50 protein-coding genes (1 of these 50 running past the window's edge) are annotated in these 57,671 nt (G+C 56.1%); 13 read left to right on the forward strand and 37 right to left on the reverse strand.

The features are described from left to right. Positions 1 to 217 precede the first annotated feature (217 nt). Both hxlB and hxlA read right to left on the reverse strand, forming a co-directional pair. Entirely contained in the window at positions 218 to 751 is a 534-nt protein-coding gene (gene hxlB, locus A1355_RS26200; RefSeq protein ID WP_064029919.1) for a 6-phospho-3-hexuloisomerase, read from the reverse strand. A gap of 3 nt (positions 752 to 754) precedes the next feature. Beyond that, complete coding sequence (gene hxlA, locus A1355_RS26205; protein ID WP_064029921.1) at positions 755 to 1,402, reverse strand: 3-hexulose-6-phosphate synthase; 648 nt, start codon at positions 1,400 to 1,402, stop codon at positions 755 to 757. Between the two features lie 286 nt (positions 1,403 to 1,688). On the opposite strand from hxlA, the gene thpR reads away from it, so the two are divergent. Both thpR and A1355_RS15920 read left to right on the forward strand, forming a co-directional pair. Continuing rightward, on the forward strand, positions 1,689 to 2,198 hold the full coding sequence (gene thpR / locus A1355_RS15915; RefSeq protein WP_064030011.1) for an RNA 2',3'-cyclic phosphodiesterase: 510 nt from the start codon (positions 1,689 to 1,691) through the stop codon (positions 2,196 to 2,198). A gap of 37 nt (positions 2,199 to 2,235) precedes the next feature. After that, a complete protein-coding gene (locus A1355_RS15920; RefSeq protein ID WP_331710125.1) occupies positions 2,236 to 2,577 on the forward strand; it encodes a phenylpyruvate tautomerase MIF-related protein in 342 nt (113 codons plus the stop codon). Positions 2,578 to 2,618: 41 nt separating this feature from the next. Here A1355_RS15920 and A1355_RS15925 read toward each other — a convergent pair whose 3' ends face one another. The 4 genes from A1355_RS15925 to A1355_RS15940 all read right to left on the reverse strand — a co-directional run bounded on the left by A1355_RS15925 (position 2,619) and on the right by A1355_RS15940 (position 5,507). Beyond that, positions 2,619 to 2,975 (reverse strand): ComEA family DNA-binding protein, encoded by a 357-nt coding sequence (locus A1355_RS15925; protein ID WP_064029925.1) that lies wholly within the window; start codon positions 2,973 to 2,975, stop codon positions 2,619 to 2,621. Between the two features lie 130 nt (positions 2,976 to 3,105). Beyond that, positions 3,106 to 4,074 (reverse strand): tRNA 5-methoxyuridine(34)/uridine 5-oxyacetic acid(34) synthase CmoB, encoded by a 969-nt coding sequence (cmoB, locus tag A1355_RS15930; RefSeq protein WP_396643630.1) that lies wholly within the window; start codon positions 4,072 to 4,074, stop codon positions 3,106 to 3,108. Then, complete coding sequence (gene cmoA / locus A1355_RS15935) at positions 4,074 to 4,805, reverse strand: carboxy-S-adenosyl-L-methionine synthase CmoA (protein ID WP_064029928.1); 732 nt, start codon at positions 4,803 to 4,805, stop codon at positions 4,074 to 4,076. Before cmoA ends, cmoB begins: the two co-directional genes overlap by 1 nt. A 54-nt stretch (positions 4,806 to 4,859) precedes the next feature. Beyond that, entirely contained in the window at positions 4,860 to 5,507 is a 648-nt protein-coding gene (locus A1355_RS15940; protein ID WP_064029930.1) for an MlaC/ttg2D family ABC transporter substrate-binding protein, read from the reverse strand. A gap of 144 nt (positions 5,508 to 5,651) precedes the next feature. Here A1355_RS15940 and hemB point away from each other — a divergent pair, with 144 nt between their 5' ends. The 7 genes from hemB to prlC all read left to right on the forward strand — a co-directional run bounded on the left by hemB (position 5,652) and on the right by prlC (position 14,177). Continuing rightward, entirely contained in the window at positions 5,652 to 6,668 is a 1,017-nt protein-coding gene (hemB, locus tag A1355_RS15945) for a porphobilinogen synthase (RefSeq protein WP_082885584.1), read from the forward strand. Positions 6,669 to 6,679: 11 nt separating this feature from the next. Further along, on the forward strand, positions 6,680 to 7,222 hold the full coding sequence (locus A1355_RS15950; protein WP_064030015.1) for a hypothetical protein: 543 nt from the start codon (positions 6,680 to 6,682) through the stop codon (positions 7,220 to 7,222). Then, the gene (gene aroE / locus A1355_RS15955; RefSeq protein WP_064029932.1) at positions 7,219 to 8,067 is read left to right on the forward strand and encodes a shikimate dehydrogenase; all 849 of its coding nucleotides are present in this window, start codon (positions 7,219 to 7,221) and stop codon (positions 8,065 to 8,067) included. The genes A1355_RS15950 and aroE overlap by 4 nt, the downstream gene beginning before the upstream one ends. A 61-nt stretch (positions 8,068 to 8,128) precedes the next feature. Further along, the gene (locus A1355_RS15960; RefSeq protein WP_064029934.1) at positions 8,129 to 9,409 is read left to right on the forward strand and encodes an HDOD domain-containing protein; all 1,281 of its coding nucleotides are present in this window, start codon (positions 8,129 to 8,131) and stop codon (positions 9,407 to 9,409) included. A 1-nt stretch (position 9,410) separates the two neighbouring features. After that, a complete protein-coding gene (locus A1355_RS15965) occupies positions 9,411 to 10,697 on the forward strand; it encodes an HDOD domain-containing protein (protein ID WP_064029936.1) in 1,287 nt (428 codons plus the stop codon). Position 10,698: 1 nt separating this feature from the next. Continuing rightward, on the forward strand, positions 10,699 to 12,057 hold the full coding sequence (locus A1355_RS15970; protein ID WP_064029938.1) for an HDOD domain-containing protein: 1,359 nt from the start codon (positions 10,699 to 10,701) through the stop codon (positions 12,055 to 12,057). A gap of 29 nt (positions 12,058 to 12,086) precedes the next feature. Next, positions 12,087 to 14,177 carry an oligopeptidase A gene (gene prlC / locus A1355_RS15975; RefSeq protein WP_064029940.1) on the forward strand — a complete coding sequence of 697 codons (2,091 nt, stop codon included), beginning with the start codon at positions 12,087 to 12,089 and terminating at the stop codon, positions 14,175 to 14,177. Positions 14,178 to 14,521: 344 nt separating this feature from the next. On the opposite strand, the gene alr is transcribed toward prlC, so the two are convergent. The 3 genes from alr to A1355_RS26445 form a co-directional block, all read right to left on the reverse strand. After that, a complete protein-coding gene (gene alr / locus A1355_RS15980) occupies positions 14,522 to 15,667 on the reverse strand; it encodes an alanine racemase (RefSeq protein ID WP_064029943.1) in 1,146 nt (381 codons plus the stop codon). Further along, positions 15,664 to 17,058: a replicative DNA helicase gene (gene dnaB, locus A1355_RS15985; protein ID WP_064029946.1), complete on the reverse strand. Its 1,395-nt coding sequence runs from the start codon at positions 17,056 to 17,058 to the stop codon at positions 15,664 to 15,666. Before dnaB ends, alr begins: the two co-directional genes overlap by 4 nt. A gap of 358 nt (positions 17,059 to 17,416) precedes the next feature. Next, positions 17,417 to 17,545, reverse strand: coding sequence for a hypothetical protein (locus A1355_RS26445; protein WP_269454764.1), 129 nt, complete (start codon positions 17,543 to 17,545; stop codon positions 17,417 to 17,419). Positions 17,546 to 17,921: 376 nt separating this feature from the next. Here A1355_RS26445 and A1355_RS15990 point away from each other — a divergent pair, with 376 nt between their 5' ends. Continuing rightward, positions 17,922 to 18,638 carry a YebC/PmpR family DNA-binding transcriptional regulator gene (locus tag A1355_RS15990; RefSeq protein ID WP_064029947.1) on the forward strand — a complete coding sequence of 239 codons (717 nt, stop codon included), beginning with the start codon at positions 17,922 to 17,924 and terminating at the stop codon, positions 18,636 to 18,638. Positions 18,639 to 18,984: 346 nt separating this feature from the next. On the opposite strand, the gene A1355_RS15995 is transcribed toward A1355_RS15990, so the two are convergent. Further along, positions 18,985 to 19,371, reverse strand: a complete 387-nt coding sequence (locus A1355_RS15995; protein WP_231883692.1) for a sirohydrochlorin chelatase — start codon at positions 19,369 to 19,371, stop codon at positions 18,985 to 18,987. Between the two features lie 424 nt (positions 19,372 to 19,795). Here A1355_RS15995 and tssJ point away from each other — a divergent pair, with 424 nt between their 5' ends. After that, positions 19,796 to 20,305, forward strand: coding sequence for a type VI secretion system lipoprotein TssJ (gene tssJ / locus A1355_RS16000; RefSeq protein WP_064029949.1), 510 nt, complete (start codon positions 19,796 to 19,798; stop codon positions 20,303 to 20,305). A gap of 80 nt (positions 20,306 to 20,385) precedes the next feature. Here tssJ and A1355_RS16005 read toward each other — a convergent pair whose 3' ends face one another. Beyond that, on the reverse strand, positions 20,386 to 21,861 hold the full coding sequence (locus tag A1355_RS16005) for a RimK family protein (RefSeq protein WP_064029951.1): 1,476 nt from the start codon (positions 21,859 to 21,861) through the stop codon (positions 20,386 to 20,388). 136 nt (positions 21,862 to 21,997) lie between these two features. Here A1355_RS16005 and A1355_RS16010 point away from each other — a divergent pair, with 136 nt between their 5' ends. Further along, on the forward strand, positions 21,998 to 25,981 hold the full coding sequence (locus A1355_RS16010) for a hypothetical protein (protein WP_064029953.1): 3,984 nt from the start codon (positions 21,998 to 22,000) through the stop codon (positions 25,979 to 25,981). A gap of 65 nt (positions 25,982 to 26,046) precedes the next feature. Here the strand turns inward: A1355_RS16010 and A1355_RS16015 are convergent, their stop codons facing one another. From A1355_RS16015 to A1355_RS26220, 8 genes are all read right to left on the reverse strand, one after another. Further along, the gene (locus A1355_RS16015) at positions 26,047 to 27,534 is read right to left on the reverse strand and encodes a methyl-accepting chemotaxis protein (protein ID WP_064029955.1); all 1,488 of its coding nucleotides are present in this window, start codon (positions 27,532 to 27,534) and stop codon (positions 26,047 to 26,049) included. A 3-nt stretch (positions 27,535 to 27,537) separates the two neighbouring features. Then, the gene (locus A1355_RS16020) at positions 27,538 to 28,077 is read right to left on the reverse strand and encodes a PAS domain-containing protein (RefSeq protein WP_064029957.1); all 540 of its coding nucleotides are present in this window, start codon (positions 28,075 to 28,077) and stop codon (positions 27,538 to 27,540) included. 95 nt (positions 28,078 to 28,172) lie between these two features. Beyond that, on the reverse strand, positions 28,173 to 28,967 hold the full coding sequence (locus A1355_RS16025; RefSeq protein ID WP_064029959.1) for a response regulator: 795 nt from the start codon (positions 28,965 to 28,967) through the stop codon (positions 28,173 to 28,175). 3 nt (positions 28,968 to 28,970) lie between these two features. Beyond that, a complete protein-coding gene (locus tag A1355_RS16030; protein WP_231883693.1) occupies positions 28,971 to 30,398 on the reverse strand; it encodes an HDOD domain-containing protein in 1,428 nt (475 codons plus the stop codon). Between the two features lie 15 nt (positions 30,399 to 30,413). After that, positions 30,414 to 33,221, reverse strand: a complete 2,808-nt coding sequence (locus A1355_RS16035) for a valine--tRNA ligase (RefSeq protein WP_064029961.1) — start codon at positions 33,219 to 33,221, stop codon at positions 30,414 to 30,416. A gap of 43 nt (positions 33,222 to 33,264) precedes the next feature. Beyond that, entirely contained in the window at positions 33,265 to 33,585 is a 321-nt protein-coding gene (locus tag A1355_RS26210) for an RHS domain-containing protein (RefSeq protein ID WP_231883694.1), read from the reverse strand. Between the two features lie 366 nt (positions 33,586 to 33,951). Next, complete coding sequence (locus A1355_RS16050; protein ID WP_157197912.1) at positions 33,952 to 34,359, reverse strand: hypothetical protein; 408 nt, start codon at positions 34,357 to 34,359, stop codon at positions 33,952 to 33,954. A 4-nt stretch (positions 34,360 to 34,363) separates the two neighbouring features. Continuing rightward, positions 34,364 to 35,047 (reverse strand): RHS repeat-associated core domain-containing protein, encoded by a 684-nt coding sequence (locus A1355_RS26220; protein WP_071156186.1) that lies wholly within the window; start codon positions 35,045 to 35,047, stop codon positions 34,364 to 34,366. Positions 35,048 to 35,206: 159 nt separating this feature from the next. Here A1355_RS26220 and A1355_RS26640 point away from each other — a divergent pair, with 159 nt between their 5' ends. Next, the gene (locus A1355_RS26640) at positions 35,207 to 35,500 is read left to right on the forward strand and encodes a hypothetical protein (protein WP_419866219.1); all 294 of its coding nucleotides are present in this window, start codon (positions 35,207 to 35,209) and stop codon (positions 35,498 to 35,500) included. A 71-nt stretch (positions 35,501 to 35,571) separates the two neighbouring features. Here the strand turns inward: A1355_RS26640 and A1355_RS16070 are convergent, their stop codons facing one another. The 18 genes from A1355_RS16070 to A1355_RS16155 form a co-directional block, all read right to left on the reverse strand. Beyond that, a complete protein-coding gene (locus tag A1355_RS16070) occupies positions 35,572 to 35,970 on the reverse strand; it encodes a barstar family protein (RefSeq protein WP_064029975.1) in 399 nt (132 codons plus the stop codon). A 5-nt stretch (positions 35,971 to 35,975) separates the two neighbouring features. Continuing rightward, positions 35,976 to 40,379, reverse strand: coding sequence for an RHS repeat-associated core domain-containing protein (locus A1355_RS16075; RefSeq protein WP_231883695.1), 4,404 nt, complete (start codon positions 40,377 to 40,379; stop codon positions 35,976 to 35,978). 308 nt (positions 40,380 to 40,687) lie between these two features. Then, positions 40,688 to 42,751 carry a type VI secretion system Vgr family protein gene (locus A1355_RS16080; protein WP_064029977.1) on the reverse strand — a complete coding sequence of 688 codons (2,064 nt, stop codon included), beginning with the start codon at positions 42,749 to 42,751 and terminating at the stop codon, positions 40,688 to 40,690. Between the two features lie 45 nt (positions 42,752 to 42,796). After that, entirely contained in the window at positions 42,797 to 43,090 is a 294-nt protein-coding gene (locus tag A1355_RS16085) for a PAAR domain-containing protein (RefSeq protein WP_064029979.1), read from the reverse strand. Between the two features lie 14 nt (positions 43,091 to 43,104). Continuing rightward, the gene (locus A1355_RS16090; RefSeq protein ID WP_064029981.1) at positions 43,105 to 43,698 is read right to left on the reverse strand and encodes a DUF6931 family protein; all 594 of its coding nucleotides are present in this window, start codon (positions 43,696 to 43,698) and stop codon (positions 43,105 to 43,107) included. Positions 43,699 to 43,828: 130 nt separating this feature from the next. Beyond that, entirely contained in the window at positions 43,829 to 44,530 is a 702-nt protein-coding gene (locus tag A1355_RS16095; RefSeq protein WP_064029982.1) for a hypothetical protein, read from the reverse strand. Positions 44,531 to 44,846: 316 nt separating this feature from the next. Next, on the reverse strand, positions 44,847 to 45,494 hold the full coding sequence (locus A1355_RS16100) for a hypothetical protein (RefSeq protein ID WP_157197913.1): 648 nt from the start codon (positions 45,492 to 45,494) through the stop codon (positions 44,847 to 44,849). Positions 45,495 to 45,796: 302 nt separating this feature from the next. Beyond that, entirely contained in the window at positions 45,797 to 46,306 is a 510-nt protein-coding gene (locus A1355_RS16105) for a hypothetical protein (RefSeq protein WP_064029986.1), read from the reverse strand. Between the two features lie 116 nt (positions 46,307 to 46,422). Next, entirely contained in the window at positions 46,423 to 49,104 is a 2,682-nt protein-coding gene (gene tssH, locus A1355_RS16110; RefSeq protein ID WP_064029989.1) for a type VI secretion system ATPase TssH, read from the reverse strand. Between the two features lie 34 nt (positions 49,105 to 49,138). Next, positions 49,139 to 50,185 carry a type VI secretion system baseplate subunit TssG gene (tssG, locus tag A1355_RS16115; RefSeq protein ID WP_064029991.1) on the reverse strand — a complete coding sequence of 349 codons (1,047 nt, stop codon included), beginning with the start codon at positions 50,183 to 50,185 and terminating at the stop codon, positions 49,139 to 49,141. Continuing rightward, the gene (tssF, locus tag A1355_RS16120) at positions 50,167 to 52,059 is read right to left on the reverse strand and encodes a type VI secretion system baseplate subunit TssF (RefSeq protein ID WP_064029994.1); all 1,893 of its coding nucleotides are present in this window, start codon (positions 52,057 to 52,059) and stop codon (positions 50,167 to 50,169) included. The genes tssG and tssF overlap by 19 nt, the downstream gene beginning before the upstream one ends. A gap of 3 nt (positions 52,060 to 52,062) precedes the next feature. After that, entirely contained in the window at positions 52,063 to 52,566 is a 504-nt protein-coding gene (gene tssE, locus A1355_RS16125; RefSeq protein ID WP_064029996.1) for a type VI secretion system baseplate subunit TssE, read from the reverse strand. 11 nt (positions 52,567 to 52,577) lie between these two features. Further along, the gene (locus A1355_RS16130; RefSeq protein WP_064029999.1) at positions 52,578 to 53,372 is read right to left on the reverse strand and encodes a type VI secretion system accessory protein TagJ; all 795 of its coding nucleotides are present in this window, start codon (positions 53,370 to 53,372) and stop codon (positions 52,578 to 52,580) included. A gap of 54 nt (positions 53,373 to 53,426) precedes the next feature. Then, positions 53,427 to 53,909 carry a type VI secretion system tube protein Hcp gene (locus A1355_RS16135; protein WP_064030001.1) on the reverse strand — a complete coding sequence of 161 codons (483 nt, stop codon included), beginning with the start codon at positions 53,907 to 53,909 and terminating at the stop codon, positions 53,427 to 53,429. Positions 53,910 to 54,074: 165 nt separating this feature from the next. After that, positions 54,075 to 55,562, reverse strand: coding sequence for a type VI secretion system contractile sheath large subunit (tssC, locus tag A1355_RS16140; protein ID WP_064030003.1), 1,488 nt, complete (start codon positions 55,560 to 55,562; stop codon positions 54,075 to 54,077). A 3-nt stretch (positions 55,563 to 55,565) separates the two neighbouring features. Then, positions 55,566 to 56,081 carry a type VI secretion system contractile sheath small subunit gene (tssB, locus tag A1355_RS16145; protein ID WP_064030005.1) on the reverse strand — a complete coding sequence of 172 codons (516 nt, stop codon included), beginning with the start codon at positions 56,079 to 56,081 and terminating at the stop codon, positions 55,566 to 55,568. Positions 56,082 to 56,121: 40 nt separating this feature from the next. Continuing rightward, positions 56,122 to 57,159 carry a type VI secretion system protein TssA gene (gene tssA / locus A1355_RS16150; RefSeq protein WP_064030007.1) on the reverse strand — a complete coding sequence of 346 codons (1,038 nt, stop codon included), beginning with the start codon at positions 57,157 to 57,159 and terminating at the stop codon, positions 56,122 to 56,124. A gap of 28 nt (positions 57,160 to 57,187) precedes the next feature. Then, positions 57,188 to 57,671, reverse strand: the 3' end of a protein-coding gene (locus A1355_RS16155) for a CHAT domain-containing protein (protein WP_157197914.1). 1,799 nt of this gene lie beyond the right edge of the window; 484 of the gene's 2,283 nt are visible here — the last part of the coding sequence; its start codon lies off the right edge, out of view; the stop codon is at positions 57,188 to 57,190.

The raw sequence follows: 57,671 nt of genomic DNA on the forward strand, positions 1-57,671 counted from the left end.
AAGTCTCGGCGCGAAGGCATGTTGGTCTCCTTTATTTTGTTATTTTAGGTACGATGCCCGTAAACTAGAACATCGCTCTGGCTGGGGCTTGGTAATTGCAAGGAAAACCAACACGACGCTACTGTTTAACAGACTGCCGGAATTGGCATCACCTTGATACCTTGTAAATGTCCAAAGCCGCGACCGACAAGTGACGCCCGCGGCTTTGACGCCGTCCTTATTCCAAGTTGGCGTGTCTCGATCTCATTTCTTCTTCCGGGATACCCTTCTCATGAATGACATGGGAAATCGTAGCCTCGAGGAAAAGCAGAGTAGACAATTCAAATACGGTACCCATAGGCATGCCTCTGACTTTACCGTATTGTTCGGCACGACCGATTTGCAACGTAACGTCGGCCAAATCGCCGATAGTCGAATCGTCTTTGGCCGAAATCAGCGCGATTTTCGCACCCACTTCTTTAGCTTTCTTGGTGAAGGCCACCAGCTGCTCAGTTTCTCCGGAGCCGGAAATAATGATCAACAAGTCGCCGGCTTTAATACTAGGCGTGACGATTTCACCGACAACGCTGACATCATAGCCACCATGCATCAGCCGCATCGCGAAAAAATTACCGACCAATTTGGAGCGACCAGCACCAGAAATGAAGACGCGCTTAGCCTGGTCCAACATGTCGACCAAAGTTTTGTCGTACGAATCGGGTGTCGCTTCCAGAATGCTGGAAATTTTGCTTAAGACTAACTCTTGATGCATGACTTACACCGCCGCCACGTCGACCAATTCACGGATTTCACGAGCCGCTTCGGCAGGTGACGGAGCGCCGTAGATAGCCGCGCCGACCACGATAATGTTGGCTCCCGCTTTAACGGTTTGATCGATAGTGGCTGGTTTGATACCGCCGGCAACGGAAACGCGAACGTTCAAGCCCAGGTTGGCGACTTCGGCCAAGTCGGTGAAAGGCGTTTGACCGGCCGCTTGTGCGTCCAGACCGGTGTGTACACCCATGATTTGGGCGCCCAGCTTCGCGGATTCGCGAGCGCACTCGCCTTTGTTAGGCACGTTAATCAAGTCGACTTGCACTTCGGCAGCATATTTTTTAGCTGCCTTGATCACGCCACCAATAGTAGCCAGACCGGAAACACCCAATACGGTGCAGATGTCCGCGCCGGCAGCGTAGAAAGCACCAGCTTCGTATTCGCCGGCATCCATGGTTTTCAGGTCAACCAACAACAATTTATCGGGGTAACGTTGTCTCAGTTCTTTGACCAAATTGACACCGTTGTATTTGATGCAAGGGGTGCCAATTTCGAAAATGTCGACGTAAGGGGCTACTTGGTCAGCCAGCGCGACGGTTTGGTTGAAATCCAGTGAGTCCAACGCCATTTGAATTAATGGTCTTGCCATGTGATGTGCTCCGAAAAGTTTTAATTTTATTGATAGCTGATTCTCGCAAATTGCCACAACCCGCTAGGCTAGTCACGTACGTGTGATGCATCTGTAACTGTAAGATAGAAATAGCACGGCTGTCAATGCTTGACTGCCGCCAAATACAAAGCTTCAGGGCACTCGGACCAAGATTTTATCGACCGAAAAACCCAACATCGCAAACCGCGAAATTTCCCGATGGGAAATCGCCTTTTCAGGACGATAGTTGACTCTAAAACACCACCCGCTCATCCTAGCACTGTCTATGAAACGCTTATTTTTCGCGCTCTGGCCACCACTTGACGCCCTAGCCAAACTCCAGCAGCTAATTCAACACCTTGATCGCTCAATAACTCCTCTGGCTATCTCCAACTTGCATGTTACGTTGGTGTTTTTAGGCACTGTAAATCACAAACAAGAACGGGAACTGCGCAGACGAGCCAACACCATCAAATTTCACGGCGCCGAACTGACGTTCGACCGGCTCGATTTTTGGCAAAAACCCAGCATACTTTGCCTGACCTCCACCGACGGATTAACAGCCGTGAGCGAACTTTCCGAACAATTGACCAGAATCAGCAAGGGGCTGGACATACCAATCGACAACCGCCCCTTCACTCCACACATCACGCTATGTCGTAAAATCAAACGCCCACTCGATACCGAATTCGAACCGATAACTTGGCGCGCCACCGGCTTTTGCCTGGCCGAGTCGGTATCAAACTCCGGACGCCGCCAATATCGGGTTCTCGAGGAGTGGCCATCATTGTCATAAGCAGCCGATACAAACCTGAGGAGAACCGACCATGCCCATGCTGAAACTGCGCACTAACATCCCTATTACCGCCGAACAATCTCCTAACCTGCTGAAAGCCTTCTCGCACTTGCTAGCCCAGGAGACCGGAAAACCGGAACGCTATGTCATGATCGACATTTCCGGAAATCACTTCATGCTGTTTGCCGGCAGCGATTCTCCTTTAGCTTATTTGGAGTGCAAAAGCATAGGGCTCAGCGCCAGCCAAGCCACAAAGCTTTCAGCGTCCCTCTGCCAAATATTGTCCGAGGAACTCGGCATCGCTGGCGACCGAATTTACATTGAGTTCAGTAATTGTCCGGCTGAGTTTTGGGGCTGGAACAGCTCGACGTTCGGCTGACAGCGCAAAATCCGGCGCGCAAGCGCGCCGGTTCAGTCGCGTTATTTAGGCTTAACTTCGGATTTACCCTTGTCCGGCTTCTCGGCGCTTGCTGCCTTACCGGCTTTTTCCGTTTTTTCCGTTTTAGTATCAGATGGAACTGGCACACCATCGCCGAACAGAATATTTTTCTCGTTCGCCATCGCGGTTTTTTCGCCAATGCCTTTGACCGCCTCTAAATCCTTCAAACTTTTAAAATCACCATGCTCCTTGCGATACTGCACGATGGCCTCGGCTTTTTTCGGGCCGACTCCGGTTAAGGCAGTGGAAATTGCTTCCGCGTCTGCCTGATTGATATTGATGGGTTCAGCACTCACCCAAAACGAACAAAGCAATAGAACCAGAAATAGCTTTTTCATAATTCGACCTCGTAATTTAGTTAGAGATTAGGCTTAATCGGCTCATTCCATTAAGAATGACTTGAAAAGCTAGTCGATTGTAGAAGCTAAACCTATTTTTTCAATACGAAATTCCGAAAATAACTAACCCCTATGCCGTGGCGACAAACACAGCTCTGACAGGAGCCGGCAGGCCTTCGATAGTCTTATCCGAGTCGTTAGGATCCAAAAAGTCCGTCAGCGACTGAAAACGCATCCATTCGGTCGAACGCTGCTCTTCCACCGAGGTTTTTTCGACGTTCACCACCCTAACATCCTTGAAGCCGCAACGCCCCAACCAAACCGACAGCGCCTCGCAACTTGGCAAAAACCAGACGTTACGCATGCTGGCATAACGCCGCTCGGGCAGCAACACGCGGTCCGGACCGCCGTCGATCACCAAGGTTTCCAATACCAACTCGCCACCCGGCCTCAGGCAACCTTTCAATTCCAGCAAATGATCGATCGGCGAACGCCGGTGATATAAAACCCCCATCGAAAAAACCGTATCGAAAATTCCCAAGTCCGCCGGCACATCCTCTATACCCAGCGGCAAAACGAAGACTGGCGCATCGCCGCCGTGCAGACGACGAACCGCCTGAAATTGCATCACGCTCAACAGAGTCGGATCGATACCGATCACCATTCTGGCGCCGGCGCCCCACATCCGCCAGGCGTAGTAACCGTTTCCGCAACCGACATCCAGCACCAATCGGTTGCGCAACGGCGCAATGGCATCTTTAACACGACGCCACTTCCAATCGGAGCGCCATTCGGTGTCGATCTCGATACCGAAAAGACGATACGGCCCCTTCCGCCAAGGATGCAAGGCCATCAACCGCTCGCGTAACTCGGAGCGTGCCGTTTCGGAAATGTCCGAGTCGCCGCCGATTTGTACTTGATCGAGCAAGTCGCAAACGCTCGGTGTCAGAGGCGGCAATGCATCGACCACGCTCCGCCAGCGTCGCAAATCGCCATGCCCGGTTTCATCGAATGCCGTAGCTAACTGCCCCGGCAATAATGCCGCCCAGCGCTGACCTCCCGCCTCGACAAGCAAGTTGAATAAAGGCCGGTAATCGATCATTTCAACGCGATCATTGACGCGAAATTGAAGTACTGGAACCAAACCTCGACACTGGAAAACCCCGCTGCTTCCAGGCGCGCGCGATGCTCGGAGAAAGTCTCCGGTATCAAGACGTTCTCCAACGCAGTTCGCTTTTGACTGATCTCCAGTTCGCTATACCCTTGCGCTTTCTTGAACAGATGATGCATTTCGGTTTGCAGATCCTGCTGACGTTTGTCATCGAACGCCAGCTTCTCGGACAAGATCAACACGCCGCCAGGCAGTAGGCCGTCGTAAAGCCCAGCGATAAAGCGACCACGGTCTTCGAGAGGTATGAATTGCAGCGTGAAATTCAGCACAACCACCGATGCATCGCGAATTTCAATATCGCGAATATCGGCGCAACGCCATTCGATGTCGACCTCCGCCGGGGCCAGCTCAATATCGCGCCGACATTGCTCGATCATCGCCTCCGAACAGTCGACCGCCACGATTTTGCAGTTTCGGACAGCAATGTTGGCGCGCATGGCCAATGCCGCCGCACCTAACGAACATCCCAAGTCGTAACATCGACTGTTTTCGCGGGCGTAACGGCCGGCCAACAAACCAATTGCGGAAATCATCGTGCCGTAGCCCGGCACCGAGCGTCGAATCATGTCCGGAAAGACCTTGACGACGTTCTCGTCGAAGCTAAATGCCGCGATTTCGCCTAGCGGACTGGCGTATAAAGAATCTTTCGAAGCTGGCATGAGGAGCGACCGCGCTGGTTTGAACAAGCGCGGCCAAGCAAGACTGGCGAATGCTTAAGAATTGTTGGGGACGTTGTTGTTGCTGAGCGCCTCGGTATTGCGCTTGGCCAACTGATTGATCACTTCCTGCAACGATCCGGAACGTTCGACCTCGTTTTTAAAGCTGGTCCGATAGTTGGTGACTAAGCTAACACCCTCGATCAGGATGTCGTAGACTTTCCAAGCCCCTTTCTCGTTCAGCATACGGTAGTTGACCGCAATCGGCTGCAAGCCAGGTTGCAAGATTTCGGTTTTGATCAATACCTTTTTATCGTCGCCTTCGCTGCTAACCGGCAGAAAACGCACCGACCAGTCCTTGAACTCGACAAACGCTCTGGAATAGGTGCGAATCAACAGGGTTTGGAACTCCTTCTTAAAACCGTCCTTCTCGGCCGGCGTAGCGTCCTTCCACATTTTGCCGAGCACCAACGTCGAAATTAGGTCGAAATCGACATGCGGGTAGATCACGTCGTGTACGAACACCGTGATTTTTTTGAAATCCTGCGTAAACCCAGGCTCCTGCATGCGTTGCTTCAGCTTGTTCGAGGCGTCCTCGATAATCTTCTGCGGCTCGCCTTCCGCCGCCGCGCCGGAAGCCCAGCCCAACGCAGTCGCCGCCCAAATCGCCATCAATAAAAACTGCAAATAACGTTTGATATACATATAAACCATCTCTTAATAAGGATACAGGGCGCTAATTTCAGCCTTCCCAAACCATACACTGCTACAATTAAGGTCCGAAGCGGAAAACCCAGCCTCAGGCTCGACCAACCCGCGGAGGATCGGCAAACACCTCACTATTTTACTATGGAAAAGATGTCTACCCCTAACGACTTTTTCCCAACCACCCGGATGCGCCGCATGCGCTCCCAGAATTTTTCCCGCCGGTTAATGCGGGAAAACCGCCTGACTACCGACGACTTGATCTGCCCATTATTTGTCGTCGAAGGCCAATCCGTCCAACAAGCCGTGGCGTCGATGCCCGGCGTCAGCCGCCTGTCCATCGACCGGCTGTTGCGGGAAGCCGAATCCTTAGTCAAGTTGGGTATCCCCGCCGTCGCGCTCTTTCCGGTCGTCGACCCCGGTCAAAAATCGCTGAACGCAGAAGAAGCCTACAATCCCGACGGCCTGGCGCAACGTTGTACGCGAGCGTTGAAATCTGAATTTCCGGACCTCGGCGTAATTACCGACGTCGCGCTCGACCCGTTCACCACGCACGGCCAGGACGGCCTGATTGACGCTGACGGATACGTCGTCAACGACGCCACCGTCGACGTGCTGTGCAAACAAGCCCTATCCCATGCCGAGGCCGGTGCCGACATCGTCGCGCCGTCCGACATGATGGACGGCAGAATCGGTGCGATCCGCAACGTCCTGGAGTCCCAGGGCCACCCAAACACCCGCATTCTGGCCTATTCGGCCAAATATGCCTCCAGTTTCTACGGCCCGTTCCGCGACGCGGTCGGCTCGGCCGGCAATCTGGGCGGAGGCAACAAATACAGCTACCAAATGGACCCCGCCAATTCCGACGAAGCGATCCGCGAAATCGCGCTCGATTTACAAGAAGGCGCCGACATGATCATGGTTAAACCCGGCATGCCCTATCTGGACATCATTCGCCGCGCCAAGGATCGTTTCGGCGTTCCGACATTCGCTTACCAAGTCAGCGGCGAATACGCGATGCTGAAAGCCGCCGCCCAAAACGGCTGGCTAGACGAACGTCAGGCCGTGCTGGAATCCTTACTCGCCTTCAAACGGGCCGGCTGCGACGCAATTTTGACTTACTTCGCCAAACCGGCGGCACAATGGCTGCAACAAACCTAGATCGACAAGCCATGGCGACCGCGCGCGACATCCGCAATGCCGAACAGCGTCGGCAATCACGGCTGGAGGAAGGTGTATTTATTCTGCTCCTGTTGCTGTCCATGCTGGGTATCGCCGTCACCCGCTTTTCGCCGGAAGACGGTTACGCTTTCTGGTTATTCATGGTCACCGTATTCGCCGGCATTTCGATCGCCATCGGCCGGATGAAAGCCAAAAACCACACGTTCGACTTCGCCGCTGCGTTCAAGGAACAATTGCTGCATTGGGCCAGTGCGGTATTGGTCGCCGGCGGCGCGTTTCTGCTGCAGAAATCGGGCCGTATCGACGAAAACGCCGCGACGCTGGTGGTGTTGCTGATTCTGTCGTTGGCCACGATGCTGGACGGCATCCGTATCGGCTGGCAACTGGGTTTGATCGGCCTGTTTCTCGGCGCATGCGCGATTATTATCGCCTACGTTGAACAGTTCATGTTGCCCGTCAGCGTGCTCGCCGGCCTGCTCGTCATCGTCACCCTGTATTGGGAATTCAAATCCCGCAAACAAGCCGACCAATGACAGCCATCGACCAATACGCCGTATTCGGCCACCCGATTAACCACAGCAAATCGCCGCGCATCCACGGCCTATTCGCCGAGCAAACCGGTCAACGTCTGCAATACCGGGCGGCGGACGTACCGGCCGAGCTGTTTCGCTCCGCGGTAGAAACCTTCTTTGCCGACGGCGGCAAGGGTCTCAATTGCACGGTGCCGCTCAAGGAACTCGCCTGGCAATTCGCGGACCGCCTCGGCGACCGCGCCCTGCTCGCCAAAGCCGTCAACACCCTGGCACGCCAGACCGACGGCCGCATCCTCGGCGACAATACCGACGGCGTCGGTCTGCTCAACGACCTGACCATCAACCATCGCATTCCGTTGCGCGCCAGCCGGATCTTAGTGCTCGGGGCCGGCGGCGCGACACGCGGTATCGTCGCGCCGCTGCTGGAACAGGCACCGGCGCAGCTCGTCATCGCCAATCGGACACTCGAAAAAGCCGAGGCCATTGCCGACGAGTTTGCCGATCTTGGAGAGTTGCACGCCTGCGGCTACGCCGATTTGAACAGCCGCTTCGACGTCATTTTGAATGCAACCTCCGCCAGCTTGGGCGGCGACCTGCCGCCGCTGGCCGACGATATTCTCGCCGACGGCGGCTGCTGCTACGATTTGGCTTATGCCAACCAGCCTACCGCATTCGTAAACTGGGGCCTTAGGCACGGCGCCTCGCTAAGCCTCGACGGCTTGGGCATGCTGGTGGAGCAGGCCGCCGAGGCCTTCTATCTTTGGCGGGGCGTCAGACCGGACACCCGTCCGGTCATCGATTTGCTGAACCGCGAGCGAACGCTGCCGCCGCTTCGAAACGATTGACCTCCGTCCAACACCAACGACAATCACTCTTCCACGATCCATCATTGCTTAACGGACCAACATGAAGGCCATCAAATCATTATTCGGGAAAGTCTCCGGCAAATCCCCAGCCCCGCTGGGAACACAGCCCATCACGACCGAAACCTTGCGGCAACTCTTCCCAATCAGAAACCTGAGCGAAGAAATCCTGCAAACCTTCGCGGCCGAGAACCACGTCGAAACCTACTCAGCCGGTCGAACCCTGTTTTCGGTCAACGAGCCTTCGACCTGCGCGATTTTCTTGCTTGACGGAACCGTGGTTTTGGCCGATCAGCACGGTAAAGGTTACGAAATCAGCGCCGGCAGCGCGCAAGCCAAGTTTCCGATCTGTAGCGGTGCCAAACAAACCGCGACGGCCACCGCCAAAACCGACATTAGTATTCTGCGGGTGTCGTTAAAAATCATGCTCACCTCCGGCCGCTTCGACCACGGCAAACTGGACGTACCGGAAGACTTGCAAGGTAACCGCCTGTTATCGCTGTTCGCCGACCATTTCCAGCACCACCACCACGAACTGGAAATTCCGTCGCTGCCGGAAGTGGCGATCAAGTTGCGCCAAGCCATCCAAAAAGACGTCAATATCGATGACGCGGTCAAGATCATTCAACTCGACCCGGCTATCTCGGCCAAACTGATCGAAGTGGCCAACTGCCCGTTGTACTTGACCACTGTCCCCGCCAAAAACTGTAAGGATGCGGTGATCCGCATCGGCCTGAACGCCACGCGCAGCTTGGTCACCGCGCTGAGTATCAAGCAGATTTTCAAATCCAAATCGCCGCTGCTGAAGACTTACCTCGAAGATTTGTGGAAACAAAGCCTGTATTTGTCCAGCCTTTGTCACGTGCTGGCCAGCCATAGCCAGCAACAAAATCCGGAAGATGCGCTGTTGGCCGGGTTAACCTGCGACATTGGCGTGATTCCGTTTCTCAGCTTCGTGGCGGACTTGCCGCTCGAGTACCACAATGAGACCGAAATCGAACAAGCGATCCCCGTCGTCAGAGCGCCCGTCGGCGCGGTCGTGCTCAAGGAATGGGATTTTGCCGATGAGTTCATTCAGGCGGCCAAACATTCCAGCGATTGGTTTCACGCTAGCGGTGACACGTTAACACTGACCGACATTGTCGTGCTCTCTCGACTACATGCCTTGATCGGCAAAAAGGCCAACGCCGATCTGCCGGCAATCAGCGCGATCCCGGCCGCCGCCAAACTGAAAACCTTTTCGCTGTCGCCGGAAAACACGCTGGCGATCCTGCACGACGCAAAAGCCAAGATTCAGGAAGCTTTGAACACCTTCATCACTTGATATGTTCGGCAAGTTATTTAAACGGGCGGCGACCAAACCCGTCGCCGCGGCGAGCAACGGCGAACGTCCGGCCCACCGTCTGCCCATCGAGTTTTTACGCAAACTGATCCCGATCAGCGAGCTGGACAGCAAAGAACTGATAAAGCTGCCGATTGCGTTATGCCAGTTCAATGCCGGGGACATCGTCTTCAATCGCGGCGAAGCCTCCGACACCTTGATTTATCTCTACAGCGGCAAAGTGTTTCTGGAGTCGGCCAACGGCGGATACACGGTTGAAGAGAATACCTTCAAGGCCTGCTATCCGTTGGCGGCTCACGGCGAACATAGCGTCAGCGCCATTGCCCAAACCCCATCCCAGCTGATTTACCTACCACTATCGTTACTGCGACAAAGCAGCGCTCAGCCACACAATCCGCTGGCAAACCGCGCCAATCCGCCCGCCGAACTGCGTAATAGCCGGCTATTCGCGAAACTTTGCGCGGCCTACGACGCCGACGCGCTGCAAGTCCCCAGCCTGCCCGACGTCGCCTTAAGGCTGCGTAGTGCATTGCAAAAAGACATCAGCGTCGCCGATGCGGTGAAAATCGTAAATCTGGACCCGGCGATTTCGTCCAAACTGGTACAGGTCGCCAACAGTCCGATCTACCGAGGCTTAAAGCCGGTCAGTAATAGCCACGATGCGGTCAATCATCTGGGCTTCAAAATTACTCAAAATCTGGTCACCAGCGTCAGCCTGCACCAATTGTTCCGCAGCACCAATAAAGTGCTTCAGCAAAAATCCCAGCAAACCTGGAAGCAGAGCATACAAATCGCCAGTTTGAGTTGTACCTTGGCCGGTCTCGGTAAAAAGATCAACGCCGACGAAGCCTTGCTTGCCGGCCTGACTCACAATATCGGCGTCTTGCCTATCATTACATTGGCTGGTAGCCTGCCCGCTTCAGAGTACACCGAGGCCGAACTCGACGCTTGCATCGACTACCTACAGGGGCTATTCGGCACTTTCATCCTGAAAAAATGGCATTTTCCGGACACGCTGATCCAAATTCCGGCGCAAACCGGAAACTGGTATTACGACGCCGGCGAGGGCCTGCAATTGCACGACATTGTATTGTTGGCCAAATTTCACAGTCAGTTGGGGGGCATCCGGATGCACAAATTGCCGCCTCTGAACACCTTGCCGGCGTTTCATAAACTGGACGACTGCGCTTTAACGCCCGACATGTCCCTGCAAGTACTGCAGGACGCCAAACAGCAAATCGCCGAGGCCTTGGCATTTTTCCGGGCCTGACATGAACTGGTTCACGCGCCTCTTCAAAAAAACGCCGCCGCCAACGTCTTCGGCGCCAACCAACATCGCCGCGAAAAACGTAAACATACCGGTGGAAATACCGGGCGTGACACCGCCGATGTCGACGCTCAAACAATCCCTGCCTCCGGCGGAACTCAAGCAATTCGTCCCTCTACGCAATCTCGACGATGCCCATTTGGCCGCGCTGCCGCGCAAAACCCTCCGCTACGCCAAACATTCTGTGATTTTCACCTTCGACCAGCGCACCGACAGCGTGTTTTATTTAGTGCGAGGGCGGCTCAGCATGCAACCCGACAGCGACAGCAGCTACGAAATCGTCGCCGACACCCCGCGAGCCCATCTGCCGTTAAACAGCGCCACGCGTTGCGGCGCCACCGCCACCGCGCTCGACGACGTCTTGATCCTGGAAGTCTCGATAGAGCTGAACCGGCTATGGTCCGACCACTGCCGAGAATCGACCAGCTGTGTTGAACTGGTGGATATCGAACTCCCCGAGTCGTTGAACGGCCACCAGTTCTTTATCAGCTTTGCCCAAGCCTACCGGGAAAATCAGTTAAGGTTGCCCTCGTTACCCGACGTCGCGCTTAAACTCAAGGAAGCGATGCGCAAGGAGATAGGGATAGCCGACGCCGTCGAAATTATTCAACTCGATCCGCCCATCGTCGCCAAACTGATTCAGGTTGCCAACAGCGCTCTGTATTCCACCGGCAACACGATCCACAATTGCCACGACGCGGTATCGCGCATCGGCCTCAACGCGACTCGCAACTTGGTTCTCGGCATCAGCTTGAAGCAACTGTTCCATTGCAAGGATCCTGCGCTGATGAAAGCCATGCAAGCGTTATGGCGTAGCAGTTTGTACGTCTCCAGCCTCAGCTTCGTGCTGGCCCAGGCGTGCAGCCGCATCAACCCGGAAGACGCATTGCTGGCCGGCTTGGTCGCCGACATTGGCGCGATACCGCTACTGCATTTTGCCGAGCACTTCCCGGACGCCAGCCCCAGCCTGGAGGAGTTACAAGCCTCGCTAACCTATCTGCGCGCTCCGGTCGGCACTCTGGTACTGCATACCTTGGGCTTCTCTGAAACCCTAACCGGCATTCCGCCGCTCGCCGAAAATTGGCTGTATGACAGCGGCCCGGAACTGACGCTGAGCGACATTGTCATGCTAGCCAAATTACACAGCTATTTCGGTAGCGGCAAATCCCGCGACCTACCCTATATTTGCTCGATACCGGCCTACGCCAAACTCAGCGAGGGCAAGCTCAACCCCGATTTTTCGCTTTCCGTGTTACAAAAGGCTCAGGCCCGCGTGCAGGCGGCGATGCAACTGTTATCCTGATTTTTTCCGATTACTTTCCGGCTACCGTAATGACCAATCCTTTATTAGAACGTACCGAACTCCCGCAATTTTCCAAAATTCTGCCCGAACATGTCGAACCGGCGATCGATCAATTACTGGCCAATGCTCGCGCCGCCATTGATACCCAGCTAGCAGGCGGCGGCCCCTACACTTGGCATAACCTGATCGAGCCCATCGAGGAAGCCGAAGACCGCTTGAACAAGGCTTGGTCGCCGGTCAGCCACATGAATTCGGTCGTGAACAGCGACGCCATGCGCGACGCCTACAACGCCTGCCTTGGCAAACTCAGCGCCTACGCCACCGAAACCGGCCAAAACAAGGCGCTGCAACAAGCCTACAAAGCCATTCGCGACAGCGATGAATTCGCCAATCTCGAACCCGCCCAACAAAAGATTATCGATAACGCACTACGCGATTTTCATTTGTCCGGTGTCGACCTTCCAGCCGAGCAACAAGCGCGCTACAAGGAGATCAGTCAGCAACTGTCCAAGTTGGCCAGCCAGTTCGAGGAAAACCTGCTCGACGCCACCAACGCCTGGCACAAGCAAATTACCCATCTCGACGATTTGGCCGGCCTGCCCGAGTCGGCCATCGCCCAAGCCAAGCAGGCTGCCGAAGCCGAAGGCAAGGACGGCTGGTTGATCAATCTACAATTTCCGTCCTATCTGGCGATCATGACCTACGCCGACAATCGGGAACTGCGGCGCGAGCATTACGAAGCCTTCTGCACCCGCGCATCCGACCAAGGTCCACACGCCGGCCAATGGGACAACACCGACATCATGGAGCAGATTTTGGCTCTGCGCCACGAAAAGGCCCAATTGCTGGGATTCAGCAATTACGCGGAATATTCACTGGCCACCAAAATGGCCAAGTCCACCGACGATGTGGTCAAATTTCTGGAAGACCTGGCCGACAAATCCTGGCGCCAGGCGCGCCGCGACCTGACCGAGCTGAAGGAATACGCCGCCCAGGAACACGGCCTGCACGATCTGCAAGCCTGGGACATCGGCTACTACTCGGAAAAAATGCGCCAGCACTGCTATCAATTGTCGCAAGAAGAAGTGAAGACCTACTTTCCGGACAATAAAGTCGTACCCGGCTTGTTCGCGATCGTCGAACGCCTGTATGGTCTGCAAATCAGCGAAATCCGGGAGTTCGACGCCTGGCACCCGGATGTACGCTTTTATCAAATTGTCGACAAGGACGGCGCACTACGCGGCCGCTTCTTCCTGGACTTGTACGCCCGCGCCAAGAAGCGCGGCGGCGCCTGGATGGACGATTGCGTCTGCCGCAAGAAAACCTCGACCGGCCTGCAAACGCCAGTCGCCTACCTGACCTGCAACTTCACGCCGCCGATCGCCAGGGATGGTGGGAGTGCGGTAACGAGTATGGAACTCGTACCGCCGACCGGCAACGACCCCGCCCTGCTAACCCACGACGAAGTGGAAACCCTGTTCCACGAATTCGGCCACGGTCTGCATCACATGCTGACCCGGATCGACCACCTCGGCGTGTCCGGCATCAACGGCGTGGAATGGGACGCGGTGGAACTGCCCAGCCAGTTCATGGAAAACTGGTGCTGGGACAGGGAAGCCCTGGGCCTGATTTCCGGCCATTACCAAACCGGAGAGGCATTGCCGGATGCGCTGTACGATAAGATGCTCGCCGCGAAAAACTTTCAGGCCGGCATGATGATGGTGCGGCAACTGGAATTCAGCCTGTTCGACTTCAAAATTCACCAGCACTACGACCCGGCCAAGGGAGGACGGATTTATCAAACCTTGCAGCAAGTGCGCGAGCAAGTCGCGGTGGTCAAGCCGCCCGAATTCAACCGCTTCGCCCACAGCTTCTCGCACATCTTCGCGGGCGGTTACGCGGCCGGTTATTACAGCTATAAATGGGCGGAAGTCCTGTCGGCCGACGCCTTCTCGCTGTTCGAGGAAAAAGGCATTTTCGACCGCGCTACCGGTGAATCCTTCCTGCGCAATATCCTGGAACAAGGCGGCAGCAGCGACGCAATGACTTTATTTAAAAACTTCCGCGGCCGCGAACCGCGGATTGACGCCTTGCTACGGCACAACGGGATTGCCGCTTAGCGACGGCAGCGTGAACCAGGCTGGTCGAGAACCCGTTAGTCAAGAACCGGTCGTTCGCAATCGAACTGAACCGGTTCGGACAGTTCTCACCGCCGGCACTCCCCCGTTTGTAAGACATGCTTTGATCGCCTGAAACTTGAATCGAGAGAATCTCGGCTACCTGAAACTCAGACCATCTGCCGTTGGGAATACAGGCGGCGATCACTACCCACAGCCTCGCCAAGCCGCACCGCCTCGTGTCGGCACATCGCGAGCTACCGCGCACCGGGTCCGACCAGCGCGCTGGCGTTTTTCAAAGGGCGTAAGCAGCGTTAAGCCTGGCTGTCCACGATGCAACGGCCAACTCAACCGGCCATGGTCGTCGCGGAGACAAAAGTTTCCGCCGGGCTTCGTTCTATCACTTGCACCCGCTGGGTAATCCCGCAGAGTAAGGTATAAGGTATCGTGTCGGCGTGACGGGCGATTTCCTCGACCGGCAAGGCCTCGCCCCACAACGTGACCGGATCGCCGGGCTGGGCGTCCGGCTGGCTATTAAGATCGACGGTGATCATGTCCATCGATACCCGACCTATCAATGACACCCGCCGACCATTGACCAGTACTGGCGCGCCGCTTTGAGTGTGGCGGTGGTAGCCGTCCCCGTAGCCTATCGACACCACCCCAAGCCGGGTCGGTTGCCGGCAAGTCCAGGTGCCGCTGTAACCGACCGATTCGCCGGCGGCCACGTACTTGACCGCGATCAACCGCGAATGCAGACTCATCACCGGCCGTAGACCGAAATCCGCGCCGGTTTTACCGGCAAACGGCGAGCAGCCGTACAGCATCAATCCCGGCCTGACCCAATCCCCCCCCCTAACCTGTGCCGAGTTGGAAGACACGTTGGGCCAGCCAATGATGCCGGCCGAATTAGCGATACTACGCTGACCGGGGAAGTCTTTGACCGCATGGTTGAATACGTCGATCTGGCGGCGGGTTTTGTCGTCGAGCAAGTCGTCGGCGTTGGCGAAATGGGTAATCAGATTGATCGGTTGCGCGACGGCGACACAATCGGCCAGCGCCTGATAAGCGGCCAAAAAGTCGCCGCCCTTGAAACCCAGGCGGTTCATACCGGTATCCATTTTCAACCAAACCGGTAATTTTTCGGATTCCGGCGCCAGTTGCCGCAAAATGCCGATTTGCTGCGGCGTATGAATCACCGCCGCTAGTTTGTGGCGTACCATCAAACGCAGCTCGTCCAGGCATACGAAGCCCTGCAAGACCGTAATCGCTTGCGTGAATCCGGCCTCGCGCAAGCGCACGCCTTCGTCGACCCGCGCCACCGCGAAACCGTCGGCCTCGGCCAACGCCGCCGCCACTCTATCCATACCGTGGCCGTAGCCGTTGGCCTTGATCACGGCCATGATCCGGTTGTTCGGCGCATAACGTTTAACCTGGGCCAGATTGTGGCGGGCGGCGTCCAGATCCAGATGCACGTAAGCGGCCGGCGTCATTCGTAATCCTCGCTACCGGTATAAACGCCCGCGAAGTTTTCGAAGCGGGTGTATTGGCCGAGGAAGGTCAGTCGCACCGTGCCTAGCGGACCGTTCCGCTGCTTGCCGATGATGACTTCGGCTATACCTTTGTCCGGACTGTCCTCGTGATACACCTCGTCGCGATACACGAAAATGATCAAATCGGCATCCTGCTCGATCGCGCCGGATTCGCGCAAGTCCGACATCACCGGCCGCTTGTTTGGACGTTGCTCCAGATTCCGGTTAAGCTGCGATAGCGCGATCACCGGCACGTTGAGCTCCTTGGCCAGCGCCTTCAGGCCGCGCGAGATGTCGGAAATCTGCTGCACCCGGTTATCGCCGCTGGACGGCGATTGCATCAATTGCAAATAGTCGAGCACGATCAAGCCCAGTTGGCCGTGTTCGCGGGTCAGCCTGCGGGCGCGGGAACGCACCTCGGTCGGCGTCAGCGCCGGGGTGTCGTCGATAAACATTTTGGTCTCGGCCAACAGATTGATCGCCGAGGTCAAGCGCGGCCAGTCGTCGTCGTCCAGTTTGCCGGTCCTCACCTTGTGCTGATCGATCCGGCCCAGCGACGACATCATCCGCATCGCCAGCGCTTCGCCCGGCATCTCCATACTGAATACGGCGACCGGCATCCCGCTTTTCAAAGCCACGTTTTCGGCCATGTTCATCGCGATCGTGGTCTTGCCCATCGAAGGCCTTCCGGCGACGATAATCAAGTCGGACGGTTGCAGTCCGGAAGTTTTTTCGTCGAGGTCGGTGAAGCCGGTACTGGCGCCGGTGATGTCGCCGTCCTGCTCGTACAGCATTTCGATCTTGTCCACCGCCTTGGCCAGCAAGGATTTGATCGACGCAAAACCGCCTTGACCGCGTTGGCGTTGCTCGGCGATTTCGAATACCTTGCGCTCGGCGTTTTCCAGCAAATCGGCAGTTTCCCGACCCTCGGTGGTGAAGGCCGAGTCGGAAATTTCGGTACCGACATGAATCAGCTGCCGCAAGACCGAGCGGTCGCGGACGATGTTGGCATAGGCGACGATATTGGCGGCGCTGGGCGTGTCGCGCGCCAGTGAAGCCAGATACGCGAGGCCGCCGCCGTCCTGCAGTTCGCCGGTGGCTTCCAAGACTTCCGAAATCGTCACGACATCGAACGGATCCTGTTTCTCGGCCAATTGAGCAATCGCGCGAAAGATCAAACGGTGATCACGCCGATAGAAATCGCCCTCGACGATTTTATCGGCCACCGAATCCCAGGTGCGATTATCCAGCAGCAGGCCACCCAGCACGGATTGTTCGGCCTGGATCGAATGCGGCGGGACTTTCAGAGACTCGACGGCTTGATCGGGAGAAAAGTAATAATCTTCGGACATGGCAACGGAAAGGGCGAATACTGGCCGTGCATTATAACCGGCTAACTACTCGGACAGACTGATGGCGACGACCTCGCATGCCGACGGAAAATGCAAAGTATATCGTTCGGCGAGTAGGCCGCGTACCAATACATCTCGGACGACTAGCGGTTTCAATTTTGTCAGGGCCTACCCACATCTCACCGGCAATTGACCACCAACAACGCTACGACCGCTGTTTTGCGCTACGTCTTCCTTTAGCAGCCAAGCTCGGCTTTCTCGGACTCTAGGGCACAAAAAAGCCGGTTTCACCCGGCTGTTTGCTGATCTGCAATAATAGGCCCGTAGCCCTTTTGTATGAATTGATTTTTGGTTAGCGTTATTGCTCAACCTCGATATCGCGCCAAGCTTCGACGGCAAACAACGCCAGTTCTTTCACCACTGTAAGAATAAATCTGACCGCGCCGTAACCGAGCCCCGCCAAGATCAAGATAGCTAGTATTTTCATAGTACCTCCCAATTAAAGCCTCCCGTTTGGCGAGTTTGCCACTTTCCCGATAAAACTCAATAGCCCCTTTCAGGGGTTTTGGCAACACAATCAATGAAGTACAACAACAATACAATTTAAAACAAGCCGTTAAAATTCATTGTTAAAGTAAATTAAATTTCAACATCTCGCGGAAGTTTTCCGATTTTTGGCTACGCCGGACCGGATTGCGGCATTTTTGCCGGAATCGGATACAAAGAAGATTCATCAATGCCATCCGCGCCAATCGGCTCGACCGCGCCCCGCTGACCCGCCAACAGCGAAAAGTTTCCCGAGAAAAAATACTTGGCGTTAAAATCCGCGCCTTTAACCGCGTTGTCTATGGAGCAGCAGTCCGATGGGTAGAGCCTACCAGAACAGAAAGGTGTCGATGGCCAAAACGGCCGATGCGAAGACCAAGGTATACAGCAAATACGGCCGCGAAATTTATGTCTGCGCCAAGTCCGGTGGCGTCGATCCGTCCGGCAATTTGACCTTACGCGGACTTATCGACCGGGCTAAAAAGGATCAGGTTCCCGGCCACGTCATCGACAAAGCCCTAGACAAAGCCAAGGGCGGCGGCGGCGAGGACTTCGCGCCGGCTCGCTATGAAGGTTTTGGCCCGGGCGGTTGCATGGTGATCGTCGATTGCTTGACCGACAATCCGAATCGCACGTTCGGCGACGTGCGCCTGTGTTTTACCAAAACCAAATGTAAGATAGGCACGCAGGGCACCGTCAGCCATATGTTCGATCACGCCGCGATTCTGGCGTTTCGCCACGATGACGAAGACAGCGTTCTCGAAGCCCTACTGAGCGCCGACGTCGATGTCAGCGATATTGAAAACGACGAAGGCAAGTTAACGGTATTCACGCCGCAAGCCGACTATTTCAAAGCCAAGCAGGCGCTGACCGACTTGCTAGGTGAAATCGATTTCGAAGTCGATGAAATTCAGTTTTTACCGAAGGGTTCAACGCCGATCGCGGGCGACGACGCGGTGTTATTCGAAAAATTTTTAGATATGCTGAATGAACTGGATGACGTGCAAAACGTTTATCACGACGCCGCCTATTGACCGCGAGGAATCGGGAAAAAACTGCGGCAATTTGTCGCAGTTTTTCTGGACAACCCGGTTTTAATCTCTTAGAATGCATTCACCTTGAATTAGGTCGATGCGATTGGCAAGAATCGTCATCTTTCAACGGGGGAGGAGAGCGGCCAGTTCGCTGGTAAAACAACAACAATAAGCGCAGCAAGTTAAGCTGTCGAAATCAATTCGACAGACGTCCAAAACACAATAATAAACCGGACGAAGCCCGCGATATGCGGGCTTTTTTATGCCCCGAGCAAAATCAGCGAAAAAAATGAAAATCGCTAGCACGCCGGAACGACCGAAATCGCTGTTCTCATCCGCTATGTTTTCACGAAAGCTCGCCCAGACAATCGAACGCCAAATCGAGTAACACCGGCCGCATCGCGGCCGCACTGCCTAAATGCTCGGCAATCAGAATTTCGACCTCCGGCGCCTGACAGCGCATGCCCTCCACTTGCGCCGGAATATCGATGCCAACATGACGACCGGCCGCCAAAAAGTAAGGTAAGACGACAATACGCCGCGCGCCGGCCGCAATTTGCCTACGTAAACCGTCCGAGATGCTCGGTTCGGCAATTTCCAGGAATGCGCACGCGACACCGGCATAACGGCTGCCGATGGCCAAGGTGTCCGCCAATCGACGAATCTCGTCGTTAGCTTGTTCTAGGCGACTGCCGTGCGCGACCAGTAACAAGTGAGTGTTCATCGTTTTCATTCGATGTCCTTAGAGATTTGGTGGCGTCGCGACCCACTAACATACGTCGCGAACGGCGACACCAGGGAGGGAGAGGTTCCCGCGACAAAACCTGCGCATTGCTAGGCGTTCAGGCATTGATATCGGCAAATTGGTCTACCGAGTACTGAGACGACACTCGTTTGAAACCTCCATTCCTCCCCCGGTCCGAACCTCGCCAGCAACCTTGTTCTTTGCGCCAGCGATGACAAAAGCACCGCAAAAGTTTCCGCCAGTGTGCCGCGATTGCAGACCGTTGCAGAGAAATTTTCCGCGCGCGATTCGCCTAACCGGCTCCGACGCCTACCATCCACCGAAACACCGGATAGGACTATACTGTCCGCAAACCCTGACGCCGTATCCTAAGCGGCGTTCGGCGTCTACCAACACCGATGAGACTTTCAATATGTGGTTAACCAGACTGTTGTTCAACTTGCCCTTACTCCTGGTTCTCGGATGTGCCGAAACCCCGGAGCAACCGGCGCCCTTACCGCCGACTCAGGTCGATCTGAAGATCGAAAGCGCGCCGATGATCAACCCCGATACCGACGGCAAGGCCGCCCCGGTTTTGCTGCGGGTTTACGAGCTGCGTGAACAAAGCTCGTTCAATGGCGCGGACTTTTTTGCACTGTTCGATAAAGATCAAGCCACGCTGGCCGCCGATTTGGTCCGTAAGCAGGAATTGCTGATCAAACCCGGCGAGAACAAAGCGATACATATCGAACCCGCCGGCGACACTCGCTCACTAGGGTTTTTCGCGGCTTTTCGAAAGCTGGATAACGCTCAATGGCGCGCCGTCGCGCCGGTGGTCGCGCATCAAAACAACATGGTGACTTTGAAAATCAAGGGGAATACACTGGCTGCCGATGCATCCGCCGAGCCGCCGCCCGCGCTAGCGGTCAAGCCGGCGGAATAGTTTGCGCCGGAGTCCCCCTTGAATTTAACGCCCTGTTTCGCGAGCAGGCCGGCCCAACCCGAACTGGGCCTGCCTGGCATTCAGGCGGAACCCTTGCCGCGGTTTTCCATCCGCCGCAGAAACTCCGCCATGATGGCGCGGTAAAGTTCGTCGCCCAGATACTGGTCCTCGACGCCGCTGTCGATGCTGGGATTGTCGTTGACCTCGATGACATAGCCCTTGCCGGCCACTTCCTTGACATCCACGCCGTACAATCCGTTGCCTATCGGCTGGGTGGCTTTCAGCGCGGCCTCCAGCACCGCTCTCGGTACTTCGAAGGTCGGTAACGTCGCGAAACTGCCGCTATCGGTGCGGTTAGCGCCGTGCCGGTAAATCTGCCAATGATTTTTCACCATGAAATAACGGCAAGCGTACAAAGCCTTGTGGTTGAACACGCCGATACGCCAGTCGAAATCGGTATACAAAAACTCCTGGGCCAACAGCAACGCCGATTGCTGAAAGAGTTCCGCGACTTTTTGATCCAATTCCGCCCGATTATTCACCTTGACGATACCCCGCGAGAACGAACCGTCCGGAATCTTGATCACCACCGGGAAACCGGCGGCGGCTTCCAATTGGTCCAGATGTGCCGCATTGCCCTTGTGCAAAATCCACGTTCGCGGCGACGGCACGCGGTGGGTACGGAATAAATCGGCCAAATACACCTTGTTGGCGCAACGCAAAATCGAATTAGGATCGTCGATCACCACCAAACCTTCGGCCTCGGCTTTTTTCGCGAAGCGGTAAGTATGATGGTCTATCGCGGTGGTTTCACGGATGAACAGGCCGTCGAACTCTGGGATACGGCCGTAATGGTTCTGGGTAATCAACTCCACGTCGATGCCCATCCGCCGGCCCACGTGAATGAATTTCTTTAGCGCGCCGCGATTGCTGGGCGGCAAGGTTTCGGCAGGGTTGATCAGCACCGCCAAATCGAATCGCGCTGACTTGCGAGCCCGACTCTTACGCCAGACCTTCTTGCTGAATTTGTCCAGCGCGTCGGCGAACAAGGTTTGCATGTCGTCGTTCAACTGGCGCGGCGATACCGCGGTCAAATCGGTGATTTCCCATTGCTGTTGCGGGCGGAGCGTAATCTTGAGAATCGGGCAGGGAAAACGCTCGAACAACAAGCGCGCCAATTCCTGAAACGCCGGATCGGGTGTGGTGCCGAAATAGCTGTACAGCGCGAACTCGCCATCCTTGTTCTGCTTCTTGAATGCTCGCAGCAAAGGCTCGGTAAAATCTTCCAGTTGCAGACGGTACAAGGCATTCTTGCCCAAATCGTTGATGACTTTTACCGACGGAATCACATGGTGATTGCGCGCTTCCGCGAGCAGCGAACAGTAGTACCCGTCCGATAGATAGGCATAGTCGCCGCACAAATTGATGATCCGCATCCGCCGATCCGGATCGGCATACGCGGTTGCCAGATAGGTTTCGAAAGTGATGACATGTTCGCTGGGATAATAAGGTCCCCAGTCGGAAAGGTCGTCGACTACCAGTAGCGTACTTGCCATCGCGGAAATTGCCTTGCGGAGAGTGGAAACAAGCTGGGCATTCTGAAACCGACCGCGGATTTTCACAAGCACCAATCCATGCCGCATAATGACGCCGTTATCGGCGCTTGAGCGGGAATTGATTCGGGAGGCAAGAATGTGGCGATTGATGTGCGTGGTGTTATGTTTCGGACTCTGGTTCTGGCGTACGGCCGGCGCCATCCCGCCCGATGCGCTGCCAGCCCCATTGGTACCCTGGGCCGAGTGGGTGCTGCACGACCAGCCCGAACACGGCTGTCCGTTCGCCCACGACGACTTTCAATCCAAGCAGTGCCTATGGCCGGGACCGTTGCAATTGCAACTGGAAAGCGACGGCGGCCGGTTCGCCGGCGACTGGACCCTGTATCGCCGCGACTGGCTGGAACTGCCCGGCGACGAACGCCATTGGCCGCAAGCGGTAAGCGCCGACCGGCAAGCCTTGCCGGTATTGATTCGCAACGGCAAGCCGGCGGTCTATCTGCCGGCCGGACGCTATCGGATCGCCGGCGAGTTTCGCTGGCAACAGCTACCCGAACAGTTAGCGCTACCGGAGATTGTGGGTCCGCTGCAACTCAGCGTGGCCGGACTAACCATTCCTTATCCGACCATCGAGCAAGGCGCGGTTTGGCCGCGCGCCGATGCCGGCGGCACCGGTCAGGATCGCTTGGACATGCAAGTATTCCGCCAAATCATCGACGATATCCCCTTGCAAGTACTCACTCGCCTCGATCTGGAAGTGTCCGGCGCCGCCCGGGAAATCGCGCTGCCGCTGGCCTTGCTGCCCGGCCTAATTCCCGTCGAGCTGACCAGCCCGTTGCCGGCCCGGCTGGACGGCGACGGCCGGCTTTGGCTACAACTGCGCCCTGGACGCTGGCGCGTCGAATTGCTCGCCCGCCATCCCGGCCCCGTCGAAGAGATGGCCTTGCCGACCGGCGAAGCCTCATGGCCGAGCGCCGAACTGTGGACCTTTCAAGCCATGCCTGCTCTGCGCCTGGTGGAAATCGACAATCTGCCGGCGATCGACGGCAGCCAGACCAATTTACCCGAAGACTGGCGGCACTTGCCGACCTATCAAGTAACACCGGGGCAAAGTCTGCATTTCAAACTGCTGCGTCGAGGCGATCCGGAGCCGGAACCCAATCAACTGTCCCTGGTCCGGACCTTGTGGCTGGATTTCGACGGCGGCGGCTACACCGTTAACGACAAGATCAGCGGCACGATGAGCCGAGATTGGCGGCTGAACGCGCTGCCGGAAACCCGGCTCGGGCAGGTGCAATTGAACGGCCAAAACCAACTGCTGACCCGGCTCGATCAATCCGACGGCGTCGAAGTCCGGCGCGGCGCGATCGAGCTCAGCGCGGATAGCCGCATCGAAAACGGCATCTCTGAAATAGCCGCCGACGGCTGGCAGCAACGGTTTCAATCGCTGCGCGCCGAACTCAACCTGCCGCCGGGTTGGCGACTATTGGCCGTGACCGGCGTCGACAACAGCTCGGACACCTGGCTGGCGCGCTGGACTTTGCTGGACTTGTTTCTGGTCGCGCTGGCCGCGATCGCGGCCGGCAGGCTCTGGTCGCCGGCTTGGGGCGGCTTGGCCTTGCTCGGCTTGATCTTGATCTGGCACGAAGCCGATGCACCCCGCTGGTTGTGGCTGAACGGTCTGGCCATCGCCGGACTCCTTCGCGTGGTACCGAGCGGACGCTTGGCCCGTTGGCTGACTTGGTATCGCGGCGCCAGCTTGGCGGCTCTGGTGATTGTCGCGGTGCCGTTCGCGATCGACCAATTGCGCGCGGCCGTCTATCCGCAGCTGGCCGAGCCGGCGGCCTTCAATGATTTCGGCTACTCCGAGGTGCCGGCCGGCGCCGACGCGATGACGGCCGAGGCGCCCGCCGAACTGGCCGAATCCGCCAGCGCCGAGGAGGCGCCGAGGCGCGCATATATGCGCAAGGCCTTGCCGATGTCGGCGCCAATCTCATCGGCCGCCAACCTGGACCGCATCGATCCGGACGCCAATCTACAAACCGGCCCCGGTTTGCCGAATTGGCATTGGCAACGGGTCCGTTTAAACTGGAACGGTCCGGTCGATAGCACCGAACGCTTGCGGTTCTGGTATCTACCGCCGTGGGCCACCGCGCTGCTACGCGTGTTGCAAACGGCTATCGCGGCCTTATTGGTCCTGCGTCTGACCGGCTTCACACTGCCCGCCTTGCGCCTGGGCAAAGGCTCGGTCGCGTCATTGATCTTGATTCTGCTGATCGCCCCTCACCCACCGGTCCATGCCGCTGATTGGCCGGATCAGGCCTTGCTGGAACAACTGAAAACTCGCCTGCTGGAGCCGCCAGCCTGCGTCCCGCAATGCGCGCAGATTGCCGAGATGCAGGTGTTTGCCCGCCAGGACACCTTGACCATCGAACTGAGAATCGCCGCCGAGCGCGAAGTGGCCGTGCCGCTGCCCGCCAAGTTGGGCATCTGGTTTCCCGAACGCATTGATGTCGACGGCAGCCCCGCCCGGGCAGCAATTCGCCGCGAAGATGGTGGCTTGAGCGTGCTGGTGCCGGCCGGCGTGCATGTTTTCAAATTGCAAGGTCGCTACGCCGACCTGGACAAGTTCGCGCTACCACTACCGTTGGCGCCGCGCCATGTCACGCTGGAAGCCCTAGGCTGGACGATCGGCGGCGTCTATGAAGACGGCTTGGCCGGACCGCAGCTGGAATTTAGCCGTGAGCCGCGCGAGTCCGGCGAACCAGGCCAAAAAGCGGCCAAACCGCTACCGGCTTTCGTCCGAGTCGAACGGACCTTGCATCTGGGCTTGGATTGGCGCGTCACCACCCGCATCGAGCCATTGGTTGCCAGTGGTCAGCCGGTTTTGCTGGAGTTGCCGCTATTGCCGGGCGAAGCGGTCACCAGCTCGGAGGTCCGCGTCAAGGACGGCAAGGTACTGATCAATATGGCCGCCGGCCAAGAGGGTTTGGTTTGGGAATCGCTGTTGGAAAAATCCGCGCATTTGACGCTGAAGGCGCCGGACACGACTCAATGGACCGAAGTCTGGCGAGCCGACGTCAGCCCGGTTTGGCATTTACGAATCGCCGGCATCGCGGTGGTTCATCACGGCGATGCCGGCGTCTGGCTGCCGGAGTGGCGGCCGTGGCCGGGCGAAACGGTCGAATTGAGCATAGATAGGCCGGCGGCCCTAGCGGGCGATACGCTGACCATCGATCATAGCGATCTGGAGGTTACGCTTGGCCAACGCGGCGTCGATAGCCGCTTAAGTCTGCACTTACGTAGCTCCAAGGGCGGCCAGCATAAGCTGACGCTGCCGGCCGGCGCTGAATTGCAAGGCGTAACGATAGACGGCGCCAGTCAACCGATACGCCAACAAGGCGCGACGCTGAGTCTGCCGATTCATCCGGGCGAACAACGGATCGAAGTCCATTGGCAAGCCGCCGCCGAGCCCGGCTTTTGGTTGGAAACCCCGCCGATGGACTTGGGCACGCCTAGCGTCAACAGCGATATCCATATGACTATACCTCGTGATCGCTGGCCGGTCTGGACGGTTGGACCGCGTTTCGGACCGGCCGCGCTGATTTGGGGCTTATTGGTCGTGCTGGCCGGCGCGGCCTGGGGCTTAGCGAAAATTGGCCGCGTGCCGCTCGGCGGCGGCGCCTGGTTTTTGTTGCTGGTGGGCTTAAGCCAGCTACATATCGCCGCCGCGCTGACCGTGGTCGCTTGCTTGTTTGCACTGGATTGGCGCGCCCGACGGCCAGCCCATTCCCGACTGGCCTTTAACGCCAGCCAGATCGGCTTGGCCTTGTTAGGCTTGCTGGCGCTGACCCTGCTAGGCCTAGCGGTGCGACAGGGATTGCTGGGCACCCCGGACATGCAAATTGCCGGAAATCACTCCGACGCCTATCGACTGAACTGGTATCAAGACCGCAATCCAGCGCGATTGCCGACGGCCGGCGTGGTCAGCCTGCCGATTTTCGCCTACCATCTGCTGATGCTGGCCTGGGCGCTGTGGCTGGCCAGAGCCTTGCTCAACTGGCTGCGTTGGGCTTGGTTGTGTTGGTCCGTTGGGGGGATTTGGCGCGGAGCAGGCGAATAGGCGTATCCATCCGCGCGACCGAATGTATTTGCCCGCCGAGTTTTCTCGCAAGCCTCAACGGTTTTTTAATATTTATCGTCAACGTGTTTTTCGCGAACCATTTCATCTATGCATTGCATCACGATGGCGCTGGCGTCCTCGGCTCGGCGCATTTGATTGATAATTTCGTCGAGTAGCCTGGGATCTTCCATCCAGCGATCCCTGGAAATTTTGAAAGCGGCTTGCGTTGCGTCATGGACATCGCCGTGCGGCAACGACAGTTTCGCGTAGGCCTGGGTGGTCCGGAAGCTTTGATGGCCCATGCCCTCGTAATACCACTTGCCCAAACGGCAATTGTGATGGTCGACCAGTATGGCTTGCTGCTGCGGACACTCCCCAGCGGCTTCGATCGAAATGTAGCCGTTTTGCTTGTAAACGATATGATCGAGCTTGGTCAGTAGCCCGAAAGATTTATCCTTGGCATAAGCTATGTAGCCGACGGAAGCCTTGGCGGATTCGGACAGATTCGAGAATTGGTGACGAAACGCGCTGACCTGCTCGAGAATTTGCTGGGACAGGCCTGCCGAATTTTCGGCTTCAGCGTGCATCTGTTGCACCCGCTTGTTGAAGGCGTTCAAAGTTTTCGACACCTCCAGCGCGGCATTCTTGGTATGCTCGGACAAATTCTTCACTTCGTCGGCCACCACCGCGAAGCCTCGACCGTGCTCGCCGGCACGCGCGGCTTCGATAGAGGCGTTCAGCGCCAACAAGTTGGTTTGATCCGCAATGCCGGTAATCATTGACAGCGATTCGGTGATTTTCTTGCTATCGGCGATCAAGGCGCCGATCACTTCCGACACCGAGTGGACGTTGGCGTTGATGTCGGTCAGCGACCCGCTGATGGTTTCGACGGTCGACAAGCTGGCATCGGCATTGCGGCCGGTGTCGGCGGCAATGATCTCGACCTTTTCCAGCTGTTCGGTGATATTGAGCAAATCGCTTTGATTGCCCTTCAGATTGCCCAGCAAGTTAGTGGTATTCAAGGCATGCAGTCCAGCGGACAAGCGCCGCCGAATCATCAAGCGCTCGTTTTCCCGCATGTGTTTGATAGCGTCGTTAACGCTAACCGCCGACTGCTTCAACAGGCCCGGAAAGCCATCCACCAACGCGTAACGGCCGTGATTGCCTTCCGCCGAATGTTTGAAGCAGGAGTTGACTTCCTTGAAATAGGCTTCCATCAAATCCAGCGCTTCATTCAACTCCCAGGCCACCTTACCGATTTCACCCATGCCGTGGACTTGAGTGACGCGATGATAAAGTTCGCCGTTATTGGTCAGTCGCAACACGTCTTCTATCCTTTCCAGCACCGTCAAACTTTGCTTGCCGGTTTTCCAAAGATAGTAAGCCACCGCCGGTAAAGGCAGCGTCAAACCGAGCGTGACTATCGAGAATCCGTCGCTAAGCAGGTGGTAGAGAAAAAGTCCGATCGACGAAACCAGGATAATCGCTACCGCAAAATTGAGGCGAGTACGCAGAAACGGAATATTCGCGTTGGAATTGGCCCTTTTCTTCATGACTTAAACTCCGTGCGGTTTGTAGAGGCTCAGAACCAGGCTGTCATAATTCTTCGCACCGGTTTGTTGAACGAAATCCAGTAGATATTCCAACGATTTGTCCGGAGCGTCCTTTACGGAACTGGCTTTCTCGATCGCCAACATCGCTTGGTATACTGGGATCAACGCCTCGAGCGCCGAACGCGGCGGATTACGGCGCACGGAATAGTAGCCCTGCAATTTGCCATTCTTGTCGTAATCCGGCGTGATATTGGCAAAAACCCAATAAAAGCTACCATCGGAGCACAGGTTTTTGGCGAACCCAAAGAATTCGTTGCCGGCTTTTAAGGTATTCCACATAAACCGGAATACGCCGCGCGGCATCTCGGGATGACGGATGATGTTGTGCTGCACCCCGAGTAATTCTTGCTCGGGGTAGCCGGCGATTTCCATGAAGATCCGGTTGGCATAGGTGATGCGTCCCGCCGTATCGGTCTTGGAAACGATAAAGTCGTCTTCGGCAAGTTTGCGTTCTTGATTGATCGGGGTGATCGCTGGTTTCATTTGACCGTGCCTGAAGGCTGAAAATGCCTCGAAATTTGTAATGTTATTATTTGATGCCACGCCGTCCGCAAAGGCGCGGCCGCCAAATGCGCGATCTAATTCAGCAAATTGATCAGTAGGCGTTTTATCGACATTGGCTCGAACGGCTTGTCCAGTATTGCCGAAACCTCCGATTTTTCAATGGCGGCGAGCCGATTCTGGTTTTGCTCGCTGGTGACCATCAGAATCGGCACGCTACCGCGCTCCGGATGCTTGCGGACATGATCGACGAGCTGCAAGCCATCCATGTCCGGCATGTTCAGATCGGTAACGATCAAATCGAAATATTGCTGGTTGAACAAGTCCAGCGCTTCACGACCGTCGGTCGCGGTGCTGATTTGATCGATGCCGATGTTGTTGAAAACCTTGGTCAGATATTTCAACGAGAACTCGCTGTCGTCCACCAGCAATACTCGCAAGTCCTCGATATCGAGATGTTCCAACGCCGCTTTTTCCGGATGGACATAATCCAGCGTCGAATGCAAAGCCGTTGACAAGGCTTGCAGCGTGAACGGTTTGGGCAATATGGCAATCGCGCCGGCCTGCCGGATCGGTTCCAAGTACTTGATGTTGGTTTCGCTGGAAATCAGCAAGAAAGCCATTTCGTAGGACGCCGAGTCCTGCCGCAGTTCGTGAACCAGTTCGACCCCGGTCATATCCGGTAAATACATCGCGCTGATGATTAAATCCGGCCGTTCCTGACGCAGGCGTTCGAACAGCTCGGCACCGCTGCCTATCATGTCGATATCGTGAATATCGCAACGGTTGAGATACTGAACAATAATGTGCTGCTGAGTGTGGGAAGGCTCGACCAGAAAGACGCGCAAGTTGCTGAGTATTGGACTGTTCATTCGCTAATGGGCTTTCATCCGATAAAGCGTAAGGCCGATATGAGCCTGTTTGGCGAAGTGCTTGGCGGCGGTAAAATCTTCGCCGGATAAGGGTAGTCCATTAATCGAACGGTCGCAATAAATCAAGCCTATGGCTTTGTTTTCGGCATGGACCGGAAAGACAAAGCACGGATGGCGACCGATACGCTCGACGATTTGCGCCGTGTACAAGGTGGGCTGTTGATCCGGATACTGCCAGACGCCTTCGGATTGATTCAGCGCGCCGAACAGCAAATTGGCCTGGGCTTCGCTGTTATGCACTTGGATTTTCTCGCCGCCGACCGGCTTTTGCCATCCCAGCGAAAACTTCTCCTTCAGCGTGTGCTTGTCCGGCGTCAGCAACATAAACAGCGTTCTATCCATTTCGACGCCGCGGTGTATGCCTTCCAAGACCATCTGAAACAACACGTTCAAATCAATGGCGCCGCTGATGTGGCTGCTGATGTCTTGCAAAATTTGAATTTGCAGTTGTTTCTTGTCAGGCTTGGCGTCGGCTTCTTCGTCGGCGGCCCTGGCGACCGCCAACCCGCCGCCGATAAAGCGCGACGCATCGTTGGCGCCGAACTGGCGGGCAATCTGTATCGCTTGCCGAGTGCTTTTCTCGATGCGTTCGCTAAGTTCGTCGGTGGTTTTACCGGTCATGCCGGCCAGTTTACTCAGACAATCGCGCATCGATGCCGAATCGCCGCCGGCTTTCAAGGCTTCGCAGATCTTATGCCCCATCGTTACGGCACGAATGCGCGAATCGGCCGCCTCCGGCCGGCTCATCGCCTCCTCTATCAGTCCACCTAAGTGCCAGGACTTGCCCAGGCGCTTGCCCAAATCGCGTAATGAAAAGCCCAGCACCTGCTTTTCCGCTTCACTCGACCGCAAACCGCTACGCTCGATCAATTCGTGAATTTTGCGTGCCTGCGGATTATTCGAACACCAAAACGCAATGTGACCAATGTTGTGCAACAGCGCCGCGATGAACACTTCTTCCGGCGAAGTATCGCCGACGATGACCGCCAGCTCCCGTGCCTGCACGGCGGCGTGCAGCGCCAACGCGATTTCCCGGTTGGCGCGCTCCTTGTTGGACGACGTCAGTATCGCTTCGAAAAACGAACAGGCCAAAGTCAGTTCGCGAATCACCTCGGCGCCCAGCACCACGATGGCGCGCGAGATCGTGTTCATTTTCTGCTTGGACGGGTTGTAATAAGGGCTATTGCCGACCTTGAGCAATTTCGCGGTCAAGTTGGGATCTTGCAGGATGATGGCCGCCAACTCCATTGCCCCCTTATTGCGATCGTCCAGATAAGCGTAGATATGGCTGGCGGTATTGGAAAAGATCGGCATTTCCTGGACTCGGAGCATTTCGGCCCATTCGTCCAGGGTTTTAGGCGGCGTTGGCATGTTGCCGGGCATCCGCTACAGCGCGTTGATCTTCGCGTACTGTTCCTTCAGATTCGTTAACGATGATTGCAAACCGGCCAGTTTTTCCCGTTCCTTGGCAATCACGTCGGCAGGCGCCTTGTCGACGAAGGCGGCGTTGCCTAATTTGCCTTCGATGCGCGGCAGTTCTTTTTCGATGCGCTGGATTTCTTTATCCAGTCTTGCCAGTTCGGCGTCCTTGTCGATCAAGCCGGCCATCGGGATCAGGATTTTCATGTCGCCGACCAGCGCAATCGCCGATTCCGGCGCATTGTCGCCGGCGTTCAACCAAGTGATGCTTTCCAGGCGGCCCAGTTTTAACAGATAGCTTTCCAGCTCTTTAAGATTGGTTTGGTCGGTTGCCGAGCCGTTTTGCAGCAACACGTTCAGCGGCTTGCCCGGTGCGATGTTCATTTCACCGCGGATACGGCGGATGCCGAGAATGAAGGCCATCGCCCATTGCACCTGAGTTTCGGCGGCGGCGTTAACCGCTTCGGCATCCGTTTCCGGATAGGATTGCAACATGATGGTCGCGGCGGTGACACCGGCCAACGGCGCCACGCGTTGCCAGATTTCCTCGGTGATGAACGGCATGATCGGGTGCGCCAAGCGCAGCACGGTCTCCAGAACCCTGACCAGGGTCTGCCGGGTACCACGCTGCAATAGTGCATCGTCACTTTGCAACGAGATTTTCGCCAGCTCCAGATACCAGTCGCAGTATTCGTTCCAGGTGAACTCGTAGATCGCTTGCGCGGCCAGATCGAAGCGGTAGCTGTCGATGGCATCCGTGGTTGCGGCTATCGTTTTGTTCAACCGCGACAAAATCCAAAAGTCTGCCTGGCTATAACGGCACTCGGCGCAATCGACGCCGTTATCTTGCTCTTCAGTGTTCATCAACACGTAGCGGGCCGCATTCCAAAGCTTGTTGCAGAAATTGCGGTAGCCTTCGGTGCGTTGCAAATCGAAGCGAATATCACGGCCGGTGGAGGCTAGCGAAGCAAAGGTAAAGCGCAAGGCGTCGGTGCCGTAGGACGGAATGCCATCTGGAAATTGCTTGCGGGTGGCTTTGTCGATCTTGGGCGCATCCTGCGGATTCATTAACCCTGTAGTACGCTTAACAACCAGCGGCTCCAGTTCGATGCCGTCGATGATGTCGATAGGGTCCAGCACGTTGCCCTTGGATTTGGACATCTTCTGGCCCTCGGCGTCGCGCACCAGACCGTGGATGTAGACTTCCTTGAACGGCACCTCGCCCATGAACTTCAGACCCATCATAATCATCCGCGCCACCCAGAAGAAAATGATGTCGAAGCCGGTGACCAACACGCTGGTCGGATAATGGGCGGCCAGTTCCGGCGTTTTGTCCGGCCAGCCCAGCGTCGAGAACGGCCACAGCGCCGACGAGAACCAGGTGTCCAACACGTCTTCATCCTGAAACAGGGGATAATCGGCAGCCAGGCCGTGCTTGGCGCGGATTTCCGCTTCGTTATGGCCAACGTATGTATTGCCCTTATCGTCGTACCAGGCCGGAATGCGGTGGCCCCACCAGATTTGCCGGGAGATACACCAATCCTGGATATTGCGCATCCACTCGAAATAAGTGTTTTTCCAATTGTCCGGCACGAATTTGATCGCGCCGGTTTCGACGGCTTCGATGGCCGGCTTGGCTAATGGTGCGATTTTGACGTACCACTGATTGGTCAAAAACGGTTCGATCACCGCGCCGGTGCGGTCGCCGCGCGGCACCATCAACTTATGATCGGCGATTTTTTCCAGCAGACCTTGGGCGTCCAGATCGGCGACGATGCGTTTGCGGGCTTCGAAGCGGTCCAGGCCGACGTAAGCTTCCGGAAGGATTGCAAAACCATCATCGTTGGCTCTGATCGCCGCGTCGACGGTGAAGATGTTGATCAAGCCGCCGTGCGGCTGATCGGCGATGACGGTCATCTGCTTGTGCCGCGACCAAACTTCGTAGTCGTTGAAGTCGTGGGCCGGCGTGATCTTGACGCAACCGGTACCGAATTCGGGATCGACATAATCGTCGGCGATGATCGGGATCAAGCGGCCGGTCAGCGGCAGTTCCACCAACTCGCCGATCAAATGTTTGTAACGCTCGTCGTCCGGATGCACCGCGACCGCCGCATCGCCGAGCAGGGTTTCCGGGCGCGTGGTCGCTACGATCAAATAACCGGTGCCGTTGGACAGCGGATAGCGCATATGCCACATCGAGCCGGCTTCTTCTTCCGACAATACTTCCAGATCGGAGACGGCGGTGTGCAACACCGGATCCCAGTTCACCAGACGCTTACCGCGATAGATCAAACCCTCTTCGTACAATTTGATGAACACTTCCTGCACCGCGGCCGACATGCCGTCGTCCATCGTGAAGCGTTCTTTTTCCCAATCCAGCGACGAACCCATGCGCCGCAATTGGCGGGTAATGGTGCCGCCGGATTGTTCCTTCCATTCCCAGACTTTTTCGATGAAGGCGTCGCGACCGTAATCGTGGCGGGTCTTGCCGTCGGCGTTAATGATGCGCTCCACCACCATTTGCGTGGCGATACCGGCATGGTCGGTACCCGGCTGCCACAACGCGTTGTGGCCTTTCATCCGGTGATAGCGGGTCAAGGCATCCATAATGGTGTCCTGAAACGCATGCCCCATGTGCAAGCTGCCGGTGACGTTGGGCGGCGGAATCATGATGCAATACGATGCGCCTTCGCGCTTGGCGGCAAAATAGCCGCTGTCTTCCCAATGTTGGTACCAGCGTTGTTCGATCGCGTGCGGGGAATAGGTTTTGTCCATGAGGTGTGTCGGATCAGCTTGCATTGAAAACAGAACAGGTATTTTAACCGTAAAACACATTACGAGTCGGCTCTCGGAGCGATACAGACGGATCGGTTTCGAATATCCGCCGCGCCGGCAAAACCCCATCCGCGTAAGCGTGTCCTGCAAACCGGTTTCTTGGTCGTAATACTTGCCTTGGATACGTAGCGGGTTGTCGATGGCTTCGACGGCTGCCAGGAAGGTTGCCGTAGGCGCGGTAGCGGGCGGACCAGACGATGTGGCCTTGGTTGTTGGTCAGTTCCCTAGGCGTGCCGAGATGGTCCTGGTGGTAGCGGTAGGTGCTGCCGCTGGCTTGGGTGTTGTCTTGTTCGTGCAGCGCCAAGGGCCGGAAGCAGCCGGGTTCGAATAAATAGGTACGGCTGCGCTGGCTATCGGTTTCCGCCAGCAGGCGCGGGCAGTCGTATTGAAAACGGGCTTCGCCTTGCGCGGTGTGTTTGGCGATGCGCCGGCCCAGGGCGTCGTAGCGGTACCGGGCGGTCCCTTGCGGGGTTTCCGCGCAGATCAGGCGATTGTCGCTGTCGTATTGGTAGCGGGTGACGATTTGGCCGGCCTTGCCGCGCTTTTCTTCGATCAGGTTGCCGGCCCAGCGAGGACGAAACTTTCTGATTCAGGACTTTGCAGCGAATCAGTACACTTCCAGGCCTGCGATTAGGCTGACGCTAACACTTTCTATTCGGGCTATTCCGATTTAGGGATGCGGCGCCATTTCCAATATACCCTGCAAGACTTCATTTATACCAGAGCTATCCTCACTATATTTGTCAAAAATACTCACCAATCCACTTCGCAGGTTTTCGACAATATAAGAAAACTCATCATAAGAGCTATCGAATTTTTTATAAGGAATATGTAATACAAAATCAACACGCCTATATCGATTAAAAAATGTAGGCCCCATGACTAAAGGCTTATCTTTTTCACGCGTTGCCGAAATAACAATGCCAAGCTCAAAATCTTGTCCTTTGAATTTTTCCTTAAAAGAAGTTATTTCCTTACCCAAGGAGTTTAATCCTTTACGCAACTCTTTCATAAGAAAACTAGGAATTTTATAACTGACATCAACTTCCGGATAAACTTGACATGTAGATATATTCATTGCTTCAACAATCCTTAGTTTTTGTCGGCTTAAAGCTTTTCTTATTACCTTCCGGTATATTACCAGTCTGATCAAAATACTCTTGTAATTTCTTAGTCTCCACGGCCTTTGCCTCTTTTGTCGTAGACATACCTTTATCAATAACTCTACCAACCACCTCAGAATCGGGGTTTTGTTTTCCCAATTTTACAACTTGCTGATGCAACCTAGTAGGGAGGCCGGAGCTTTGCGTTACCCTACTCAAGTCAGCTTTCCCATATTTGTAAAGCACATCATCAATCTGAATTTCATAAACTCCAAAATTTCCCGTTGCCGAGTTGGTGTTTAAATTAACTAGGCCTAAAGGATCAACCCAATTCAAAGGATTAGGCGCATACCGATAAACGTTAGTGCCACCCTCCAACCCAATCGGATCCTGATGAATAAACCTTCCGGCATTCGGATCGTAATACCGGTTCAGGTTGTAGTGCAAACCGGTTTCTGCGTCGTAATACTGGCCTTGAAAGCGCAGGGGGTTGTCGATGGCTTCGACGTCGGCCAGGGCCAGGTTGCCGTAGGCGCGGTAGCGGGCGGACCAGACTATTTTACCGGTGCTGTCGGTCAATTCCCTAGGCGTGCCGAGATGATCCAGGTGGTAGTGGTAGGTGGCGCCGCTGGCTTGGACGTTGTCTTGCTCGTGCAGCGCCAAGGGCCGGAAACTACCGGGTTCGAACAGATAGGTACGGCTACGCTGGCTATCGGTTTCCGCCAGCAGGCGCGGGCCGTCGTATTGAAAGCGGGTTTGGCCTCGCGGCGTTTCGGCGCGGACTAGGCGGTTGTCGGCGTCCTATTGGTAGCGGGTGACGATGTGGCTGGCCTTGCCGCGTTTTTCTTCGGTCAGGTTGCCACACAGGCGAGGAAGAAACTATCTGATTTGGGATTTGGCGACGCTTCCCAGCGTACGATTACGCTGACGCTAATCGTACCTACGCGGGCTGTGTTTGGCGATGCGCCGGCCCAGGGCGTCGTAGCGGTATTGGGTGATGCCTTGCGGAGTGTCGGCGCGAATCAGGCGGTTGTCGGCGTCGTATTGGTAGCGGGTGACGATTTGGCCGGCTTTGCCGCGTTTTTCTTCGATCAGACCGTGGACGAGGCTTTCTGATTCAGGACGTCACTGCAATCAGCGCTTCCATGCGTACGATTACGCTGACGCTAATCGTACCTACACAGGCTTCAAATAACGCATAATATTAAGAGATTTTTTGTTTTTCCTAAAGTTAGTTTTGCGTTCGCGAGGGAATGCGGCAGATCCATCAATATCTCCATTGCAATAGCAAAATCTTCAGGTGCTTTTGTTTTCATGGTTGTGGTATCCGGCCATATGATAAGAATGTTACTATCCGGTAGGCTATCTAGCCCCGACCACAATGAATCGGCGAGCGCATCCCAGCTCTTATTGCTTTGTAGTGGAGGGTCCAATGGTAAATTGTCACGGACCGCTTTAAAGAACTGATCTTTAGAGTAAATGTTGGAAGGAAGCGTGTAAATCAGCCACCCATTTTGCTGACACTCGCAAACTATTAATTCGGCGTTTATTGAATCAGCAGTAATAAATCCTTGGGTATCTGACATCGTAATTACCTGATTTGCACAAACGCCGGATTTCCAGCGTCTCCATAGTGAGTCCATGTGTAGTACATCTCTCCTGTTTGACTGTTTGCGACAATACGATTCGCACCTGCGCCGGTTGTTCCTGCAGATGGAGCTACTCGATATTCAAGATATGGTGACGATGCTCCTTTCGCACCTGGTAAATCCCCAGCCCAGTTCTTGAACTGAGTACCCCATTTCTTAGCAAGAGGCCCCGTCGGTGTCGTGCCAGCATCTATATGTTTTAAAGTATCTAATACCGCTACTTCTTCGGCTGGAGGTAAAGAACCAGGAGTAATCCTGGCGATGGTCGGGCTCGAAGTATTAGATACGGCCGAACAATCCTTCCCGGTCAAGCCCAGCGGATCAATCCAATTCACCGGATTAGGCGCATACCGGTAAACGTTGGCCCCGCCTTTCAACCCAATCGGGTCCTGATGAATAAACCTCCCGGCATTTGGATCGTAATACCGGTTCAGGTTGTAGTGCAAGCCGGTTTCTGCGTCGTAATACTGGCCTTGAAAGCGCAGGGGGTTGTCGATGGCTTCGACGTCGGCCAGGGCCAGGTTGCCGTAGGCGCGGTAGCGGGCGGACCAGACGATTCTGCCATCGGTATCGGTCAGCTCCCTGGGCGTGCCGAGATGGTCCAGGTGGTAGTGGTAGGTGGTGCCGCTGGCTTGGGTGTTGTCCTGCTCGTGCAGCGCCAAGGGTCGGAAACTGCCGGGTTCGAATAGGTAGGTGCGGCTGCGCTGGCTATCGGTTTCTGCGAGCAGGCGCGGGCCGTCGTATTGAAAACGGGTTTCGCCTTGCGCGGTGCGTTTGGCGATGCGCCGGCCCAGGGCGTCGTAGCGGTATTGGGCGGTGCCTTGCGGAGTTTCCGCGCGCACCAGATGGTTGTCGGCGTCGTATTGGTAGCGGGTGACGATTTGGCCGGCCTTGCCGCGTTTTTCTTCGATTAGGTTGCCGGCGGCGTCGTAGGCATAGTGGCGGTCGCCCATCACCAGCAAGCGGTCGCCTTCGATTCGGCCACCTTCCGCGCTGGCGCCCAGCAGGTTTCCGGCCGGGTCGTGGACGAAGCTTTCCGGGCTAAGGCCTTCGCTGCGGATTAGCCGGGCGGCGGGATCGTAGTGGTATTGGCTGCGGCCCTGGCGCAGGTCGTCCAGTTCGCGGAGCTTACCGGCCGCATCGTAGTTGTACTGGCGACCGATGAGCACCGCTTGGCCTTTGAGCGCGGCGCGTTGCCGCAACAAGCGGCCCAGCGGATCGTAGTCGTAGTCGGTGTTGAGTTGGCCTTGGCTACGGCCGATTTCCCGGCCCAGTTCGTCGTAGCGGTGGCTGGTGAGGGTTTGGCCGTCGAATTCGATGCTGTCCAGGTAACGCTCGCCGAAACGGTAGTCGATGCGATGCCGGTCCGGTGTTTCGGTGTGGATGCGCCGGCCCAGCAAGTCGTATTTGTGGCGGACGATGGCGCCGTTCTGGTTTTCCTGGTTGATCTGGCCCAGGGCGTTGTAACCCAACAGCAGTAGGCTGTCGGCATTTTTGGCTAGTTGCAAGCGGCCCAGCGGATCGTAGCCGTATTGGCTCAGGCTGCCGTCGGCGGCACGCTTTTTTAGCAGCCGACCGAGACGGTCGCGTTCGAAGCGGGTGACGCTCCAATCGCCGTCGGCGCCGGGTTGCAGGTAGGCTTCCAGCGCGCCGGCGGCGTTGTAGCGGTAGCGTTGGATGCGGCCGTCGAAGCCGATTTCTTCGATCAGATTTTCGTCGCGGTCGTAGTTAAGGCTGTAGGTTTCGCCTTTCGGGTTGATCAGGCCGATCAGGTTGCGTTCGCTGTCGTAGCGATAACGCATTTCGTGGCCCAGCGGATCGATGCGGGCGGTGGGTTGGGATAGGCCGTCGTCGTAGCGGTATTCGGTGGTGTGGCCGAGGCCGTCGATGTAGTGGGTCAATAAACCGGCGGCGTTGTAGCGCAGTTGCACGGTGCTGCCGTCCGCGTGTTGCACTGCGGTAACGCGGCCGGCCGCGTCGTAGCCGTAACGCGTGGTGCGTTTGTCCTGATCGACGATGGCGACGATACGATCGTCATCGTCGTATTGGTAGCGGGTCTTGATGCCGTCGAAGCCGATCTCGCCGACCAGGCGCAACTGTTCGTCCCACAACAGCGAGCGCGTCCGGCCCAGCGCATCGGTGATGCGTACCGGCACGCCTTGGGCATTGTATTGGTATTGGGTGATCGCGCCGTTGGCGGCAACGATTTCTTCCAGTCGGCCGCTGGCGTCGTAGCGGCGTAGCCAACGCTGATCCAAGGCATCGATCAGTTCGACCGGATTGCCTTGTTTGTCGTATTTGACGCGCTGGCTAAAACCCAGCGCATCGGATACTCCGACCAAGCGGCCTTCCTTATCGTAGCTAAACCGGGTGATACCGCCGTCCGGCGCCACGGTTTGCGCCAGTTGGTTATCGACATTGTAACTGTGGCGGGTTTCGCGGCCTTCCGGGCTACGTTCCAGCAGCAACAAACCTTGCGGATCGTGCCGATACACCGCGACGCCGCCGCGCGAGTCGATGGCATGACTGACGCCGTCCGGCAACCATTCGAAGCGGTAATCGTAAACGCCGTTATCGCCCCAGTTGTGCAGACATTTGCCTTGCGGCGTGTCTTGATCCCATTCGAAATAAAAGTTAAAGCCGCTAGCCAGAGTACGGCGGGCGATGACATGATTGCGATAGGCGTAGGTTTCGCCTTGCTCGAGCCGGTCGCGAGCACCGATTAAATCGCCTGCGTCGCTATACCGATAGCTCACCAGCGGCTCGCCGGCCGCTGCGAATCCGCTTCCGTGTCGTTTGCCGGGACGAATCCCGACAATGCGCCGGCCTTGGCGCTCGAACAGTAAATGTTTGTTCCAGCTAGAGGAGATGCGCTCGACATCACCGTTGGCGTCGCGATGAAAATACAGGCTTTGGCCCTGGCTGTTGTGCCAGGCCCGCAGAGGGCAACGGCCAGACCGACCGGTGAAGGTTTTCGCCAATCCGCTTTGCTCGACCAGGCGAAAATGATCATTTTCCCGGTACAAGCGCAATTGTTCCGGCAGATTGATGCTGTAGCCACCCACCGCTGGCAGCGGCAAATCGATGCGTTGGCCGTCGGCATTGCAAAAGGTTGCGCGTTGGCCGATTTCCAGCCATTCGTCCAGCGGCGTCAGCCAACCGTAACCCAGTTGCCGGTCGATGTCGGACTGGCCGCTACGGTAAAACCGTCGCCAGTCGAGAGGTAGCGGACCTTCCCAGGTAAAGTCGACCTTTTCCAGCATTTCCTCGCCGGTGACCATGCTGATCGGGCAACCTTCTTTCTTGCATAAATTGCTCGGAGTATTGGCCGTCTGATTGGACGTCGGCGGTCCTGAATTCGCATCGGCCGGTGGCGCTGGGCTTCGGCTCTTCGCGTTGCCGGTACCGCCCGATCCGCGTGCGGCTTCCGAGGGCGTGACGGCGTTGCCGGGCGACTCGGACGCCGACACCCTTGCCTGCCCCTTACGTCCTTTCATGGCCCGCACCTTCGCCAACAGCGCAAAGAACGCCGCGACGCCGATCACCGCGATCACGCTCGCTAGGTGACGGGCGGCTTCGTCGAGTTCGCGGTCGCTGCCGGCGTCTATCGTCAACGTCAAGAAGTCGCCGATATCGGCCGCGACGTCGAATACCGCCATCCCGAGGAAAAACGCGCCGCCGATCAGCATCACGACATCGACCACCTCGCCGACGCCAAACGCATGGGAGCCCGCCCAAACCACCAATACACCGGCGGTAATCCCCAAATTTTCCGGGCTGATCATCGCCTCGAATTCGCCACGCACGCCGGCCGGCAACAACGGCAAGGTGCGGCGCAGTACCTCGGCAAATTTATCGGCCAGCGGCCAGTCCGCGACGCCGGGCTTGACCGGCACCGCCGATACGGCCGTCACGTTGCCGGGAGCAACCGGCTTGGGCGCCGCCAACGCCGCGCCTTGAACCGATTCGCCCTTGAGCAAATAAAACCAGGTGTCGATGCCGACAATGCCGTCGGCGGTCAGGCCAACGCCGGTTTGAAATTGCCGCACGGCTTGCAGCGTGGCCAAATTAAAAATGCCATCGTCCAACTGCGGACTGGGCTTCAGACAGGCATTAAGTAATCGTTGCAGGCGGCGAACGTCGTCGCCTTGCTGGCCCTGCTTGAGCGTCGGTGGCGCGGATTTCGCGGCGCGGACGCGGGGAGACTTAAGGCTAGCGCCGGGTTTGGCCGACTTGACGCCGACCGGTAATGGCCGCGGCGACAAGTCGCGAGTCGTGGTACCGTCGTTCAAATTGCGGGGCTTGAGTTCCGCGCCGGTTGGTCGAGGATCGCGAGAGCTAGTCACGGACGAAGCTCCTCGCTTGTCGAGCGAAACACGACAGAGCCTGGATGGGATCGAATTTCAACATTGAGGGGTTTTGGCCGTCCGTTACCGATGTATGCATTGCGGGTATTCCTTCTCGCCCGAGCGGTAATATAAAAGTCAGCGGAGCCGCTACCGAATCCAGGGTCGGAGCCCTGTCAGTCGCGGCTAAAACCGCTCCCACTCCACTGGCTTTCATGTTCCGGGGCGATGCCGTATTTTCATGATCGTGAGTATGAATTGGCGCAACCATTTCCGAACGGAACCGAACAAGGTTGCCGGCGACCGCCTCAGTTGATCATCACCATACCGCCCTTGACCGTCATCATGCCGTCGCCACTGACCGTCGTCATCGGGCTTTTCAGTTCGGCCTGCGCATCGGCTTCAATCTTGACCATCACACCCTTGATCGTCACGCCGCTCTGATCGATTTTGACGCTGTTGGACCCCACCTTGAGCTCGATGGCCTGCGCGGCCTCGTTCGAAATACTACCGCCATCCAATTTCACCGTCAGATTGCCCGTGCCCAGCGATACGGTCCGATTTCCCGAACTAATCGTCAGATCATCGTTACCTTGATCGAGCTTGACGGTTCGATTGCCGGTGCTGATGGTCAAATTATCGTTACCTTGCTTGACCTCGACCACGCGGTTGCCGGTTTTGATCGTCAGCGTATCGTTGCCTTGATCCAGCGTGACGGTGCGGTGATTGTAGATGTCTATCGTCTGGTCGCCGGCGTCTGTCTTTTCGAAGCCGATTTTTTGGACATCGTTGTTCTCGACGATGCGGGTACAATTCTTCTCGGCGTGGACGTAAAGTTCTTCTTCGTCTTTCTTGTCCTCGAAGCGGATTTCGTTAAAGTTTTGGTCGGAGCCTCCCGGCGTGCTGCGCGTTTTGATGCCGCTCTGCGTCTTGTTGGCATCCAGAGCGTAGGGCGGCATATTTTCGTTGTTATACACCCGGCCGGTAATGATCGGCGCGTCCGGATTGCCTTCCAGAAAATCGACGATCACTTCCTGACCAACCCGCGGAATGAATATTCCACCCCAGTTCTTACCGGCCCAGATTTGCGCGACCCTAACCCAGCAAGAGCTGTTTTCGTTTCTGACACCCAATCTATCCCAATAAAACTGGATTTTGACCCGACCATACGAGTCGGTCAGGATTTCGTCTCCGTCCGCGCCGACCACCACGGCGGTCTGCACGCCCTGTACCACGGGGACTCTGGTCATCCTGGGCGGACGGTACACGTAGCTGGTCGGGATCAAGGTGTACGTGCATTGAAACTCTTCGGGATCGCCAGCGCCGCCCGCGCCGAAATCGTTGTTCTGAATCTGAAATTGCGTGGCCAAAACCAGATATTCGCGGTTTTGATCGTCGCGCGGGAATTGCGACAAGGTAAAGGTCAAGCCGGTCGCCAAATTTCGCACATTACCCCTGGCGACGATTTGTTCATGTTCGGCGCGGACTTCTTCCATCCGCAATTTGGAATAGCGCTCGCCGGCCGATCCCACGGCAAATTCGCCGGGGTAATCGTAAACCTCCTTGTCCGCGCCGGCATGCGTCCCCGCGATGGTGGTCGAGTTTTTTAAATCGGCGGAGGGGGTCTCGAAGTTGTAGTCGTTCAACGAGTACTTGCCGGTTTGGATTTGCCGGCTAATGCTCCATTCGAACATGTGTTCCTCGTCGCGCCCCCCTTGATTCGCCAGCGGGTAGTATTTGACGGTCGCGCTAACCGGCCTGGGCAAGTGGGCGAGCATGTTGTCGCATAACACCAGGGTATGGCCGGCGACGCTATGCCGGTGGTAGTAATAGATACCCTCTTCTTCCAGAAGTCGGCTGATGAAATTGAAATCGGTCTCCCGATATTGCACGCAAAATTCGCGCGGCTGATAGGTCTCCTGCAAATCCAGGACGACATCGGTGACTTGGTGCTGGGCCAAGACTTTTTTGACAATCTCCGGCACCGTGGTCGGCGCGGCTTCGCTGGCACCGCTATCGGCGTCGATGGCCGGCGATAACACCCGACAATTGGCGGCCCGCGTCAGCAACCATAGCTTGGGATGCACCGTGACTCGGTAGTAATACAAATCGCCTATCATGCCGAACTGATTCACCCGGGTAACGATACCGTTGAAGATCCGGCTGGCATTGTCTTCCAGCGCCAGTTCGACCGTCACTCCGGTACCGAGTAAGGCCTGAGAATCCAGAGTTTCGCTTTCGCTCAGTAATTCCAGCTCGTATTCGAACAACCGGCTGACCGGTTCGGTGCCGGTCATCCGGTAAAGCACGAAGGCCCCTTCGCCGAGCGCGGTAGTCACCTTTGCGGCACGTTGAGATTGTATGAGAGCCATGTTGAAATCCTAAAACTAACGCTGTTTTAATGGTTGGAGCGCGAATCAACCGCCAATCAATACCGTTGGACAACCTAGGATGATCGTTCCGCCGTGAGCGCAACTATCGCCCATCCTGGCGGCCGGCATGTTGGCAATCATCACCGTCGCCGAGCCCTTGACGATGGTATCGGGCGGACCGACGCACACGGCCATGTCGGTCGCGCGCGCCGCCGGCATCTTGCCGATCAACACGGTAGGCGCGCCCGGCGGCAATATCGGACCGCCGACGTGCGGCACCGGACCGGTAAACATCGGGCAAACATGCATATCGGTGATGCGCGCGGCGGGCTGACCCATGGTTTTACTCCTGATTAAGTCGGTTGCCAAATGCGGCCGTTGCCGCCGTTGGCGATGTCGATGCCTTGTTCCAGGAAAAACCGGTATTTCTCCTGGGCCTTCTCCGGATAAGTGAGCACGGCCGCCAGCATCACCGCTCCGGCGACGGCCTTGGCGGTCAAGTTATCGGCGGGCGGAACCGACGGCGCGTCTTCCGGCGCCATGCTGCCGTCGCTCCAGAACGCGGCCATCGCCGCCCAAGCTGCCGGATTCTCAAATGACGCGCTGTGAGCGGCCGCGTTCGCGTTGCGCCGGTTGGGCTCGGTCGGTTTGTAAACCCAAAGCTCGGCGGCCTCCAGAGCCTTTACGACTTCAGGCGGCGTTTTGTCGTCAATCGAGCTACGCGCGCAGACACAGGCCCACCAGGCCGCCTCACGCTTGGGCAAGGCCCGGGCCAGAAAACGTACGGCGTCCGGAAATAGTTTCAGTTCGATCAAAGCCAACAAAAACGCCACCGGCGTCGTGTCGGCCGCCAGGCATTGCATCGCCGCCGGGTCGAGCTGAATATCCTGGCAGATTTGCACCGCCTTGGGTATCGTCACTTTTTGTAAAGTAACCGCACCTGTCATGTTGTCTCCTGTCGCCGACGTCGATCTAATCCGATGGCGAATGATTGCAAAAAGTCATCCCGGCAAGTGAAATCTAAACATGCTTGGCATTTCTCAAGCGACTCCGGATACGCTTAGCGGGCGCCGAACATTACAGCGCTTCGAACGGATCGATATTCGCCCAATCGGTCTGCAAAACCGCCTGCCAGCAATTGGTTTTGCCATGAGCGCCGCCGCCGGTGGCATTGGGCAAATCGACCACCATGCCGACATGATCGCCGGCCAGACCTTCGATGCTGACTAGATCGCCGGCGATCCGAAAATTGACGCCGGGGCAATCGGACGCACTTTTCGACTGCCAAGTCCGAATCATCATTTGCGGTTTTAGAATATTCACGTGCGCGGCCTTAATCACTTGCGCCATCGCCGGCGCATTGAAGGTCACGAACGGCACGCCTTCCCAAACGCCAACCACTTGCGCCAAACCGCCGCCCAACGAATGGCCGGTTAACGACAACCGCCGGCCGTTGGCGATTTGCTTGGCGGCCTTCAGCATCTGCCGCGCCGACGAACATTGGTTGGGCAGGATGCGCAAACCGATTCTCAGGTCCGCCCCAATATCGGAGAATAGTTTTCCTTTTTGCCCCGGATTCGTGCCACAGCAACCGACCACGACGTCGGTGCTATTGCACCATATGCCGCCTTGAAAACCATCGCCGTACCAAGTCCCCGATTCCCATTTCTGCACCTGCCAATCGTCCACCATATGACCGGGAGGTTCGGCGTAATACTGGTTAGAGCTTTTGTAATAAGCGGCGATGGCGATTTTTGCGTAGTCTAGGCAGGTAGTCATATAATCGCGTCCCACTATAAATTGTTAAATTTACTCTCAGGCATCCGTTCTTTCACATCCGCTCAGAACTAATGGTTGACTTATGAATAAGAGCGACAACCACAAAGGACGCACATTTAGATACAGCACCTAATTGGGCACTTCATATTCCTATGTAAATCTCTGATTAACTTGCCATCTCGAATTTCAAAACCGACTAAAAAATGGCTTGCGCATTGCACTTTCCCTGAAAAAGCCGCATCAAGCAGAGCGCCTATAAGAATGAATTCCAATTCAGCTTGATAGAATTGAACTACCCCGCAGAAGAATTCTTCCGCTAACTCAACTTGAGAACATGAACCAAATAGTTATGATTGGGAAAATCTTTGTACGGAAAGCTTGCCTCATTACCCATCTTAGTTTTACTGCCCCAATTATACATATACCCGGCATCATTTATATATACCCAGTGGCGCAAGCCTAAAAACCCATTATCCTTATTATTTATATCACCCACACCACAAACACAATTCTTGAAATTACTCAAACTAGCCTGACTCCAAACTCCGTTATGCGGGATTTCCGTCGCTTTTGCCCCGATCCACGCGATATAGGCTAATAAAGCTTCTTTTGACATGGCAACACCCCATCCCTGTTCCGTTACCTTATCCTTAGCACTAAGAGGCGACATCTTGACTTTTGCAAGCGCTCTATCGCATTCCAATATCAACTGATCAATAGTCTTTTTCGCATGAACGCCACCGAAAGTTCGCGTAAAATTAACCAGATTCTCCGCAACCGCTTTATTGTTATTCTTTATATATTTTAGGAACTCCAGGATAGACATACCAAGATTCCATTCCAATTCGTTCGGAGTCAGTCCATCCAACGCATTTCCATCGTTCTTCGACAGCAAGATTCCATGGATAACTGAAACGAATCCACAGACCCCACCCCAATAGTTTTGTCCAAACAGCTGAGTCATAAACATATCCCCATTTCGGCAAACACCTAGATTAACACCCTTACTCGCAATACCAAGCCACTTTATCTCGCAAAACCCATAGGAATACGAAACTACCGATATTACTTACTTGCCGATTATACTTTCCAGAATTTCCAGCCACCTGACCGATAAAACCATCTTGCTTAATTTTATCTCAAAGCCCGCTACCTGAAAAAACCCTGTCATTCGACAACCAAATAACTCGTAGCAAATCGCTGAACCATTCTACTACATGCCGCTTAAAACATCGCTTGGCGGTTATCCGATTCCATTTAGCATCGCTAGAAATCCCCTTCATCCAGAGCTGCAAAAGGATTATTACTAAACTGACTTGCTTGTTTTTGTTCAATCTCCATCTTCTCTTTAAACTTTTTCTTTAATTCATTTGAAGCTTGAATTTGTTTTTGCAATTCCTTTTTAACCGCATCGGAAACACCGGTAAATGTAACATGAACATTGAACAAAGCAGCGCCAGCCTTGCCACCAAGCTTTACAGTCTTATCAATCCCTTGAGAGTTTTTTACATGCCCGGTAATATCAAGATGATTATTACCACTGACTATATACATAAATTCGTGCGCCCCACCCACATCCCCTTTAAGAATTTTGTCTTTCCGGGGGATTCCAGTTTTTAAATACTCAACAGTGCAAGAAAACTTCGAAAATGGAATATAAAGATCGCGAGCTGTAAGACCTAAACTATTCTTGGTCAATTTTTCACTCAGATAATCACTTTTAATTTGACTTAGAAGCAGTTTGCAAGCATCTTTCTCAATAACAGTTAGGGACATATTTTATCCTTTAATAAAATAAACAACCACAAAACACCCGAAAAACCACATAAAACATTTAGACCTAGTCATTCATCGACCAACTCATCCAATAACCTTTATTAATATAATACGTGTTATTCAAACCCATACCCAAACTCCCCGTCCTCGACCTTGACATGCACTCGCTCGATCGGCGTGCCTTCCATCATCCGGATCAAAAATTCCTCGCTGATTTTCGGCAACACGGTATTGGTCAGGATCGCGTCTATCATCCGGCCGCCGCTTTCCAGTTCGGTACAGCGACTGGCGATCAGTTTGATCACCTCGTCGTCATAGCTGAACGGCACTTTGTGCGATTCTTCCACCCGCTTTTTGATGCGATTTAGTTGCAAGCGGGCGATCGCGCCTATCATTTCGTCGCTGAGCGGGTAGTACGGAATCACAACTAGACGGCCCAGCAACGCCGGAGGGAACACCTTCAACAACGGTTCGCGCAAGGCTTTGGCGATGCCTTCCGGTTCCGGCATTAGATCCGGGTCCTTGCACAGGTTCGCGATCAAATCGGTACCGGCGTTGGTAGTGAGCAAGATCAGCGTGTTTTTGAAGTCGATGACCCGGCCTTCGCCGTCTTCCATCCAGCCCTTGTCGAACACCTGGAAGAAGATTTCGTGGACATCCGGATGGGCTTTTTCCACCTCGTCCAGCAACACCACGCTGTAGGGCCGCCGCCGCACCGCTTCAGTCAATACGCCGCCCTCGCCGTAACCGACGTAGCCGGGAGGCGCGCCTTTCAGCGTGGAGACGGTATGCGCTTCCTGGTATTCGCTCATGTTGATGGTGATGACGTTTTGCTCGCCGCCGTAGAGCGCTTCGGCCAGTGCCAGCGCGGTTTCGGTCTTGCCGACGCCGGAGGTACCGGCCAACATGAACACGCCGATCGGTTTGTTGGGGTTGTCGAGACCGGCGCGCGAGGTCTGGATGCGCTTGGCGATCATCTCCAACGCGTGGCGTTGGCCGATGATGCGTTGCTCCAGATTGTCCGCCAATTTCAGCACGGTCTCGATTTCGTTTTTGACCATCCGGCCGACCGGAATGCCGGTCCAATCCTGCACCACCGAAGCCACGGCCTGATGGTCGACGGTCGGCAAAATCAACGGCGATTCGCCTTGTTGTTCGTGCAACTGCGCTTGCAGGGCTTTCAATTCGGCGAGCAACGCGTCGCGATCCTCGCCGCCGGCCTCGGCGTCACTGGCCCCGTCCACCGCGTGCCCGGCGGCGCGTAGCTTGCCGCGCAGCGCCAGAATCTGTTCGACCAAGGCTTTCTCCGCATTCCAGCGCTCTTCCAAACCGACTAGGCGCTCGCGTTCGGCGGCCAGTTTTTCGTTGGCCAGTTCCTCGCGCCCCGCCACTTCGACGCCGACGGCTTTCTCGCGGCCGATGATCGCCAGTTCGGTTTCCAGCGCGTCGATGCGCTTGCGGCAATCGTCGACTTCCGCAGGCACCGCGTGTTGACTGACGCCGACACGGGCGCAGGCGGTATCCAGCAAGCTGACCGCTTTATCCGGCAATTGCCGAGCCGGAATGTAGCGATGCGACAGTTTGACGGCGGCTTCCAGCGCCTCGTCCAGAATCAAGACTTGATGGTGCTTCTCCTGCACCGATACGACACCGCGCATCATGCCGATGGCTTTGGCTTCGTCGGGTTCGTGAACTTGCACGACTTGAAAGCGGCGGGTCAAGGCCGGATCTTTTTCGATATGTTTTTTGTATTCGGCCCAGGTCGTGGCCGCGACGGTACGCAATGCGCCGCGCGCCAAGGCCGGTTTCAGCAGGTTGGCCGCGTCGCCGGTACCCGCCGCGCCGCCGGCGCCTACCAGGGTATGGGCTTCGTCGATGAACAAAATGATCGGCTTCGGCGAAGCCTGAACTTCTTCGATCACTTGACGCAGACGGTTTTCGAATTCGCCCTTCATGCTGGCGCCGGCTTGCAACAAGCCGACATCCAAGGTGCGCAAACTGACGTCCCGCAACGACGGTGGCACGTCGCCGGCAACGATTTTCAGCGCGAAGCCTTCGACGACGGCGGTCTTGCCGACGCCCGCCTCGCCGGTCAGGATCGGGTTGTTCTGGCGGCGGCGCATCAGGATGTCGATAACCTGGCGGATTTCCTCGTCGCGACCGACAATCGGATCGATCTTGCCGTTACGGGCCTGTTCGGTCAGATCGACGGTAAACTGCTTCAATGCTTCTTGCTTGCCCATCGCCGCCGGCGCGATCGCGCCGCTGGCCTCGCCGGGCGTCGCGGCGATATGCGAGCCGTCGCTGGCCGCCAAACCTTCTTCCGGGGAACCGGCGGTGATTTTCGGAAATTCGTCGGTAACGGTGTCCGGTTTCAGTTTGTCGAACTCGCGGGAAATGCCGATTAATTCGTTGCGTAGCGCCTTGGTTTTCAACATGCCGATCAACAGATGCCCGCTACGCACTTGATTTTCGCCATACAGCAAGGTGCCGTAAACCCAGCCGCGCTCGACACTGTCCTCAATGTGCGGCGAGAAGTCGGAAATGGCGGTGGAACCGCGCGGCAATTTGTCCAACGCCGCTGTCACTTCCTTGGCGATCACCGAACCGTCCAAGCCGTAATGCTTGAGCAGACGGTGAATATCGGAGTCCGGCAATTGCAGCAACTGGCTCAACCAATGCACCAGTTCGACATAAGGGTTACCGCGTAATTTGCAAAACACCGTCGCGCTTTCCACGGCTTTGTAGCAAACCTTGTTTAACTTCCCGAACAGCTTGACTCGGCTAATTTCCGCCATCGTTGGTTCCCATCGTTATCGTTTTAGGTATCGCTCATCGGGCGCCGACAGCGGCGATGAACGGGTTAAGCGTTAAATCGTCGGCATCGGCGCAGGTCGAGCGCGGCCCCAACCACAGACTCCAGCCCAGCTGCCCGCCACCGCGCTCGGCCAGAACCGCCGGCTGGGCCGGTTGCCCCAAGCAGAGCTCGGCCGGCACTTGATCGGCCTGCAAACTCAGTTGAGCATCCCACACCCACTCGTCGCCGGCGTATTGCCGGACGATGGCCACCAGTTGCGGCAGCAAGATCCCGCCCGGCAGCAGCGCCAAATACAAAACCAACGGCAACGGCCCCAGCACGACTCTGAACTTGTGCTGACAACCGAACACGCTGGCACCAATCACGGCGGACTGTCCCAACGCGGCGGTGACCATGCTCAAGCCCAGACGAGTCTGTTCGCGCGGCTGTATATCCATCCATTCGCCGACAAATTCGGCGATCCGCACCGGAACCCGCAAAATATCGGAAAGAATAGACCGCAACCCATCCGGGTGCTTGGCCTGTCCCGAAAAATGGCCGGCATAAAATAGCCGAGCCCGATCCGGCAGCGCGTCGCGATCCTGAAAAGCGTTGCCGGCCGTGCCTTGCAAGGCCGCTACGTAGAAACCGAAGCGGTCGGTCTCGGGCCTGTCGTAGCTCACCTCCGGCCGAGCATTGGCCCAGGCTCGGTAGAACAGGCCTATCATCCGGTGGTGAAACACGTCGACAAAGCGCGCGAAGGTCGGGTCGTGATGATGCCGGAGACGTTCGCGGGCGTACTCGGTCAAATGCAAGGGTAACGGTCCGTTGGGACCGAACAAACCCATGAAATTCACGGCCAAGCGCGGCTTGGCGCCGTCGGCGTGGTAGCGAGCCACCGTCGAAGCCGGGAATTCCAACTCCGGCTCTTGCGACAAATGCACCGGATCGTCCACGGCTTTAACGCTGGTTCCCAGCCGAGGCTTGTCGGGATTGGCGCACTCGATCAAGCGCATCGCCTCGAAAAAATCGAATCGCGACGCGTCCTTGATCAATTCGGCCATCAAATCGTGTGACGACATCCCATCCTCGCAGGCCAACGCGCCACCTCGCCTCTATCGGTGCTGCGAATCACGGTTTCGACGAACGAATTGATCGACACATAGCGGCTGAAGAAGCGTTCCAGTACCGTACCCAGCAGAAAATAACCGCCGCCCTCGAAGGCGGACTCGTCCAATACCACGGTAATTTCCAGCCCGCGGCCGAAGACCATCGGCCCATTGGCATCGATACGCCTGACCACGTTTTTAGCGTTGACCGAGATCACGCCCTCGATCTGCTTTTTGACGGCCGGCTCGCGCTGGTCGGCGTACAGACTTAATAGTTCGCGTAACGCGCCGGCGCCGATTTTCGGATCGGTATCGATCAGCGACAGATAATTCAGCGATAAATGGTTTACCAAACGCCAGACCGAGTCCGCTTCGTAGGCCGCCGGCAACGGCCGGGTAGGCCCGACGATGCAACGTATCGCCTTGACCGGGGCGCTAATCTGCAACGTAAAATCGGTATCGCCGAGACCGACCGGCATCACCAACGGCAAGTCGCGATTGGTGCATAGCGTCTCCAGCCCCAATTGCGCCAAATTGCCGGCATACGGCGCTTCGGCGGCGTCCACCAACGCGACGAACACCTCGCTGCCGATATAGCTGGAGCGCACGCCCTTACGCCGCTGTCTCGATGACAGCACCCGTTTCACGCGCCTGAGCGAGTAGAAGGCGGTCTCGCCGTGGCCCTGGTAAGCGGTTTTCGAGCCGTAGAACGGCAGGAACGCGCGTTCGCTGCCCTGATCCTTGCTATAACCGGTCACTTCGGCGACGCTGTAGACTTCGTAATCCATCGGGCGACTGCGGTCGACGACAATGTGATATTCGGATTGGCGCTGATCGATCTGCAACCGATCGGTCCGCTTCGGGAACAGATTGATGGCCGGCGCGCAAAATAAGGCTAGATTGTTTTGATCCAGCACGTTAATCAATTGAGCGTCGCTACGGTCCAGCAACACGAACAATTCGAGTTCCTCGCCGTCGCAAGCCGCCGCCAGTTCGGTCAAGCCATCCAATTCGATAAACAGATACCGCTCCGGAAACGCGAAATATTCCTGCAAAATCCGGTAGCCGTCGAACGACCTCGGCGTTTGTTGCAGTAAGGCCTCTTCCGGCTCGAAGCCCATTCCTCGCACCCAATGACGACCGCCGTCCAAATAACGCACCGTGGAAGCATTGGCTCGGGTGTGTTTTCCGGCAATGCCGACGACATTGGCCAACAATTGTTCGTAGAGCCGATAGGGAATATTGCCGGCCCCGCGCAGAAACAGCGGCAAGCGGTCGAGCGCGATTTTATTGAATTTGGCGCCGCCCAAGCTGCGTAGCACGATGCGCAACGCCGCCTTGACCGGCACGGCATATTTGCCGGCCGACACGCCATGACTCGAAACCGCCGCCAGGGTCGGCAGGTATTCGAGTTGGCCAATCTGTAGCGGCAACAATTCCACCGCTTGCGAGGTACGATATTCGCAAGCCGTCTGTTCGCCCTTGGCAATTTGCGAACGCAGCACCGTCCCCTTGGGAATCGTCGCACCGTCGGCCAAGGCCGCTTCGGCAAAATCCGGTTTGAACTCGACGACCGCCATCGACGGCGTTGCCGACAAATAATGCGGGTAAACGATTTGCAGCAATTGCTGCGTAAAATTGGGAAACTCGGCATCGACCTTAAGCTGCACCCGCGCCGCCATAAAGGCGAAGCCTTCGAACAAGCGTTCGACATAGGGATCGGAGCATTCGAAAGTGTCTAGACCGAGACGGCTGGCAATCTTGGGATATTCGGCCGCGAATTCCGCACCGACCTCGCGCACGTATTGCAGCTCGCGGTTATAATATTTCAGCAACTTGGGGTCCATCGCCTAACCGTCCCAATCCTTCACGGTGATTTCCCCGGTTTCCAAATCCAGATCGCTACGGATATACAAATGCACGGGTAGCGGTTGCGCCCACAAATCGCCTTCTATTCGAAACGACAGCGCTTTATTGCTCATTTGTTCGCTGTCCTTGATCAATTCGACGCTGAGGCTGTCGGCCAAAATGCGCGGTTCGAACTGAGCGATGGCTTGCCGAACCTTGGTTTCGACCTTACGCACGTCGATGCCGGTCACCGCCACGCCGGAAAACACCGGCGAACCGAAATTGATCACCGAGCGCGCGGCATGCGGCACCTCGGACAAATCCATCATGCTCTCCAGCGCCGCGGTATTGAGCAACCAACTCAAATCGCGCAGCACGCTTTGCCGCAACTGACGCAACGACATCACCCGCTGCTCGCGCGCCTCGGTCCGATTCTCCGGCGCATCGTCGGTCAGACGATCCAGTAACGAGGGTTGCAAGCGCTCGGAATGCAACAATTCAGCCATTTCGCGTGCCCCTACTCGCTAGCCAATTCGATCAGGCGCAAGTCCAGCAACGCGTAATCGTCGACATCGGTGGCCAACAAACGTTGCCCAAGTCCGTGAACGATTCCGTCGGCGACCGCTTGCCAGTCGGTCAGCCGCGACAGGCGTATCCGCGGGTCGTCGGATGCGTCCGAACCGGAATAACGGGTCGGAATCAAACCGTCCGCCTCGCCGCCGTTGACCCAGGTAAAGTGGGCCGGGACCCAAACCAAATCGCGTAAATCCGTGGGCGGCTCCAACTGAATCTTGCCGATTTGCATAAACGGAATCCAGTAATAGCGACCATTCATGATCGCTTCCAAACACGGCCCAAGCCGACTATCGGCGTCGGCGATCCACGCAAACGGCGTACCGTCGACACTCCCCGAGGTGGCGGGCGCCTGCTCCAGGGCCTGGACGCGCATCTGGGCGGCCTGTTGATAGTTGCCGTTATTTTCCAGTTTTAGCGCTTCCAGCAACAACGCCAGCCATTCCCGCGGCTCGCCAAAAATCAGTGGTGTTTTCAGTCCGGCGAAAACATCCTTGCGCAATGCCTCGCATTGCAATACTTGTTCGTAAGTGCCGACCATCAGCAGGGTGGATTTGTCCAGGTCCCGTAACACGTTCAATTGAGTCAGGGCTTTGTCCCATTGACCGAACAGACAATAAAGCTGAAACAGCAAGATGCGGGATTTTGGCTCCGCTGGGTTTTGCCGGATGAGTTGTTGCGTGTTCCGCAACGCCTCGTCCAAATCGCCGTCGGCAATCAAGCGTGAAACGTCCTGCATGGATGACTCCAGAAAATGGAAAAACCCCGGCGGAAAACCGCCGGGGGTAGGCCCTTAAACGGTTTCGTTGGCTTTGACGCTCCAACCTTTGAACGCACCGGTAATCGGTGCCTCGCCTTCGCCGAACGAGTTGTATTTCATTTTGATTTCGTTGAAATTGATCGAGATACTCTCGGTCGGACGATCGCCGCCGCTACCTTGACTGTAGCTGCTGATAATCGCATCCGCGAGTTCGATTTCCAAATAAACCTGGCCCTTGGCATCGCTGCCGCCGGTTTGGATGAAGTGAATGGTTGCGGTTCCCAAACTTTTGCCGCAAATGGCTTGCATCCACAAATCCACCGACGCCACGTCCATATTTTTGGTAAAAGTTACTTCCGAAAACGATGGATTACTGGTGTCGCGGTCCTTACCGCCGCCACTTTGCGAAATCGCCCGGCCCACGCCCATTTGCAGGCTGTCCAGCGTAATCCAGTCCTTGTGGCTGGCTACGGTGCTGTCGCCTTTAATTTCGGTTGCGAATTTTAATAAAATCATGGTGCTCTCCTTTCCGATCAAGTTTTAAGAAAAAATTTAACGGGTATCTTTACCCTGAGATTTATAGCCCCGGCGCGCCGGGATGTATAAAACATCTGCCGCTGGCGGCAGCCAAAAATAGGCGGCCGCCGCCAACGCATACCAAACTCGGTTCGCCGAACCGGTCTAACCTTTTTGTGACGGTAATTTAGAGGTCAAACGCAAGGACACCGTCAACCCTTCCAATTGATAATGCGGCCGCAGAAAGAACTTGGACTGATAGTAGCCTGGGTTGCCTTCCACTTCCTCGACAATCACCTCGGCGCCCGCCAACGGCCTGCGCGCCTTGTCTTTTTCGGTGGCTACCGCCGGATTGGTCAACACGTACTGACTGATCCAAGTATTCAGCCAAGCCTGCATGTCTTGACGCTCCTTGAAAGATCCGACTTTATCGCGAACGATACACTTCAAGTAATGCGCGAAGCGACAGGTCGCGAACAAGTAAGGCAAGCGGGCCGCCAAGTTGGCGTTGGCCGTCGCGTCGGGATCCTGGTATTCGAACGGTTTTTGCAAGGACTGCGCGCCGATGAAGGCCGCGAAATCGGTATTTTTCTTATGCAACAACGGCATGAAGCCACTTTTCGCCAGTTCGGCCTCGCGCCGATCGGTGATTGCGATTTCGGTCGGGCATTTCATATCGACACCGCCGTCGTCGGTCGGGAACGAGTGCACCGGCAAACCTTCGACCGCACCGCCGGACTCGATGCCGCGAATTTGCGAACACCAGCCGTAAAGCTTGAACGAGCGGTTGATGTTGACCGCCATTGCGTACGCGGCGTTGGCCCAGGTGTACTTGCTGCTGTCGGCGCCGGACGTATCTTCTTCGAAATCGAACTCCTCGACCGGATCGGTTTTCGAACCGTAAGGCAAGCGGCTCAGGAAACGCGGCATCGCCAGACCGATGTAACGCGAGTCCTCCGACTCCCGCAACGAGCGCCAGGCCGCATACTCCGGCGTTTGGAAAATCTTGGTTAGATCGCGGGGATTGGCGAGCTCCGACCAACTTTCCATCTGCAACACCGAAGGCGCCACACCGGAGATGAAAGGCGCGTGCGCGGCGGCGCTGACTTTCGCCATCTCGCCCAACAACTCGACATCTTGCGGGCTGTGGTCGAAGTGGTAGTCGCCCACCAGACAGCCGAAGGGTTCGCCGCCAAAGGTGCCGTATTCCTCTTCGTACATCTTTTTAAACAAGGGGCTTTGATCCCAGGCCGTTCCCTTGAATTTTTTCAGGGTTTTACCCAATTCGTTTTTCGAGATGTTCAATACCTTGATTTTCAACATCTCGTCGGTTTCGGTGTTGTTCACCAAATAGTGCAGGCCTCGCCAAGCCCCTTCCAGTTTTTGAAAATCCGGGTGGTGCAGAACCAGGTTAAGCTGCTCGGTGATTTTTTGATCCAAGCCGGCAATGATGGCCTGGATACTCTTGATCGCATCGTCGGAGACCTTGGTGACGTCCTGTAACGCGTATTGAGCCAAGGTGCCGACTGCGGTATTGACTTGGCTGGCGGCTTCGGTGCCCGGCTTGAATTCCTTCGCCAACAGCGCCGAAAAGTCGTCCAGTTCCAGAGTTTGGGTTGCGCCTTGCGCGGCTTGATTTTCCAATTCCGCCATGACTTAACCCTCGCTGCCTTCGGCGTCGGCCGGTTTGGCCGAGGCGGCCAAGGTTTGCAGCAACGCTGGATCGTTGATCAATTTGGCAATCAATTCCTCCGCTCCGGTCTTGCCGTCCATATAAGTGATCAGATTGGACAACTGCGTGCGGGCTTCGACGATTTTATCCAGGCCGGCGACCCGTTTGGCGACGGCGGCCGGCGAAAAGTCGTCCATGCTTTCGAAGGTAATATCGACATTCAGGTTTCCTTCGCCGGTCAGAGTATTCGCCACCTGGAAAGCCACGCGCGGCTTCATCGATTTCAAGCGTTCGTTGAAATTATCGACATCGATTTCCAGTAACTTACGATCCGCCACCGGCGCCAACGGTTCCGCCGGCTTGCCGGACAAATCGGACATGACGCCCATCACGAACGGCAACTGCACCTTTTTTTCCGAGCCGTACAACTCGACGTCGTACTCGATCTGGACCCGGGGCGCCCGGTTCCTTTGAATAAACTTTTGACTGCTTTCTGCCATGATATTCTCCGCTTGAGATATTTAACGACTACAAAAAAGGTTAGTGTGGATCGGGGCCTTTCAACGCATCGATATGCGTCAGGGCATCCGGCATCAAATTTAGGACAATTTCGCGAAAATCGGCGGTCACCAGGTGTTTTGCCCGCAACAATAAAATCGGTACCGGACTGGAGGGTTCGTTCTCCGCGTAATACTTGCAAATCAAATCCAACGATTTCAAAACATCCTGGCGCGTCGCTATTTCGCCTACTCCCGCCTTGGGCTTGGCGGACACCCGGACCGTTTCGCCGGCATCCGCCACATTCTCCTCGGCAACGTCGCTTTCCGGCTCGACTTGGTCAGCCAAGCGGCTACCGGCAAATTGCTCGAAAAAATGCCGAATCTCTTTAAACAAGGCCTTGGCCGCGCTCAGACTGGCCGCCTGGCTATTGCCTACTCGATCGACAACGGCCGCATCCAAGCGGTCCAATAGCGCCATGCTGTCATTGATGGCTTGAAAATTGGCCGCTAGCTCCTCGAGTTCGACATCCAGAAACGCCGCGTTGATCGCACTGATTTCCGGCTTGGTCTGGCCGGCCGGGAGGTCGAGCTTGTCGGTGGCGTATTGCATATCGCGCAAACAAAACCGACCCACCGATTTTGACTCAACCAACATCGTCTGGCTTAAGGGCCTGAGCACCCAATCGAAATTGTTCAGTTCTTCGATGATATTGATCCTGAGGGTCGGATCGAGGCCATCGTCGGGATCAAGCTGGGGATGCAGGTGCTCCCAGTAGCGATCTATCCACTCGGTCAACAGGTTTAAACCGTCTCGAAAACCGCGCACGCCTTCGGTCGGAATCAGACAACGGATTAAATATAGGGCGACCTGCAGATCCTTGGACCGCCCCAGCAAGGCCAACGCATCCTTTTGCACTTGCCGCCAATTGGGCGGCATGGCTTTTTCGCCGGAAAATTGATTCTCCGGCGTCCCTAGAATATCGGTATCCAACGCCACCCTGGCGTTGTCGTATTCCAGATTGTCGCCGCAAGGGTTGTCGGCGGAAATCTCGTCCAGTAAACCGGATAAATCGGCCATGGTTCAGTCCTGCTCCTGTTAGGGTCGGTTATTGCCACCCGCCGATCAGAATGAACGGCGACCAAAAAAACGGGTGTTTAAAACGTTTGGACTTAATCATCGCGATCTGCGCCTGACGCATCGCTTCCGCCTTGTTCAAGGAATTGCCCAATCCGTCGTAAAACAAATGCATGAATTCGGTGGCGGCCTGATCGTTGATCGACCACAGGCTACCGACCGCGCTTAAAACGTTACTCTTGACCGCCAATCCGCTGAAACCCAACAGCATCCGGTCGTCGCCTTCGGCCGTTTCGCAAGCACTCAGCGTCAATAAATCGATAGGTTCGCTCTTCAACCGATCGCCACCCAAGCTGCCCTCGAAATCCAGCAAGGTCAGATTCTGATCGTAAGCCATCACGAAACTTTCCTTGGCGTTCTTACCGAAATACCCGTGCGAAGCGATATGCACCTTCGCGTAATCGCCGGTTTCTATATCCCTCTTCAACGCCGACGCCGTGAATTGATTATTCAAT

The organism is Methylomonas koyamae, assembly GCF_001644025.1.
In the GTDB taxonomy this organism is placed as follows: domain Bacteria; phylum Pseudomonadota; class Gammaproteobacteria; order Methylococcales; family Methylomonadaceae; genus Methylomonas; species Methylomonas koyamae_A.

Bases quoted from the DNA above. Each gene is read 5' to 3' on its own strand.
- A1355_RS16020 (WP_064029957.1), bottom strand. From the start codon at position 28,077: ATGAAACCAGCGATCACCCCGATCAATCAAGAACGCAAACTTGCCGAA.
- tssH (WP_064029989.1), bottom strand. From the start codon at position 49,104: ATGGCGGAAATTAGCCGAGTCAAGCTGTTCGGGAAGTTAAACAAGGTT.
- hxlB (WP_064029919.1), bottom strand. From the start codon at position 751: ATGCATCAAGAGTTAGTCTTAAGCAAAATTTCCAGCATTCTGGAAGCG.
- aroE (WP_064029932.1), top strand. From the start codon at position 7,219: ATGACAGCCATCGACCAATACGCCGTATTCGGCCACCCGATTAACCAC.
- hxlA (WP_064029921.1), bottom strand. From the start codon at position 1,402: ATGGCAAGACCATTAATTCAAATGGCGTTGGACTCACTGGATTTCAAC.
- A1355_RS16015 (WP_064029955.1), bottom strand. From the start codon at position 27,534: ATGAAGAAAAGGGCCAATTCCAACGCGAATATTCCGTTTCTGCGTACT.
- A1355_RS15990 (WP_064029947.1), top strand. From the start codon at position 17,922: ATGGGTAGAGCCTACCAGAACAGAAAGGTGTCGATGGCCAAAACGGCC.
- tssE (WP_064029996.1), bottom strand. From the start codon at position 52,566: ATGGCTGAATTGTTGCATTCCGAGCGCTTGCAACCCTCGTTACTGGAT.
- A1355_RS15940 (WP_064029930.1), bottom strand. From the start codon at position 5,507: ATGTATATCAAACGTTATTTGCAGTTTTTATTGATGGCGATTTGGGCG.
- A1355_RS16080 (WP_064029977.1), bottom strand. From the start codon at position 42,751: ATGGCTCTCATACAATCTCAACGTGCCGCAAAGGTGACTACCGCGCTC.
- A1355_RS26445 (WP_269454764.1), bottom strand. From the start codon at position 17,545: ATGAAAATACTAGCTATCTTGATCTTGGCGGGGCTCGGTTACGGCGCG.
- A1355_RS15970 (WP_064029938.1), top strand. From the start codon at position 10,699: ATGAACTGGTTCACGCGCCTCTTCAAAAAAACGCCGCCGCCAACGTCT.
- tssG (WP_064029991.1), bottom strand. From the start codon at position 50,185: ATGTCGTCACACGATTTGATGGCCGAATTGATCAAGGACGCGTCGCGA.
- tssF (WP_064029994.1), bottom strand. From the start codon at position 52,059: ATGGACCCCAAGTTGCTGAAATATTATAACCGCGAGCTGCAATACGTG.
- A1355_RS16010 (WP_064029953.1), top strand. From the start codon at position 21,998: ATGTGGCGATTGATGTGCGTGGTGTTATGTTTCGGACTCTGGTTCTGG.
- tssB (WP_064030005.1), bottom strand. From the start codon at position 56,081: ATGGCAGAAAGCAGTCAAAAGTTTATTCAAAGGAACCGGGCGCCCCGG.
- prlC (WP_064029940.1), top strand. From the start codon at position 12,087: ATGACCAATCCTTTATTAGAACGTACCGAACTCCCGCAATTTTCCAAA.
- A1355_RS16130 (WP_064029999.1), bottom strand. From the start codon at position 53,372: ATGCAGGACGTTTCACGCTTGATTGCCGACGGCGATTTGGACGAGGCG.
- A1355_RS15925 (WP_064029925.1), bottom strand. From the start codon at position 2,975: ATGAAAAAGCTATTTCTGGTTCTATTGCTTTGTTCGTTTTGGGTGAGT.
- A1355_RS16025 (WP_064029959.1), bottom strand. From the start codon at position 28,967: ATGAACAGTCCAATACTCAGCAACTTGCGCGTCTTTCTGGTCGAGCCT.
- hemB (WP_082885584.1), top strand. From the start codon at position 5,652: ATGGAAAAGATGTCTACCCCTAACGACTTTTTCCCAACCACCCGGATG.
- cmoA (WP_064029928.1), bottom strand. From the start codon at position 4,805: ATGCCAGCTTCGAAAGATTCTTTATACGCCAGTCCGCTAGGCGAAATC.
- A1355_RS16035 (WP_064029961.1), bottom strand. From the start codon at position 33,221: ATGGACAAAACCTATTCCCCGCACGCGATCGAACAACGCTGGTACCAA.
- A1355_RS15920 (WP_331710125.1), top strand. From the start codon at position 2,236: ATGCTGAAACTGCGCACTAACATCCCTATTACCGCCGAACAATCTCCT.
- A1355_RS16005 (WP_064029951.1), bottom strand. From the start codon at position 21,861: ATGGCAAGTACGCTACTGGTAGTCGACGACCTTTCCGACTGGGGACCT.
- A1355_RS16135 (WP_064030001.1), bottom strand. From the start codon at position 53,909: ATGATTTTATTAAAATTCGCAACCGAAATTAAAGGCGACAGCACCGTA.
- alr (WP_064029943.1), bottom strand. From the start codon at position 15,667: ATGACGCCGGCCGCTTACGTGCATCTGGATCTGGACGCCGCCCGCCAC.
- A1355_RS16095 (WP_064029982.1), bottom strand. From the start codon at position 44,530: ATGACTACCTGCCTAGACTACGCAAAAATCGCCATCGCCGCTTATTAC.
- A1355_RS16090 (WP_064029981.1), bottom strand. From the start codon at position 43,698: ATGACAGGTGCGGTTACTTTACAAAAAGTGACGATACCCAAGGCGGTG.
- thpR (WP_064030011.1), top strand. From the start codon at position 1,689: ATGAAACGCTTATTTTTCGCGCTCTGGCCACCACTTGACGCCCTAGCC.
- A1355_RS16105 (WP_064029986.1), bottom strand. From the start codon at position 46,306: ATGTCCCTAACTGTTATTGAGAAAGATGCTTGCAAACTGCTTCTAAGT.
- A1355_RS15965 (WP_064029936.1), top strand. From the start codon at position 9,411: ATGTTCGGCAAGTTATTTAAACGGGCGGCGACCAAACCCGTCGCCGCG.
- tssA (WP_064030007.1), bottom strand. From the start codon at position 57,159: ATGGCCGATTTATCCGGTTTACTGGACGAGATTTCCGCCGACAACCCT.
- A1355_RS15960 (WP_064029934.1), top strand. From the start codon at position 8,129: ATGAAGGCCATCAAATCATTATTCGGGAAAGTCTCCGGCAAATCCCCA.
- A1355_RS16085 (WP_064029979.1), bottom strand. From the start codon at position 43,090: ATGGGTCAGCCCGCCGCGCGCATCACCGATATGCATGTTTGCCCGATG.
- A1355_RS15995 (WP_231883692.1), bottom strand. From the start codon at position 19,371: ATGAAAACGATGAACACTCACTTGTTACTGGTCGCGCACGGCAGTCGC.
- A1355_RS16050 (WP_157197912.1), bottom strand. From the start codon at position 34,359: ATGAATATATCTACATGTCAAGTTTATCCGGAAGTTGATGTCAGTTAT.
- A1355_RS16070 (WP_064029975.1), bottom strand. From the start codon at position 35,970: ATGTCAGATACCCAAGGATTTATTACTGCTGATTCAATAAACGCCGAA.
- A1355_RS16100 (WP_157197913.1), bottom strand. From the start codon at position 45,494: ATGACTCAGCTGTTTGGACAAAACTATTGGGGTGGGGTCTGTGGATTC.
- A1355_RS15950 (WP_064030015.1), top strand. From the start codon at position 6,680: ATGGCGACCGCGCGCGACATCCGCAATGCCGAACAGCGTCGGCAATCA.
- A1355_RS16030 (WP_231883693.1), bottom strand. From the start codon at position 30,398: ATGCCAACGCCGCCTAAAACCCTGGACGAATGGGCCGAAATGCTCCGA.
- tssC (WP_064030003.1), bottom strand. From the start codon at position 55,562: ATGGCGGAATTGGAAAATCAAGCCGCGCAAGGCGCAACCCAAACTCTG.
- tssJ (WP_064029949.1), top strand. From the start codon at position 19,796: ATGTGGTTAACCAGACTGTTGTTCAACTTGCCCTTACTCCTGGTTCTC.
- dnaB (WP_064029946.1), bottom strand. From the start codon at position 17,058: ATGTCCGAAGATTATTACTTTTCTCCCGATCAAGCCGTCGAGTCTCTG.